57 protein-coding genes and 6 tRNA genes (1 of these 63 cut by a window edge) are annotated in these 54,331 nt (G+C 73.1%); 38 read left to right on the forward strand and 25 right to left on the reverse strand.

Annotation, left to right across the window (positions count from 1 at the left end; translation table 11 throughout):
• Positions 1-451 precede the first annotated feature (451 nt).
• The 3 genes from FAF44_RS08055 to thrC form a co-directional block, all read right to left on the reverse strand.
• On the reverse strand, positions 452-1,816 hold the full coding sequence (locus FAF44_RS08055) for a class I adenylate-forming enzyme family protein (RefSeq protein ID WP_237102407.1): 1,365 nt from the start codon (positions 1,814-1,816) through the stop codon (positions 452-454).
• A 7-nt stretch (positions 1,817-1,823) separates the two neighbouring features.
• Positions 1,824-2,381, reverse strand: a complete 558-nt coding sequence (locus FAF44_RS08060) for a biotin transporter BioY (RefSeq protein WP_237102408.1) — start codon at positions 2,379-2,381, stop codon at positions 1,824-1,826.
• A 154-nt stretch (positions 2,382-2,535) separates the two neighbouring features.
• A complete protein-coding gene (gene thrC / locus FAF44_RS08065; RefSeq protein WP_237102409.1) occupies positions 2,536-3,600 on the reverse strand; it encodes a threonine synthase in 1,065 nt (354 codons plus the stop codon).
• Positions 3,601-3,665: 65 nt separating this feature from the next.
• Between thrC and FAF44_RS08070 the strand changes: the two genes are divergently transcribed.
• Entirely contained in the window at positions 3,666-4,487 is an 822-nt protein-coding gene (locus FAF44_RS08070; protein WP_237102410.1) for a MurR/RpiR family transcriptional regulator, read from the forward strand.
• Positions 4,488-4,611: 124 nt separating this feature from the next.
• Here the strand turns inward: FAF44_RS08070 and FAF44_RS08075 are convergent, their stop codons facing one another.
• The gene (locus FAF44_RS08075; protein ID WP_237102411.1) at positions 4,612-5,400 is read right to left on the reverse strand and encodes a MerR family transcriptional regulator; all 789 of its coding nucleotides are present in this window, start codon (positions 5,398-5,400) and stop codon (positions 4,612-4,614) included.
• Between the two features lie 350 nt (positions 5,401-5,750).
• On the opposite strand from FAF44_RS08075, the gene FAF44_RS08080 reads away from it, so the two are divergent.
• The 7 genes from FAF44_RS08080 to FAF44_RS08110 all read left to right on the forward strand — a co-directional run bounded on the left by FAF44_RS08080 (position 5,751) and on the right by FAF44_RS08110 (position 7,351).
• Positions 5,751-5,824: transfer RNA gene (locus tag FAF44_RS08080), tRNA-Ala, on the forward strand.
• A 1-nt stretch (position 5,825) separates the two neighbouring features.
• A tRNA-Gly gene (locus FAF44_RS08085) sits at positions 5,826-5,897 on the forward strand.
• 5 nt (positions 5,898-5,902) lie between these two features.
• Positions 5,903-5,978 (forward strand) — tRNA-Leu (locus tag FAF44_RS08090).
• Between the two features lies 1 nt (position 5,979).
• A tRNA-Glu gene (locus FAF44_RS08095) sits at positions 5,980-6,052 on the forward strand.
• Between the two features lies 1 nt (position 6,053).
• A tRNA-Arg gene (locus tag FAF44_RS08100) sits at positions 6,054-6,129 on the forward strand.
• Positions 6,130-6,141: 12 nt separating this feature from the next.
• Positions 6,142-6,214 (forward strand) — tRNA-Cys (locus tag FAF44_RS08105).
• Positions 6,215-6,532: 318 nt separating this feature from the next.
• Positions 6,533-7,351 (forward strand): nitroreductase/quinone reductase family protein, encoded by an 819-nt coding sequence (locus FAF44_RS08110; RefSeq protein ID WP_237102412.1) that lies wholly within the window; start codon positions 6,533-6,535, stop codon positions 7,349-7,351.
• A gap of 205 nt (positions 7,352-7,556) precedes the next feature.
• Here FAF44_RS08110 and FAF44_RS08115 read toward each other — a convergent pair whose 3' ends face one another.
• Together FAF44_RS08115 and FAF44_RS08120 are read right to left on the reverse strand one after the other, a co-directional pair.
• The gene (locus FAF44_RS08115; protein ID WP_237102413.1) at positions 7,557-8,444 is read right to left on the reverse strand and encodes an aldo/keto reductase; all 888 of its coding nucleotides are present in this window, start codon (positions 8,442-8,444) and stop codon (positions 7,557-7,559) included.
• Between the two features lie 192 nt (positions 8,445-8,636).
• The gene (locus FAF44_RS08120; RefSeq protein WP_237102414.1) at positions 8,637-9,017 is read right to left on the reverse strand and encodes a helix-turn-helix domain-containing protein; all 381 of its coding nucleotides are present in this window, start codon (positions 9,015-9,017) and stop codon (positions 8,637-8,639) included.
• A gap of 107 nt (positions 9,018-9,124) precedes the next feature.
• Here FAF44_RS08120 and FAF44_RS08125 point away from each other — a divergent pair, with 107 nt between their 5' ends.
• The 7 genes from FAF44_RS08125 (at position 9,125) to FAF44_RS08155 (ending at position 14,594) form a co-directional block, all read left to right on the forward strand.
• Positions 9,125-9,529: a RidA family protein gene (locus FAF44_RS08125; RefSeq protein WP_237102415.1), complete on the forward strand. Its 405-nt coding sequence runs from the start codon at positions 9,125-9,127 to the stop codon at positions 9,527-9,529.
• Positions 9,530-9,613: 84 nt separating this feature from the next.
• Entirely contained in the window at positions 9,614-10,078 is a 465-nt protein-coding gene (locus tag FAF44_RS08130) for an LLM class flavin-dependent oxidoreductase (RefSeq protein WP_237102416.1), read from the forward strand.
• A complete protein-coding gene (locus FAF44_RS08135) occupies positions 10,059-10,256 on the forward strand; it encodes a hypothetical protein (protein ID WP_237102417.1) in 198 nt (65 codons plus the stop codon). The genes FAF44_RS08130 and FAF44_RS08135 overlap by 20 nt, the downstream gene beginning before the upstream one ends.
• A gap of 90 nt (positions 10,257-10,346) precedes the next feature.
• Positions 10,347-11,591, forward strand: coding sequence for a cytochrome P450 (locus FAF44_RS08140; protein WP_237102418.1), 1,245 nt, complete (start codon positions 10,347-10,349; stop codon positions 11,589-11,591).
• Positions 11,592-11,632: 41 nt separating this feature from the next.
• Positions 11,633-12,217, forward strand: coding sequence for a TetR/AcrR family transcriptional regulator (locus FAF44_RS08145; RefSeq protein ID WP_237102419.1), 585 nt, complete (start codon positions 11,633-11,635; stop codon positions 12,215-12,217).
• A 44-nt stretch (positions 12,218-12,261) separates the two neighbouring features.
• Complete coding sequence (locus tag FAF44_RS08150; RefSeq protein ID WP_237102420.1) at positions 12,262-12,828, forward strand: TetR/AcrR family transcriptional regulator; 567 nt, start codon at positions 12,262-12,264, stop codon at positions 12,826-12,828.
• A gap of 68 nt (positions 12,829-12,896) precedes the next feature.
• Positions 12,897-14,594: an alpha/beta fold hydrolase gene (locus FAF44_RS08155; protein ID WP_237102421.1), complete on the forward strand. Its 1,698-nt coding sequence runs from the start codon at positions 12,897-12,899 to the stop codon at positions 14,592-14,594.
• On the opposite strand, the gene FAF44_RS08160 is transcribed toward FAF44_RS08155, so the two are convergent.
• On the reverse strand, positions 14,584-15,747 hold the full coding sequence (locus FAF44_RS08160) for an NAD(P)/FAD-dependent oxidoreductase (protein WP_237102422.1): 1,164 nt from the start codon (positions 15,745-15,747) through the stop codon (positions 14,584-14,586). The genes FAF44_RS08155 and FAF44_RS08160 overlap by 11 nt on opposite strands.
• Before the next feature lie 701 nt (positions 15,748-16,448).
• On the opposite strand from FAF44_RS08160, the gene FAF44_RS08165 reads away from it, so the two are divergent.
• Genes FAF44_RS08165 through FAF44_RS08200 form a run of 8 tightly spaced genes read left to right on the forward strand, consistent with a single transcriptional unit; the run spans position 16,449 to position 24,995 of the window.
• Complete coding sequence (locus FAF44_RS08165; protein ID WP_272894224.1) at positions 16,449-17,477, forward strand: NAD(P)-dependent oxidoreductase; 1,029 nt, start codon at positions 16,449-16,451, stop codon at positions 17,475-17,477.
• A gap of 13 nt (positions 17,478-17,490) precedes the next feature.
• Positions 17,491-18,450, forward strand: a complete 960-nt coding sequence (locus FAF44_RS08170) for a UbiA prenyltransferase family protein (RefSeq protein ID WP_237102424.1) — start codon at positions 17,491-17,493, stop codon at positions 18,448-18,450.
• A gap of 9 nt (positions 18,451-18,459) precedes the next feature.
• On the forward strand, positions 18,460-19,647 hold the full coding sequence (locus FAF44_RS08175; RefSeq protein ID WP_237102425.1) for a glycosyltransferase family 4 protein: 1,188 nt from the start codon (positions 18,460-18,462) through the stop codon (positions 19,645-19,647).
• Positions 19,647-20,627: a lysylphosphatidylglycerol synthase domain-containing protein gene (locus tag FAF44_RS08180; RefSeq protein ID WP_237102426.1), complete on the forward strand. Its 981-nt coding sequence runs from the start codon at positions 19,647-19,649 to the stop codon at positions 20,625-20,627. The genes FAF44_RS08175 and FAF44_RS08180 overlap by 1 nt, the downstream gene beginning before the upstream one ends.
• 3 nt (positions 20,628-20,630) lie before the next feature.
• Positions 20,631-21,326 carry a sulfotransferase family protein gene (locus FAF44_RS08185; protein WP_237102427.1) on the forward strand — a complete coding sequence of 232 codons (696 nt, stop codon included), beginning with the start codon at positions 20,631-20,633 and terminating at the stop codon, positions 21,324-21,326.
• Positions 21,323-22,399 (forward strand): endonuclease/exonuclease/phosphatase family protein, encoded by a 1,077-nt coding sequence (locus tag FAF44_RS08190; protein WP_237102428.1) that lies wholly within the window; start codon positions 21,323-21,325, stop codon positions 22,397-22,399. Before FAF44_RS08185 ends, FAF44_RS08190 begins: the two co-directional genes overlap by 4 nt.
• Positions 22,396-23,619, forward strand: coding sequence for a glycosyltransferase family 4 protein (locus FAF44_RS55720; RefSeq protein ID WP_237102429.1), 1,224 nt, complete (start codon positions 22,396-22,398; stop codon positions 23,617-23,619). Before FAF44_RS08190 ends, FAF44_RS55720 begins: the two co-directional genes overlap by 4 nt.
• Before the next feature lie 56 nt (positions 23,620-23,675).
• Positions 23,676-24,995, forward strand: coding sequence for a UDP-glucose/GDP-mannose dehydrogenase family protein (locus FAF44_RS08200; RefSeq protein WP_272894225.1), 1,320 nt, complete (start codon positions 23,676-23,678; stop codon positions 24,993-24,995).
• Positions 24,996-25,109: 114 nt separating this feature from the next.
• Here the strand turns inward: FAF44_RS08200 and FAF44_RS08205 are convergent, their stop codons facing one another.
• Complete coding sequence (locus FAF44_RS08205; RefSeq protein ID WP_237102430.1) at positions 25,110-26,438, reverse strand: MFS transporter; 1,329 nt, start codon at positions 26,436-26,438, stop codon at positions 25,110-25,112.
• Positions 26,435-26,932 carry a cupin domain-containing protein gene (locus FAF44_RS08210; protein ID WP_237102431.1) on the reverse strand — a complete coding sequence of 166 codons (498 nt, stop codon included), beginning with the start codon at positions 26,930-26,932 and terminating at the stop codon, positions 26,435-26,437. The genes FAF44_RS08205 and FAF44_RS08210 overlap by 4 nt, the downstream gene beginning before the upstream one ends.
• Before the next feature lie 89 nt (positions 26,933-27,021).
• Here FAF44_RS08210 and FAF44_RS08215 point away from each other — a divergent pair, with 89 nt between their 5' ends.
• Positions 27,022-27,912, forward strand: a complete 891-nt coding sequence (locus FAF44_RS08215; RefSeq protein WP_237102432.1) for a LysR family transcriptional regulator — start codon at positions 27,022-27,024, stop codon at positions 27,910-27,912.
• A 27-nt stretch (positions 27,913-27,939) separates the two neighbouring features.
• On the opposite strand, the gene FAF44_RS08220 is transcribed toward FAF44_RS08215, so the two are convergent.
• A complete protein-coding gene (locus FAF44_RS08220; RefSeq protein WP_237102433.1) occupies positions 27,940-28,179 on the reverse strand; it encodes an Lrp/AsnC ligand binding domain-containing protein in 240 nt (79 codons plus the stop codon).
• A gap of 146 nt (positions 28,180-28,325) precedes the next feature.
• On the opposite strand from FAF44_RS08220, the gene FAF44_RS08225 reads away from it, so the two are divergent.
• Positions 28,326-29,483: a hypothetical protein gene (locus FAF44_RS08225; RefSeq protein WP_237102434.1), complete on the forward strand. Its 1,158-nt coding sequence runs from the start codon at positions 28,326-28,328 to the stop codon at positions 29,481-29,483.
• Positions 29,484-29,549: 66 nt separating this feature from the next.
• Here FAF44_RS08225 and FAF44_RS55725 read toward each other — a convergent pair whose 3' ends face one another.
• Complete coding sequence (locus FAF44_RS55725; RefSeq protein WP_237102435.1) at positions 29,550-29,789, reverse strand: dihydrofolate reductase family protein; 240 nt, start codon at positions 29,787-29,789, stop codon at positions 29,550-29,552.
• Positions 29,790-30,015: 226 nt separating this feature from the next.
• Positions 30,016-30,441, reverse strand: coding sequence for a MerR family transcriptional regulator (locus tag FAF44_RS08235; RefSeq protein ID WP_237102436.1), 426 nt, complete (start codon positions 30,439-30,441; stop codon positions 30,016-30,018).
• A gap of 346 nt (positions 30,442-30,787) precedes the next feature.
• Here FAF44_RS08235 and FAF44_RS08240 point away from each other — a divergent pair, with 346 nt between their 5' ends.
• The 3 genes from FAF44_RS08240 to sigJ all read left to right on the forward strand — a co-directional run bounded on the left by FAF44_RS08240 (position 30,788) and on the right by sigJ (position 34,061).
• Positions 30,788-32,266 carry a SulP family inorganic anion transporter gene (locus FAF44_RS08240; RefSeq protein ID WP_237102601.1) on the forward strand — a complete coding sequence of 493 codons (1,479 nt, stop codon included), beginning with the start codon at positions 30,788-30,790 and terminating at the stop codon, positions 32,264-32,266.
• Positions 32,267-32,334: 68 nt separating this feature from the next.
• On the forward strand, positions 32,335-33,081 hold the full coding sequence (locus FAF44_RS08245) for an SDR family NAD(P)-dependent oxidoreductase (protein ID WP_237102437.1): 747 nt from the start codon (positions 32,335-32,337) through the stop codon (positions 33,079-33,081).
• A gap of 47 nt (positions 33,082-33,128) precedes the next feature.
• Entirely contained in the window at positions 33,129-34,061 is a 933-nt protein-coding gene (gene sigJ / locus FAF44_RS08250) for an RNA polymerase sigma factor SigJ (RefSeq protein WP_237102438.1), read from the forward strand.
• Between the two features lie 10 nt (positions 34,062-34,071).
• Here the strand turns inward: sigJ and FAF44_RS08255 are convergent, their stop codons facing one another.
• Genes FAF44_RS08255 through FAF44_RS08260 form a run of 3 tightly spaced genes read right to left on the reverse strand, consistent with a single transcriptional unit; the run spans position 34,072 to position 35,744 of the window.
• Complete coding sequence (locus FAF44_RS08255) at positions 34,072-35,181, reverse strand: winged helix DNA-binding domain-containing protein (protein WP_237102439.1); 1,110 nt, start codon at positions 35,179-35,181, stop codon at positions 34,072-34,074.
• Positions 35,178-35,300, reverse strand: coding sequence for a hypothetical protein (locus tag FAF44_RS54545; RefSeq protein WP_272894227.1), 123 nt, complete (start codon positions 35,298-35,300; stop codon positions 35,178-35,180). Before FAF44_RS54545 ends, FAF44_RS08255 begins: the two co-directional genes overlap by 4 nt.
• Positions 35,301-35,321: 21 nt before the next feature.
• Entirely contained in the window at positions 35,322-35,744 is a 423-nt protein-coding gene (locus tag FAF44_RS08260) for a VOC family protein (RefSeq protein WP_237102440.1), read from the reverse strand.
• A gap of 132 nt (positions 35,745-35,876) precedes the next feature.
• Between FAF44_RS08260 and FAF44_RS08265 the strand changes: the two genes are divergently transcribed.
• Positions 35,877-36,857 carry a YafY family protein gene (locus FAF44_RS08265; protein ID WP_237102441.1) on the forward strand — a complete coding sequence of 327 codons (981 nt, stop codon included), beginning with the start codon at positions 35,877-35,879 and terminating at the stop codon, positions 36,855-36,857.
• Here FAF44_RS08265 and FAF44_RS08270 read toward each other — a convergent pair.
• A complete protein-coding gene (locus FAF44_RS08270; protein ID WP_237102442.1) occupies positions 36,844-38,400 on the reverse strand; it encodes a DUF1349 domain-containing protein in 1,557 nt (518 codons plus the stop codon). The genes FAF44_RS08265 and FAF44_RS08270 overlap by 14 nt on opposite strands.
• 149 nt (positions 38,401-38,549) lie before the next feature.
• Here FAF44_RS08270 and FAF44_RS08275 point away from each other — a divergent pair, with 149 nt between their 5' ends.
• The 3 genes from FAF44_RS08275 to FAF44_RS08285 all read left to right on the forward strand — a co-directional run bounded on the left by FAF44_RS08275 (position 38,550) and on the right by FAF44_RS08285 (position 40,875).
• Entirely contained in the window at positions 38,550-39,212 is a 663-nt protein-coding gene (locus FAF44_RS08275) for a response regulator transcription factor (RefSeq protein WP_237102443.1), read from the forward strand.
• Positions 39,209-40,297 (forward strand): HAMP domain-containing sensor histidine kinase, encoded by a 1,089-nt coding sequence (locus FAF44_RS08280; protein ID WP_237102444.1) that lies wholly within the window; start codon positions 39,209-39,211, stop codon positions 40,295-40,297. Before FAF44_RS08275 ends, FAF44_RS08280 begins: the two co-directional genes overlap by 4 nt.
• Positions 40,298-40,392: 95 nt before the next feature.
• Positions 40,393-40,875, forward strand: a complete 483-nt coding sequence (locus FAF44_RS08285; RefSeq protein WP_237102445.1) for a carboxymuconolactone decarboxylase family protein — start codon at positions 40,393-40,395, stop codon at positions 40,873-40,875.
• 42 nt (positions 40,876-40,917) lie between these two features.
• Here FAF44_RS08285 and FAF44_RS08290 read toward each other — a convergent pair whose 3' ends face one another.
• The 3 genes from FAF44_RS08290 to FAF44_RS08300 all read right to left on the reverse strand — a co-directional run bounded on the left by FAF44_RS08290 (position 40,918) and on the right by FAF44_RS08300 (position 43,869).
• On the reverse strand, positions 40,918-41,715 hold the full coding sequence (locus FAF44_RS08290; protein ID WP_237102446.1) for a MerR family transcriptional regulator: 798 nt from the start codon (positions 41,713-41,715) through the stop codon (positions 40,918-40,920).
• Between the two features lie 13 nt (positions 41,716-41,728).
• The gene (locus FAF44_RS08295; RefSeq protein WP_237102447.1) at positions 41,729-42,529 is read right to left on the reverse strand and encodes an alpha/beta fold hydrolase; all 801 of its coding nucleotides are present in this window, start codon (positions 42,527-42,529) and stop codon (positions 41,729-41,731) included.
• A gap of 782 nt (positions 42,530-43,311) precedes the next feature.
• On the reverse strand, positions 43,312-43,869 hold the full coding sequence (locus tag FAF44_RS08300) for a helix-turn-helix domain-containing protein (protein ID WP_237102448.1): 558 nt from the start codon (positions 43,867-43,869) through the stop codon (positions 43,312-43,314).
• A 60-nt stretch (positions 43,870-43,929) separates the two neighbouring features.
• Between FAF44_RS08300 and FAF44_RS08305 the strand changes: the two genes are divergently transcribed.
• Complete coding sequence (locus FAF44_RS08305) at positions 43,930-45,216, forward strand: alpha/beta hydrolase (protein WP_237102449.1); 1,287 nt, start codon at positions 43,930-43,932, stop codon at positions 45,214-45,216.
• 144 nt (positions 45,217-45,360) lie between these two features.
• Here the strand turns inward: FAF44_RS08305 and FAF44_RS08310 are convergent, their stop codons facing one another.
• Complete coding sequence (locus FAF44_RS08310) at positions 45,361-46,239, reverse strand: SDR family oxidoreductase (protein ID WP_237102450.1); 879 nt, start codon at positions 46,237-46,239, stop codon at positions 45,361-45,363.
• Positions 46,240-46,302: 63 nt separating this feature from the next.
• Between FAF44_RS08310 and FAF44_RS08315 the strand changes: the two genes are divergently transcribed.
• Complete coding sequence (locus FAF44_RS08315; protein ID WP_237102451.1) at positions 46,303-46,899, forward strand: TetR/AcrR family transcriptional regulator; 597 nt, start codon at positions 46,303-46,305, stop codon at positions 46,897-46,899.
• Positions 46,900-47,144: 245 nt separating this feature from the next.
• Complete coding sequence (locus FAF44_RS08320; RefSeq protein ID WP_237102452.1) at positions 47,145-48,155, forward strand: alcohol dehydrogenase catalytic domain-containing protein; 1,011 nt, start codon at positions 47,145-47,147, stop codon at positions 48,153-48,155.
• A gap of 63 nt (positions 48,156-48,218) precedes the next feature.
• On the opposite strand, the gene FAF44_RS08325 is transcribed toward FAF44_RS08320, so the two are convergent.
• The 3 genes from FAF44_RS08325 to FAF44_RS08335 all read right to left on the reverse strand — a co-directional run bounded on the left by FAF44_RS08325 (position 48,219) and on the right by FAF44_RS08335 (position 50,159).
• Entirely contained in the window at positions 48,219-48,506 is a 288-nt protein-coding gene (locus tag FAF44_RS08325; RefSeq protein ID WP_237102453.1) for a DUF6204 family protein, read from the reverse strand.
• 11 nt (positions 48,507-48,517) lie between these two features.
• A complete protein-coding gene (locus tag FAF44_RS08330; RefSeq protein ID WP_237102454.1) occupies positions 48,518-49,156 on the reverse strand; it encodes a TetR/AcrR family transcriptional regulator in 639 nt (212 codons plus the stop codon).
• Positions 49,157-49,235: 79 nt separating this feature from the next.
• Positions 49,236-50,159 (reverse strand): virginiamycin B lyase, encoded by a 924-nt coding sequence (locus FAF44_RS08335; protein ID WP_237102455.1) that lies wholly within the window; start codon positions 50,157-50,159, stop codon positions 49,236-49,238.
• A gap of 93 nt (positions 50,160-50,252) precedes the next feature.
• Here FAF44_RS08335 and FAF44_RS08340 point away from each other — a divergent pair, with 93 nt between their 5' ends.
• Both FAF44_RS08340 and FAF44_RS08345 read left to right on the forward strand, forming a co-directional pair.
• Positions 50,253-50,894 (forward strand): GntR family transcriptional regulator, encoded by a 642-nt coding sequence (locus FAF44_RS08340; RefSeq protein WP_237102456.1) that lies wholly within the window; start codon positions 50,253-50,255, stop codon positions 50,892-50,894.
• Between the two features lie 28 nt (positions 50,895-50,922).
• Complete coding sequence (locus FAF44_RS08345) at positions 50,923-51,738, forward strand: NAD(P)-dependent oxidoreductase (protein ID WP_237102457.1); 816 nt, start codon at positions 50,923-50,925, stop codon at positions 51,736-51,738.
• A gap of 11 nt (positions 51,739-51,749) precedes the next feature.
• Here the strand turns inward: FAF44_RS08345 and FAF44_RS08350 are convergent, their stop codons facing one another.
• On the reverse strand, positions 51,750-52,406 hold the full coding sequence (locus FAF44_RS08350) for a response regulator transcription factor (RefSeq protein WP_237102458.1): 657 nt from the start codon (positions 52,404-52,406) through the stop codon (positions 51,750-51,752).
• The gene (locus FAF44_RS08355) at positions 52,403-53,593 is read right to left on the reverse strand and encodes a sensor histidine kinase (protein WP_237102459.1); all 1,191 of its coding nucleotides are present in this window, start codon (positions 53,591-53,593) and stop codon (positions 52,403-52,405) included. The genes FAF44_RS08350 and FAF44_RS08355 overlap by 4 nt, the downstream gene beginning before the upstream one ends.
• Positions 53,594-53,701: 108 nt before the next feature.
• Between FAF44_RS08355 and FAF44_RS08360 the strand changes: the two genes are divergently transcribed.
• Positions 53,702-54,331: the 5' portion of an alpha/beta hydrolase gene (locus tag FAF44_RS08360; RefSeq protein WP_237102460.1), read on the forward strand. Its footprint extends 360 nt past the window's final position; only the first 630 of its 990 coding nucleotides appear in the window; it begins with the start codon at positions 53,702-53,704; its stop codon lies off the right edge, out of view.

A 54,331-nucleotide genomic window follows, 5' to 3' on the forward strand; every position in this document is an offset into this window, starting at 1 on the left:
AGATGTGTATAAGAGACAGCGCGGGTACGGCTCACCGGCCCCCCTGAACGTGCGCAGCGGCGCGGTCGAGGCGCTCTCCGCCCCGCCGGCGATCACCAGCTCCGCCTCCCCCGCGCGTACCGCCTGCCCGGCCACCAGGATCGCGGCCAGCCCGCTGCCGCACTGCCGGTCCACCGTCAGCCCGCTCACCTCGTGTCCCAGCCCGGCGGCCAGCGCCGAGACGCGGGCCACGTTCCCGCCGGGCCCCATGCAGTTGCCCAGCACCACGTCATCGACCCGACGGCCGGGCAGGTCGGCGGCCACGGCCGCGATGACGGGGGCGGCCAGCCGATCGACGGTCAGTTCCTTGAAGGCGTGCCCGGCCGTGCCGATCGGCGTGCGCCGGGCCGCCACCACCACAGGTGTGCCGGCCATGTCAGGTGTGCCGGCCATGTCAGGTGTGCCGGCCATGTCAGACCAGCCGCCTGATGCCGGGATCGCCGTCCGCCAGCCGCGCCGCCACCAGCGCGCGGGCGGGTTTGCCCGTCGGGTTGCGCGGCAGGCTCGGCACCACGAACCAGCGGCGCGGGCGCTGCGCCGCGTCCAGCCCGCCCCTGGCGGTGGCCTCCAGCACCGCACGCGGCGGCGCGGACGCCTCCTCGGCCTCGACGATCGCCGTCACCACCGAACCCAGGGACGGGTGCGGCAGCCCGACCACCACGACATCTCCCACGCCGGGCACCTTCCTGAGCACCTCCTCGACGTCCTCGGGCACGACGGTCGCGCCGCCGGTCTGGATCGCGCCGTCGCCGCGCCCGCGCAGCCGCAGCGCCTGCCCCTCCTGGTACGGCTCGGCCAGGTCGCCGACGGTCACCCAGCCGTCGCCGTCGCGGCGCAGCGGCCCGGCCGCGCCCGCCAGGTACCCTTCGGCCAGCCAGGGTGAGCGGGCCCACACCTCGCCGAGCGGCCCGTGGGCTCCGGTGCGGACCTCGATCTGCACGCCGGGGAAGGGCCGCAGCCCGCTCCCGTCCACGTCCACGGCCACGAACGACAGTTCGGTGGCGCCGTAGTAGGACACGACGTGCACCCCCGCCTGCCGCGCCGCCGCCCGCGTGCCGGGGTCGAGGGCCGCGCCGCCGACCACGGCCACGCGGGTGCCGCCGGGGTCGGCGAGCACGTCGGGCAGACGGTGCGGCACCACGTGCACGGCGCTGGCCCCGGCCAGGTGGGCGGCCAGCGAGCGGCCCGGCCAGCGGCCGGGCAGCACGGCCGTCGCGCCGGTGGCCAGGGTGTGCAGGGCGGCGAAGGCGTACAGGGAGGAGACCAGCGGGCCCGGCACCAGCACCACGTCGTCGGGGCCGATCCCGGTCAGGTCGCCGAGGTGCGCGTAGGAGTCGGTCCAGGAGGCGCGGGTGCGTACGACGGCGCGGGGGCGGCCGGTGCTGCCCGAGCTGAAGCACGCCCAGGCCAGGTCGTCGGGACGGTCCCGGCCGGTCACCGGCGGCCCGGCCGCGTACGGCAGCGGCGCGTCCACGTGGACGGTGAGGGGCCGGCTCGTGACGTGGGCCCACCGGGCGCGGTCCCAGCCGTGCTCGCCCACCAGGGGGGTGGCCCCGGCCAGGTCGGCCGCGAGCACGGCGGTGAGCAGGTCCGCCGGGTCGGCCAGCCCGATCGAGACCAGCGCGCCGGGGCCGACCCCCAGGCCGAGCAGGTGACGCGCGGCCCCGCCGATCCTGTCGGCGAGTTCGGCGTAGGTCAGGTCGTTTCCTGGGGCGCGCACCGCGAGCCGGGACGGGCGCTCGGCGGCGTGCGAGAGAACGCGTCGTGCGACGGGCATCGAGCGGTCAACGCCCCCCGGTCGCGCGCAGGCGTTCCTGGTGCACGGCGGGCACCGCGTCCGGGTAGGCCCGCTGGGTGCCCCTGGTGACGAGGGCGGCCACCACCGCCTTCACCAGGTCGCCGGGCAGGAAGAGGAGGCTGAGCAGGGCCGCCTGGCCGAGCGAGACCCCGGTCACGAGCGCCTGCACGGGGATGCCGAACAGGTAGATCACGCCGACGCCGCCGACCAGGCACGCCACCGTCAGCCGGACGATGCCCGGGTCGCGGCCACCGCGCTCCACGATCCAGCCGGTCACCGCCGCGCCGGGCACCCAGCCGAGCAGGAACCCGGCCGACGGCCCGGTGAACACGCCCAGCCCGCCCCGCCCGCCGGCCAGCAGCGGCAGGCCCGCGGCCACCAGGACCAGCAGCACCACGACGGCCAGCGCGGCCCGCCACGAGCCGAGGATGGCGCCGGCGAGCATCACGCCCATCGTCTGGAGCGTGATCGGGACCGCGTTGCCGAAGACGTTCAGCGAGCCCGGCAGGCCGAGCACGGCGATCAAGGCCGCGAACACCGCCACTCTTGCCAGGGTCCGTGTCGCGAACCCGCGCTGTTTCTCCATGCAGTCGATCCCACACCACGACGGTCACGGACAGGCATGGAGGTATCCCACAACATTGCGGCCGATCATCTGCGAACGATCGATACCGTCCCCACAAAAGCGACGGTCCGGCTCAGGCGGCCAGGCGCAGGGCGCGTGCCACGTCCGCGGTGGCGGCGGAGGTCTCGGTGGCGGTGTAGCCGTCGCGCAGGGAGGCGTCGAGGTCCTTCAGCCCGTTGCCGCTGAGTGTGATCACGATGCGCAGGCCGGGCTCCAGGAGGCCCCGGGCGTGCAGGTCGAGCAGCCCCGCCACCCCGGCCGCCGAGGCGGGTTCGGCGAAGACGCCGTCGCGCCGGGCCACCAGCCGGTACGCCGCGAAGATCTGCTCGTCGCTCACCGCGCCGATGAGCCCGCCGGACTCGTCGCGGGCGGCGACGGCGCCGTCCCAGGTGGCCGGGTGGCCGACCCTGATCGCGGTGGCGTCCGTGCGGGGCTCGGCGACGGGCTCACCGTGGACGAGCGGCGCCGCGCCGGCCGCCTGGAAACCCCACAGCCGGGGCAGCCGGGAGGTCAGCCCGGCCTGGCGGTAGGCGCGGTAGCCGCCCCAGGTGGCGGTGATGTTGCCGCCGTTGCCCACCGGCAGGCAGTGCACGTCGGGCGCGTCGCCGAGGGCGTCGGCGACCTCGTAGGCGACGGTGCGCTGCCCGGCCAGGCGAAGCTCGTTGCCGACCGAGTTGACCAGCGCGATCGGGTGGTGGGCGGCCAGTTCGCGGGCCACGCGCAGGCAGTCGTCGAAGGTGCCGTCGATCTCGACGATCTCGGCGCCGTAGCGTACGGCCTGGCTCAGTTTGCCCAGCGCCACGCCGCTCCTGGGCACCAGGACGGCGGCGCTCAGCCCGGCGCGGGCGGCGTAGGCGGCGGCCGAGGCGCTGGTGTTGCCGGTGGAGGCGCAGATGACGGCCCGCGCCCCGGACTCGGCGGCCCGGCTGATCGCGACCGTCATGCCGCGGTCCTTGAACGAGCCCGTCGGGTTCGCGCCCTCGACCTTGAGCCAGACCTCGCAGCCGGTGCGGGACGACAGGTGCTCCGAGCGCAGCAGCGGGGTGTTGCCCTCGTTGAGCGAGATGGCGGGGGTGTCGGCGGTGACCGGCAGCCATCGCCGGTAGGGGCTGTCGATCAGGCCATGCCACGTTGTCATGGACCGCACCGTAACATCTGTTTCGCATATTTCGCCAAATGGCGTTGGGTGTAACATTTGTCATTGTGGAGAACGATCCGATCGCGAGCCGTCTCGGCGCCGTCTACCCCGAGCTGCCGCCCGGCGAGCGCGCCGTCGTGCGGGTGCTGCTCGACGACTACCCGTTCGCGGCGCTGGGCTCGCTGCGCTCCCTGGCCGAGCGGGCGGGGGTGAGCCCGCCGACGGCCTCGCGGCTGTTCGACCGGCTGGGCTTCGACGGGTTCGCCGCGTTCCAGGCCGCCGTGCGCGCCGGGGCGCGGGATCGTTCGCAGTTGCTGGAGTACGTCACCCACGACGACGGGCCGCCGGGGCCTGGCCGGGCCGCCGAGGAACTGCGGGCGGGGCTGGACGGCACCCTGGCCGCGCTCCCCGAGGCGCTGTGCCACACGGTGGGCGCGCTGCTGGCCGAGGCCGGCTCGGTGTGGGCGCTCGGCGGCCCGCTGAGCGAGCTGGCCGCCGAATACCTCGTCCGCCAGCTCGCCGGCCTGCGACCCGGCGCGCACCGCGTGCCGGGGCCGGCGTCCGCACGCGCCCGCGCGGTGCTCGACCTGGGCCCCTCCGACGTGGTCGTGGCCTACGACTTCCGCCGCTACTCCGACGGCACCGCCCGCTTCGTGCGGGCCGCCCGCGGCCGGGGCGCGCGGCTGGTGCTCGTCACCGACGCCTGGGGCTCGCCGCTGGCCGCCGAGGCGGAGGCGCTGATCAGCCTGCCACGCGAGGCGGCCGGGCCGATCGCGCCGCTCACCCACGAGATCGCCGTCACCGAACTGCTGCTCGTCGCCGCCGCCGCGCGGCTGGCCCCCGCCCGCCGCCTGGCCGACCTGGACGCCCTCACCCGGGCACTCTGACGCGCACGGGGCCAGCACTCCAGCCGCTCCGCCAGTCCGTGACGCGGGGCTCGAACTCCCCGGCGGGCAGGCGGGTGACGGTGTGCATGAGGTCCTCTTTCACGTTACGGGCCGGGCCGCGCAGTCACGCCGGCGGACGTCGCGCCGTGGACCGCGTCAGGCGGGCGGCGATGAGCCGCGTCGCCTGGCGCACGACCTCGGCCTGGGCCGGGGCCAGGCCGTCGAGGAAGGGTTCGAGCTGGTGCGGATCCCAGGCGGGCAGGCCCGGCTGGTCGCTCAGCACGTGCTCGACACTGTAGTCGGCCAGCAGCCGGGCCAGCGGCGCGACCCGGGGGTCGCCGGGCTCGGCGTCGGCCAGGTCGTCGAGCCTGCGGTAGAACTCCCGCCCGCGCGCGGTCACCTCCGGGTCGGCGGCCATGGTGTCCAGGAACCCGAACATGCGCTCCCGGTCCGGAACCGCGGACATGCTGTCCACCAGCACGAGCAGGTCGCGGTCCCAGGCCGCGGCCGGCGAGGCGGGCAGGTGCACGCGGCCCAGGAAGGCCAGCAGGTCGGGCGAGGCGGTGTCGTCGGGGCCGAGGCCGCCGTCCTCGGCGCGGCGCAGCACCTCGGCCAGGCGGGCCCGCCGCAGCCGGATCTCCCGCTCCTGCGCGGCCAGGTCCGCGTCGATCTCGGCGAGGATCTCGGGCAGCTCCCGCGAGCGGTCCTCGGCGATGACGTCGCGCGCCTCGTCCAGGCTCAGCCCCAGCTCCACCAGGCGGCGGACGCGGGCCAGGGCGACGGCGTCGCGCATGCCGTACTCGCGGTAGCCGTTGGCCAGGCGCGGCGGCTCCGGCAGCACACCCTGGTGGTGGTAATGCCGCACCGTCCGGGTGGACACCCCGAGCAGCGCGGCGAGTTCTCCGATCCGCATGCCTCCCAGTCAACACGTGGACGCCACGTCAACGTCAAATCGGGGCGCGAATAACAAGTGGCGTCGCCGCCGGGCCGTCCATTACCGTCTTACCAGACGAGGGGCGGAAACGGATCCGCCCGCCACGTGAGAAAGGCCAGGCCATGTACCGCGCAGCCGCCACCCTGGAGCAGGAACGGTGTCACCACCTCCGACCTGCGGCGCTGGGCCGCGCGCTGGCCGGAGCGGCTTCTGGATGATCCTCGACGAGGAGCATTCCAGAGGCCGCCGGGATCCGTACCGGCGGCCTTTTCTTTTCCCCGCCCGAAATCCGGGCCGCGCATTTTGACAACTCCACAGCGGAGCACCATGGGCTGATGGTGAAAAGGCATCACACCTGCCTTGCAAGCAGGAGTTCGGGTTTCGAGATCCCGTCGGTCCACCAGGTCGCAGAGGCCGAACCGGTAAGGCGGCTGGCTTCCACCCAGCAGGACGGGGTTCGAGTCCCCGCTGCGACTCTTATGCGTCCGTAGCCCAACGGGAGAGGCACCGGCTTCAGGAGCCGGACGGTGCGGGTTCGAATCCCGCCGGACGTACCAGGCCCCGTTCGTCCAGTGGTCAGGACACCCGGCTTTCACCCGGGAGATCGCCGGTTCGAATCCGGTACGGGGTACGGCCCCATAGCTCAATGGGACAGAGCGCCGGCCTACGAAGCCGGGTCCGTCGCAGGTTCGAATCCTGCTGGGGCCACGTAGGAATCGTGGCGCAGTTCGCTGGTGCGGAGGCCGGCCTGCAAAGCCGGTCCGAGCGAGTTCGATTCTCGCCTGCGCCTCCAGAATGGTGCTTCGTTGCGGAGATCCATCCCGCTTGACAGTCCTGCGGTGATGTGGGCGTAATGGCCGTCGCGTCGCGTGTCGCCGCCCGGGAGGACGGCCGCGGCATGGAGGCGCCGAACCAAAGGGGATGCCGCCGTGACCACTCACACCATCGGTCGTGCCTGAGCGCACCGCGCCCGCGCGTCATCCCATGCCTCCAGCGGTGCCGTAACGCCCGCTTCGCGGCGGCATGCCCGCGCGGGTCTCTCATGCCGGTCGGCACGTGCCGGCCGGACGTCTGTCATCGACACCCGTGCGTTCAGGAGCTTTGAACCAGCATGCCCATGGACTTCAACCAGCAGATCATCGACGAGTTCCGCGCCAACAGAGGCCAGGTCGGCGGCCCCTTCGAGGGCGGCAGGCTGCTCCTGCTGACCACCGTCGGCGCCAGGACGGGAGCCTCGCGCACCACGCCGCTCGGCTACCTGCCCGACGGCGACCGCCTGCTCGTCATCGCCTCGGCCGGCGGCGCGCCCCGGCACCCGGCCTGGTACCACAACCTGCGCGCCAACCCGCGCGTCACCGTCGAGGACGGCATCCTCGCCTACCAGGCCGACGCGGTCGTCCTGGAAGGCGAGGAACGGGAGCGCATGTTCGCCCGCGCCGCCGAACTCGACCCGGGCTGGAGCGCGTACGAGGACAGGTCGGGACGCACCCTGCCCGTCGTCGCGCTGCTGCCCGTCGACGCCGGACCGCCCACCGGCCCCATGGGCGACGCGCTGATCACCCTGCACGACGCCTTCCGCCGCGAGCTGTCCCTGCTGCGCCGCGAGGTGGCCGCCTCGGGCCCGCGCCTGGCCGCGCAACTGCGCGTCAACTGCCTGACCATGTGCCAGGGGCTGCACGTGCACCACTCCCACGAGGACAGGTTCATGTTCCCCGCGATGGAGGGCCGCTACCCGGAGCTGGCGCCGGTGATGGAGCGGCTGCGGGCCGAGCACGAGACGATCGCGCGCCTGCTCGACGAACTGCGGACGCTGCTGGCCGCCCCGGACGTCCCGCCCGCCGACCTGCTCGGCGAGGTGAACCGGCTCACCGGGGAGCTGGAGGCGCATCTGGACTACGAGGAGAAGCACCTCGTGCCGCTGCTGAACTGATCTTCCGGGGTGTCGGCGTGGCAGCAGGGACAGGCGGGACGTATTCTGGGAACGCGTCCGGGCCCGGCGCCACATCCGTCTCACCGCCTTTCCGCGCGCCTTCGAACGCCTGCCTGCCGTCGGCTCCGGGCAGGCTCATCCGGGCAGGCTCATCCGGGCAGGCTCATCCGGGCAGGCTCATCCGGGCAGGCTCATCCGGGCAGGCTCAGCCGAGGTCTCGCAGGCGGTCCACCTCCTCGTCGGTCAGCTCCAGCGCGCCCGCGGCCAGGTTCTCGGCAAGGTGGGCGGGGTCGCCGGTGCCCGGGATGACCAGCACGTGCGGCCCCTGCCGCAGCGTCCAGGCCAGCCGCACCTGGGCGGGCGTGGCCCCGTGGGCGCGGGCGACGGCGAGCACCGCCGCGTGCTCGGTCGCGGGCGCACCGGCTTCGCGGCCGGTGCCCGCGATCGCGAAGAACGGGACGAACGCGACACCCTGCTCGCCGCACAGCCGCAGCAGCTCCCGCTGGTCGGGCGGCGCGCCGACACCGAACGGGTTCTGCACGCAGACCACCGGCGCGATGGCCCGCGCCTCGGCGAGCTGGCCGGCCGTGGCGTTGGAGACGCCCAGGTGCCGGATGAGCCCGGCCGCGCGCAGTTCGGCCAGCGCGCCGAAGTGATCGGCGATCGAGCCGGCTCCGGCGCTGCGCGGGATGCGGAGGTTCACGACGTCGAGACGGTCGCGGCCGAGCTGGCGCAGGTTCTCCTCGACCTGGCCGCGTAGCTGCCCGGGGGTGGCCCACCGCCACTCCCCCGACGGGTCGCGGCCGGCCCAGACCTTGGTGGCGATGACGAGGTCGTCGGGGTACGGGGCCAGCGCCCGGTTGATCAGCTCGTTGGCCGACAGCAGCGGCGAGAAGTAGTACGCGGCGGTGTCGATGTGGTTGACCCCCAGCTCGACGGCACGGCGCAGCACGCTGATCGAGCGCTCGCGTTCACCCGTGCTCTCGGAGGAGAAGGCGGTGCGGCCGGTCAGGCGCATCGCCCCGAACCCGATGCGGTTGACGGTCAGGTCGCCGAGCTTCCAGGTGCCGGCGGCATGCGTATACGTGGTCATGAGGCGTCCTTGTGGTGGTGGCCAGGGAGAGCGCCGCGGTCTTCGGACGTAGGCGGCCGAATCCGGGCATGAAAAAAGCCTCCCCGGCGGATGAGGATCCGGCCGAGAAGGCTCAAATGTCTGGATAAATCATAGCAGCACGTGGAGCCGGCGAGATCATCGTCACGACGGGGAGCCCGCGTACGGGCGCGGTCAGGTGTCGAAGCGGCGGCGGGCGGTCTCGATGTCGCCGAAGTAGCGGTGCGTCCAGTCGCAGAGCAGATCGACCGTCGCCCGCAGCGCCTGGCCCGGCTGGGTCAGCGTGTACTCCACCCGCGGCGGCACGGTCGGATACACCTTCCGCTCGGCCAGGCCGTTGCGCTCCAGCATGCGCAGGTTCTGGGTGAGCATCTTGTGGCTGATGCCCTCGACCTCGTCGCGCAGCTCGCTGAAGCGCAGGGTGCGCTCGCCGAGCGCCTCGATGATCAGCAACGCCCACTTGTTGGCGACGTCGGAGAAGATCTCGCGCGCCAGGGAGTCGGCGCGCCGCAGGTCCGCCTCGTCGGACGAGCCGCTCAACTGCTTGGTCACCATCGGGTTCCCCAGTCTCCAAAAAGTGCGTTCTTCCACGTCAGCGAACACTCTCCTATGGTTTCCGAGTAACCACAAGAGAGCACAGGAAGAACGTCGAGGAGAGGTCCATGGCTGTTTCGCTCATCAATCCCGACCGGCACGTCCGGGTGCCCGGCTACCACCACGTCGCGGTGGCCACGGGCAGCAGGCACGTGCACATCGCGGGCCAGGTCGCCTGGGACGAGAACGGCGACCTCGTCGCGCCGGGCGACCTGGCCGGGCAGGTCGCGCAGGTGTGCCGCAACGTCGCCCGAGCGCTCGACGCGGCCGGGGCGACCTTCCACGACGTCGTCCGCTTCACCTGGTACGCCGCCGGTTGGAAGAGGGAGATGTACGACGCCTTCAACGCCGGCCTCGAACAGGCGGCCAGGGAGTTCGACCTGACCACGCCACCGGCCGCGCTGATCGGGGTGGACGTCCTGTTCGAGCCCGGCATCCTCGTCGAGGCCGAGGTCACCGCGATCATCGACTGAGGGCGGCGGCGTCCGGGCACGCCTTGCCTGACGCCGGTGTCAGGGAAGTAGCGTGCCCCCGCATACCGACCTGTGAGGATGACGATGAGATTCGCGATCGGCTACTCGACGGCCGCCGGGCTCGACCCCGACCGGCTCGTGGCCTACGCCCAGCACGCCGAGGCGTGCGGTTTCGAGGGGCTGTACCTGCCCGAGCACGTCGTGCTGTATCCCGGCGCCGCGCTCGGCCCCTTCGAGTTCCCGCCGGACCTGCCCTACCCTGACCCGCTCGACTGCCTGGCCTTCGTCGCCTCGGCCACCCGGCGCCTGCTGCTCGGCACCGGTGTGCTGTTGCTGCCGTACCACCATCCGGTGGTCCTGGCCAAGCGGCTGGCGACCCTCGACGTGCTGTCCAAGGGGCGCATGCGGCTGCTCACCGTGGGTCTGGGCGGCCTGCCCGGTGAGGCCGCGGCGATGGGGGTGGACTTCAAGACCCGCGGACGCCGTACCGACGAGGCCATCGACGTGCTGCGGCTGCTGTGGGAGGGCGATGAGAAGGGACGGCCGTGACCCCGCCGCACTGGAGTACACGCGGTGGGGGTCGATCGACATGTCCGCCGAACGGGTGCGGACCTTCGCCGCGCAGGGCGTGACCCGCATCGTGGTCAGCCCCACCTCGGCGGAGCCGGACCAGCAGCGTGCGGAGTTGGCCGCGTTCGCCGAACGGTTCGCGCTTCCCGGAACCTGACCGGGCGCGCCCCGCGTTGACATATTGACCTCGGGTCACTAGTAATTGACCTGAGGTCAATATGTCCACGCGTCCCCCAGGGAGCCCCGCATGTCCTTGACCGCCGACACCGGCACGTCGTCCCCCTTCCACCTGGTCGGCAAGCTCCTCGACCCCGCGTCGAGAGCCGACCCGTACCCGATCTACGCCGAGTTCCGCGCGCTCGGCCCCGTCTGGATCGAGGAGATCGCCGGCGCGGTGGTGACCGGGTACCGCGACTGCGAGACGCTGCTGCGCGACCCCCGGATGAGCGCCGACCGCGCGGAGCGCTTCGGCTCCGACCCGTATCCTCCGGACGCTCCGTCGTCGATCCGGCAGCCGTGGTTCCTGTCCATGGACGCGCCGGATCACACCCGCCTGCGGCGCCTGGTCAGCGGCGCGTTCACCGCGCGGGTCGTCTCCCGGATGGAGGAGTCCGTGGCGCGGCTGGTCGAGGAGTCCTTCGACCGGGCGGGCGAGGGTGAGACGTTCGACGTGGTGTCCGGCCTGGCCGGCCCCCTGCCGGTGACGGTGATCTGCCGCCTGCTCGGCGTCCCGCAGGCCGACGAGCGGCTCTTCCTGCGCTGGTCGGCCCAGCTCACCCGGCTGCTCGACGGCTTCGCCGACCCCGCGGGCGACGACCCGGAGTGGGCGGCGGGCATGCTCGAGATGCACCGCTACGTCAACGACCTCGTCGCCGACCGCCGCAGGAGCACGCGAGGCGACGACCTGATCTCCGAACTGCTCGCCGCCCGCGACGGCGGCGACGTGCTCAGCCATGACGAGCTGGTCTCCACGATCGTGCTGCTGCTGGTGGCGGGGCACGAGACGACGGTCAACCTGATCGCCAACGGCGTGCTCGCCCTGCTGCGTCACCCCGCCCACCTCGCCGCCCTGCGGGCCGACCCCGTCCTCGCCCCTGCGGTCGTCGAGGAGGTCCTGCGCCACGACCCGCCCGTGCAGCTCACCGCCCGCGTCGCCACCCAGGACCTGCGCCTCGGTACGGCCGAGGTGCCCGCGGGCGGCGGGGTGATCCTCCTGCTGGCCGCCGCCCACCGGGACCCGGAGGCGAACCCCGACCCCGACCGGTTCGACCCGGGCCGCGCCCAGGTACGTCACCTCGGCTTCGGCTTCGGCCCGCACTTCTGCCTCGGCGCGCCGCTGGCCAGGCTCGAAGGCCGGTTGGCGCTGGCCGCGTTCGCCCGCCGGATGCGGCGGCCCGAGCTCGTCGCCGACCCGCCCCCGTACCGGGAGCACATCAACCTGCGCGGGGTCAGCGAGCTCGTCGTCGGCCACGCGGGCGTGGCCAGGGGGTAGAGGTGCGAGGTGCGGGCCGCGCGGTCCACTAGCCTGGTGCGGTGGTCAGCCCCAGGAGCCGCCGCCGGCTCTCCCCCGAGGCCAGGCGCGGTGAACTCATCGACGCCGCCATCCGGGTCCTGGAGTCCGGGCAGCAGGTGAGCAACTGGGTCCAGGCGGTCGCCGCCGAGGCCGGCGCCGCCAAGGGCACGTTCTACGTCTACTTCTCCTCCTGGGACGAGATGCTCCTCGCGGTACGCGACCGCGTGCTGCGCGACTACGTCGAGCGCTTCACCCGCATCGCCGCGTCCACCGAGCCGCTCGACTGGTGGGCCACCATCGACGCCGAGTGCGCGGCGGCCGTCCGGACCATCGCCCGGCCCGGCGGGCTGCACGAGGCCGCCTTCCACTCCAGCGCCTCGCTCGCGCCCGCGGAAGAGGAGCTGGATGTCGTGGCCGCCGTCGCCAAGGCGTTGCGGCGCGGCGTGGACGAGGGCGCCTTCCGCCCCCTCGACACCCACACGGCGGCCACGATCCTGTTCACCGTCATCCACGGGGCCGCCGACGCGATCGCCGCCGGTGAGCAGCCGGAGCGCTGGCTGGCGGCGATACGCGATCTCACCCGCCACTGGCTCGCGCCGCGCTGACCGCCCAGTTGCATAAATAAGCAGACCGGTCTATTTTTTCGGACGTGGGACGCAAGGGTGACGAGACGCGCGGCCGGTTGCTCGACGCCGCGCAGGAGCTGATCGAGGCCGGAGGCTACTCCGCCGCCGGGCTGAACCAGGTGATCGCGGCCAGCGGCATGCCCCGGGGCTCGCTCTACTTCCACTTCCCCGGCGGCAAGGACCAACTCGTCGCCGAGGCGCTGCGGCGCGCCGGGCGCGAGCTGGGCCGGGCGATCGACGACCTCACCGGCTCCGCGCCGGACGCCGCCGCCCTCGTGGCCGGGGTGCTGAAGCTGCTCGGCGACCGGCTCGACGCCTCGGGCTGGCGCAAGGGCTGCCCGGTGGCCACCGTCGCCCTGGAGATGGCGGCGGGCAACGACGCGCTGCAGCAGGTCTGCGCCGAGGTGTACGACTCGTGGGAGAGCCCGCTGCGCGAACGGCTGGCGGCCGACGGGCGGCCCGACGCCGCCGACGTCGCCGCGACCGTGCTGGCCCTGGTCGAGGGGGCGTTGCTGCTGGCGCGGGCGCGGCGGAGCAGGGAGCCGCTCGAACGGGTGGGCCGCAAGGTCGCGGCCCTGCTCGGCGGCTGACGGCGGGAGCGGGTTCGGCCGTCTCCGCATGCCCAAAGAATATGTAGACCAGTCTATAAGGAGCGCGCATGCGACCTGATTCGATCGTCTTCGGGGCCACCGGCCTCATCGGACGGTTCCTGATCGCCGACCTGCTGCGCCGGGGCCGCACCGTCGCGGCGGCGGCCCGGGGCGGCGGCGACGGGCTCACGTCCTGGCTGACCGGCCGGGGCGTCCCGATGGACGGGCTCGTCGTGGTGCCCGCCGACGTCACCCGCCCCGGCCTGGACCTGCCGCCGGGCGAGTGGCCGGCGCTGCGCGACGTCTACAACTGCGCCGGCCGTTACGCGTTCGGGCTGAGCGTCGAGGAGGCGCGGGCCGTGAACGTGACCGGGGCGCTGCACGTCCTCGACTGGGCCGCCGCGCTGCCGGGGCTGCGGCGGGTGGTGCACGTCAGCGGCTACCGGGTGGGCGGCAGCGGCGGCGAGCCGCCCGACTACCGGAAGCTGGGCGCCTACGAGGCGTCCAAGCGGGAGGCGGACGCGGCCGTGCAGGCTCGCGCCCGCGAGCGGGGCGTCCCGCTGAGCATCGCCAACCCCTCCACCGTGATCGGGCCGGGCCAGTTCGTCGGCCTGGCGTCCATGGTGGCCGACCTGTGGCACGGGCGGCTGCCCGCCGTTCCCGGCAACGCGTTCGTCCCCGTCGTGGACGCCGCCTACCTGGCGGCCTTCATGGCCGCCCTGCCCGAGCACGACGGGAGCCGGGGCGAGAGCTACTGGATCCTGGACGACCGCACCCCGGAACTGCCGGAGCTCGTCGGCCTGCTCGCCGGGCACCTGGGTGTGCGGGCACCCCGCCACACGATCCCGGCCGGGCTGCTGCGGCTGCTCCCCCGCGCGCTGACCGGGGCCGACCCCGAGACGTTGTCGTTCCTGTCCACCGACCGCTACGACACCGCGCCCGCCGTGGCCCTCGCCGAACGGGCCGGGCTGCGCCCGCCGCCGGTCGAGACGGCGCTGCGGACCTGGGCCGACGACCTGGTGGCGGCCCGGTTCGGCGCGGCGCAACCGCCACCCGGCCCGTACGGCTACCAGCGGGTGGCGGGCACCACGACCTGGGTCACCGGGGAACGCGACCGGCCCGGCCACGTGCTGCTGCACGGGCTGCCGCTCGACTCGGGCTCCTGGCGGGAGGTGGCCGACCGGCTGGACGGCCCCGTGCTGGCCCCCGACCTGCCCGGACTCGGCAGATCAGGCCCGGCCCACGGGCCCGTCGCCGACTGGCTGGCCGCGCTCCTGGACGGGCCGGCGAACGGAACCCGGCCGGTGCTCGTGGCGCACTCGCTGGCCTGCGGCCCCGCCCTGCGGTACGCGGCGGCGCACCCGGAGCGGGTCTCCCGGCTGGTGCTGGTCGGCCCGGCCTTCCTCCAGGGCCCGTCGCCCGGGTGGCTGCGTGCCGGGCCGGCCGCGCTCCTGCTGCGGCGGGTGCCCGCGTCCCGGCTGGCCGGGGTGCTCGGCCTGCCGGAGAGCCCCGCCGTACGCGCCGCCGCGGGCAACCTGGCCCGTCGCGGACAGGCCCGCAGGGTGGTCGCGGCGCTGCGGGCCGCCCACACCGCCCGGGACGAACTGCGCCGGCTCCTGGACCGGGCGACGGTACCCGTCGAGATCGTCGTGGGCTCGGCCGATCCGCTGAGCGTGGAAGTGAAACGGCCCGTGACCGAGATCGCGGGGGCCGGGCACTATCCGCAGCTCACCCACCCCGGCCAGGTCGCCGCCGCTATCGGCTGACCCCGGCGGCGAGCCGGGTGCTCACGCTCCGGACCAGGTTGCGCAGCATCCGGGTGGCCAGCCGGTCGGGCACGGCGAGCGCGCCGCGCAGCGCCCACTCGCTCTGGGTCAGCAGCGCGCGCGGCCCCCCGGTCGCCACGGCCCGGGTCGCCATGGCCGAGGCGAGCGCGGCCTGCCGCCTCCGGCTCCCCTCGTACACGTCCAGCGCGGAGGCCGGGTCCGGCTCGGCGGCCAGCGCGTGCAGCAGCGCCGAGACGTCCTCCAGCCCCTGGCCCGCCCCCTGCGCCAGCATGGGCGGCATGGCGTGCACCGCGTCCCCGATCAGCACGCTCCGGCCGCGCCGCCAGCGCAGCGGGGCCCGGTGCCGGCGGTGCGGGAAGAGTTCGAGATCCTTGTCCGACAGCGCCGCCAGCAACTCGGGGACGGGCGAGGCCCAGGCGCCGTACCGCTGCCTGAGGGCCGCCAGCGCGAGGTCCGGCCGGACGGGCCCGGCGCCGGGGCGGTGGCGGAAGTCGATGAGCCACTGCAGCATGCCGTCGCCCGAGGGGTTCATCCCGAAGTCGCCCTGCGGCCCGAGGAACAGCAGGGCACGGGAGCCGGGGTCGAAGGGCGGGCGGATCAGCCCCTGCCAGGTGGCCGTGCCGGTGGGACGCGCGGGCCGGGAGCCGAACAGCGCCGTACGGACCTGGGAGTTGACACCGTCGGCCCCGATGACCAGGTCGGCCGGGTGCTCCTCGCCCTCCTCGGTGCGCACCCGCACCGCGCGGCCGTCGTCGGCCAGGCCGGTGACGCGCGCCCCGAAGCGGAAGACGTCCGGGGGCAGCCCCTCGGCGAGGCGGTCGAGCAGCAGCCGGCGCGGGAGCGAGATCACCGGGGCGCCGAACTCGGCCGACAGCCGCGCGATGTCCATCACCATCACCGGACGGCCCCGGGAGCTGCGGATCTCCAGGGCGTCCAGACGTTGCCCGGCGCCGTCCGTCCGGACGCCGAGATCGTCCAGGATGGTCGTGCCGTTGTTCCAGATCATGATCGCGCAGCCGGTCTCGCGTAAGGCGGGTGCGCGTTCCAGTACGGTCACCTCATGCCCGGCGGCGAGGAACCCTCTGGCCGCCGCCACCCCCGCGATCCCGGCTCCCACGATGAGTACGCGCATCCCGTCCCCTACGGCTAGTAGTACTACTAGATGTAGAGCTTAGGAAGCGGCTCCGCCGGGCCCCGATCCGGGTGCGCGACGCGGAATCCGCGGCTGCCCGGGGCCAGCGCCGCGGCGGCGGGAGCGAGGAAGCACGCCGGCCAGTGGCACGACGATCAGCGACTCGCGCAACGATCTCAAGGGGCACTCCGGGGAAAATGGGAATCATTTTCGCCAGACCGTACCATCACCGGCGACTCCTGCACGATCCGGTCGTCCCGGCCGTCTGCCGGCGCGCCGAGCATGATCGAGTTCGCCGGGCGTCTGCGAGCGACGCGAACGGGCGTTTTCCGCACCGCATTGTCGGCGCGATGTGAGGAGTTGCACCGGCCGGCTTTTCTGCGCATTCCCGGCAAGATCTGTCGGGAATCGGTCATAGCCGATTTAAAGCGAATCCATAATCCTCTCGCTTAACGTCTCCGATGACGCCGATCCGAAGGGGAGAATTCCTGCGCGAAGACCACGGATGGCGTGTCTCCACCGCCGCACGCATCGCGCTGATCCCCCACGGCTCCGGGTCGGCATGCATGCCAGGACCTGCGAATACTCCGATTTCCGCAACCCCTCCGAACGGCCCTGAACAATCCCGCGCGATTTCCCCGAAAGGGCCGCGCCACCACGAGTGGAACAACTCCGTTCGGCAGAAGAGAGGTGACACTCCGATGGACGATCGGATCGTTGTGACCGGCGGATCCGGAATGCTGGGGGACAGTCTGGTCCGCCGGTTGGCGCATTCCGGATACGCGGTTCACAGCGTGGATCTGCGCCCGCCCGCCGAACCGGCGCACGGCGTGGAGCACACGACCGGAGACATCGGCGACCGGGCGCTGCTGACCGGCCTGTTCGCCGGCGCCACCGCCGTCGTGCACTGCGCCAGCGGACTGCCGAGCTACTCGAAGGCGCGGCTCCGGGAGATCAGCGTCGACGGCACCCGCAACGTCTTCGAGGCGGCCCGCGCCGCCGGGGTGCCCCGCGTCGTGCACGTCTCCTCGGCCGCGGTCTACGGCCTGCCGTCCGAGGTGCCGACCCCCGAGACGCACCCGCGCCGGCCGGTGGACGACTACAGCCGGGCCAAGGCGGAGGCCGAGGAGATCGCCGAGGAATTCCGCGGCACCGGGATGTGCGTGCCGATCCTGCGGCCGAAGACCTTCCTCGGCCCCGGCCGCATGGGCCTGTTCGCGATGCTCTTCGAATGGGCCGCCGACGGCCGCAACTTCCCCGTGCTCGGGCGCGGCGACGTACTCAGCCAGATGCTCGCCGTGGAGGACCTCGTCGAGTTCATCCTGCTGCTGCTCGCGGCCCCCGACGAGGCCGCCGGCGACACCTACAACCTGGGCGCCGCCGAGTTCGGCACGCTGCGCGCCGCGTTCCAGTCGGTGCTCGACGCCGCGGGGCACGGCAAGCGCGTCGTGTCGCTGCCGGTGCGGCCCGCGCTGCCGCTGCTGCGGCTGCTCGAACGCAGCCACCTGTCCCCGGTCTATCGCCGGCTGGCGCACAAGCTGCTCATCGATTCGTACGTGTCCATCGACAAGGCACAGCAACGGCTCGGATTCACCCCCCGCTTCTCCAACGAGGACGCGATCCTGCGCTCCTACCACTGGTGGCGCGGGCAGCGCCCGGCAGGCGTCGGCCGGACCAGCCGGGACGCCTGGCGCCAGGGGGCCCTGTCACTGGTGAGAGTCTTCTTCTAAGGCGGGCGGCAGCATGGGCAGCGTCAACGTCGCGCGGGAACAACCCGCCAAGCGGGTCCGGGCCGGGGTGCGGCGGCAGGTCATGGACCTCTTCCTGCTGGCCAGGCCGGCGCACTGGGTCAAGAGCGGGCTGGCGGTGCCGATCGCGCTGGTCGACCTGACGGTGTGGTCGTGGCCCGCGCTGGCCCGCGTGGCCTGGTCCATCGCGGCGTTCATCCTCGCCGCCGCCCTGATCTACCTCGTCAACGACCTCGTCGACCAGCGCCTCGACCGGCTGCACCCGGGCAAGCGCCGGCGTCCGATCGCGGCCGGCCGGCTCTCCGCCACCGCGGTCGTCCTGTACGGCGCGGTGCTGGTCGGCGGCCTGAGCCTGCTGCTGGCGTACGCGCCGCTCGGCGGCTCATGGCCGGTGCTCGGCTATCTCGGACTGAACCTCGCCTACAGCGCCGGCCTCAAGCGCCTGCCGCTGATCGACATGGGCGTGGTCTCCAGCGGGTTCGTGCTGCGCGTCATCCAGGGACACCTGGCCACCGGCGCCGTGCTGCCCGGCTGGTTACTCATCGCGGTCTTCTCCGGATCGCTCCTGCTGATCCTCGGAAAACGCCGGTACGAGCTGGTGGAGGTCGGCGTCGAGCACCGTCCCTCGCTGCGCGGCTACTCGGTGGAGTTCCTGAACCAACTGCTGCTGCTCGCCAGCGTGGTCTGCCTCGCCGCCACGTCGGCGTACCTGGCCACCGAGGCGCCGATCGCGCCGCACCGGCAGGAGGCCCTGCTGATCTCCCTGCCTTTCGTGCTGTACGCGCTGTCCCGCTACCTCCAAGTGGTGCTGGTGCTGAAGGGCGGCGGTGACCCGGTCCGGTTACTGCTGCGGGATCGCGCCCTCATCGCCTCCATCGGGATCTGGGTCTGCGCGATCGGCGCGCTCGTCATCGTGACCGGGATCCCGTCCGCCAGCGCCATCCATCTACCGTGAGGAGCCGACGTGGCCACCGCCAGCAAGGACAACGAGTTCGACGTGGCGATACTCATCAACTACTACGCGCCGTACGTCAGCGGCCTGACGATCCACACCCAGCGCCTCGCCGAGGGGCTGGCCGAGCGCGGCAAGCGCGTGGCGGTCGTGGCCGTCCAGCATGACAGGTCGCTGCCGCTGCGCGAGGTCCGCGCCGGAGTCTCGGTCTTTCGCAGCCCGGTCCTCCGGACGATCGGGCGCGGGCCGGTGAGCCCCGGCTTCGTGTCGCTGGCCCGGCGGATCGCCCGCAGGTCGGCGATCGTCAACCCGCACGTGCCGATGCTCGAGGTGGCGCCCATCGCGATGGGGGTGCGCGGGCGGCCCCTGGTGACGACCCATCACATCGACCTGTGGTTGCCGCCGGGCGTGGTGAACGCGGTCGCCACGCGGGCGGTGGACGTCTCCACCTGGGCCGCGCTGCGCCGCTCCGACGCGGTCGTGCTGAACAGCACGGACCAGGCCCGCGGGTCGAAGCTGTGGCCCCTGATCAAGCGGCGGAACTGGCGGGGAATCGCGCCGCCGTGCCTCGACCGCCGTGGCGGCCAGCCCGCCTACCGGGACGGAGGCGGCCTGCACGTCGGCTTCCTCGGCCGCATCGTCGAGGACAAGGGCATCGAATACCTCGTACGGGCCTTTCAGCGGCTCGACGATCCGGACGCCCGGCTGCTGATCGGCGGCGACTGGATCAAGGTCGCCGGCGGCGGGATCGAGGACCGGCTGCGCCCGCTCATCGGCGACGACAAGCGGATCCGGATGCTGGGCCTGCTCAGCGGCAGCCAGATCGACGACTTCTACGCCTCGATCGACGTCTTCGCGCTGCCCTCCGTCGCCGAGTCCTTCGGCACCGTCCAGGCGGAGGCGATGATGACCGACGTCCCGTCGGTCACCACCGACCTGCCCGGAGGGCGTTCGCCCGTCCTGCAGACGGGTTTCGGCCGCCGGGTCCCGCCACGCGATCCGGCCCGGCTGGCCCGCGCGATCACCGAACTGGCGGCGCTGACTCCCGACGAGCGCGCCGAAGGGGGCCGCCGGGCCCGCCGCCTCTACAGCACGGACACCTTCCTGGACGCCTACGAGGAGCTGTTCGACCAGGTCACCCCCATGGCGGACAACTCCTCGGCGATCGGCGCCCCGCGGCCGAGCACCCTGGTGAAGTAGTGACGCGTTCACCGAACGGGCGCCGGCTCCTGCTCAGGCTGCTCCGGACGGCCGTCTATGCGATCATCGTCGTCTTCCTGTGCTGGCAGCTCTGGCGGGTACGGCACGGGCTCGGCGACAGCCTGACCTCCGTCGGCTGGGGCGCCGTCGGCCTCGCGGCCGGATTCACCGTGGTGGGCACCTTCCCCGGATTCTTCGGGTGGAGACTGCTCGTGACCGGCAGCGGCATCCGTCTGACGGTGTCCGACGCGGCCTGGGTGTTCTTCCTGTCCGGGGTGACGCGCTACCTGCCCGGCGCGATCTGGCCCCCGATCGTGCAGGCCGCGCTCGCACGCCGGGTCGGAGCGCCGGCGGCCGGGCTCATGACGGCCGGGCTGATCACGCTCGTCCTGACCGCGCTGAGCGGGAGCATCGTCGGATTGCTGGCGGTCCCCTACCTGGCGGCGGACGATCCGCTGTGGTGGCTGGCGTTGCCGCTCGTGCTCGCCGGCGCCGGCGCGGTCGTCCTGGCGCCACGCCTGCTCGCGAAGCTGCTGCGCCTCGGGCAACGCCTGCTGCGGCGCGGAGCGCACGAGATCGCGCTGCCCACCGCCCGGACCTCGATGGGCGTGCTCGCGTACAACGTCCTCGGGTGGTGCTGCAACGGCACGCACGCGGCGATCCTCGCGGTCGCGTTCGGCGCGCCGCTCGCGGGCGCGCTGACCCTCGGCATCGGCGGATTCGTCCTCAGCGCGGTCGCCGGTGCGCTGTCGCAGGCGCCCGCCGGTCTCGGAGTGCGCGAGGTCGTGCTCGGCCTCACGCTCGGCGTCCTGGTCAGCGGCCCGGACCTGGTCACGCTGCTGCTGCTGAGCCGGCTGCTCACCACTCTGGGGCACGTGATCGCGACCCTCGGAGTGCTCGGTCTGCTGGCCGGGACCCGCTTCGTGGCGGCCAGAAGAGCAGCTCGAACATCGCCCGTCCCATCACTCACAAGGGAGTAGACCATGATGCGCGTCATCGGCACCGGCTACGGCCGGACGGGGACGACCTCCCTGAAGGCGGCGCTGGTGCGACTCGGCCTCGGGCCGTGTCTCAGCGCAGGGGACGTCTTCAGGAATCCCCGGCTGATCCGGCCGCTGCTCGGAGCGGTCGAAGGCAGAGCGGCGAACTGGGAGGAGATCCTCGCCGGATACCAGTCCATCGTGTGCGAACCGGCCACCCCCTGCTGGCGGCAGCTCGTCCAGCGTTATCCGGACGCGAAGGTCGTGCACACGGTACGCGACCCGGAGCAGTGGATCAGCAGCGTGCGACGGACGCTGATGAGGCGGCGCCGGCACATCGACACCTTGTACGGCCGGGCCGCCATCCAGATGTCGTCGATGCTCGGCACGGATTTCGCCCCATTGATCAAGCTGTTCCAGTTGACGCTCGAAGGACAGGCCCTGCGATCGGTGAACGAGCGGCGGCCGGAACACGCCATGGAGCAGTTCCGGGCGCACACGGACGAGGTCGTCGCGGCCGTCCCCGCAGACCGGCTGCTCATCTACGACATCGGCGACGAGTGGGGGCCGCTGTGCGAGTTCCTCGGCGTCCCGGTGCCGGCGGAACCGTTCCCGCTGAAGAGCACCACGGTGGAGTTCCCCACCAGCCGCGGCTTCGGCAGGGAGGCGGCCGCGCTCTTCCTGAGCCGGACCCGGTGATCGGCCGCCGGTGCGGGGGAACCCGGCTCCTCGTCGCCGCCACGGCGGCATGGACCGCGTTCCTCGTCCTGCACGTCCTGCTCGCCGGCGACTGGTGGCCGTGGGTCATCTTCGAGATGACGCCCCCGCTGACCGCGGTGGCGGTGCCCCTGCTGTTGCTCGCGTTCGTGTGGCGCGCGCGCCCGGTGCGCCGCCCGCTGTCCGTGGTCCTGGTGCTCCTGCTGCTGGCCGGTGCCTATCTGGCCGGCTACGGCCGCGGGTGGACGTCCCCCGCCGCCGCCGGCCCGCAAGGTGCGGGGATCAAGGTCTTCGCCTGGAACACCGGCTACTGGGAGATGGAGAACAACCCGGACGCCTTCTTCACCTTCCTGCGCCAGCAGGACGCCGACGTCTACCTCCTCCAGGAACACCTGTACGCGATCCGCAACGACACGCCGTACAACGAGGTGATCCGCATCGACGCCACGCCCCGGCTCCGCACGGAGTTCCCGGGCTACCAGATCTCCATCGAAGGCGAGTTCGTCACCATGTCCCGGCTGCCCATCGTCGCGGAGCACCGCCAGACGGTCTCCAGCACCGGCGACGACTGGTTCTGGAAGGGACCGAAGTTCCAGCGCACCGAGATCCAGGTCGGCGGACGCCCGGTCTCCTTCTACAACGTGCACCTGCCGGGCCCCTACCGCGACGGCAACCCCTTGACCGCCGGGTTCTACCAGCGCCAGGTGAAGCAGAGCCTGTGGCGGTACGAGAACCTGAGCAAGCTGCGCGCGGACGTGGCCGCCAACCCCCTCCCGACCGTGCTGGCCGGCGACTTCAACTCGCCCTGGACGGAGCTGTACTCCTTCCGGCCCGGCATCCGGGCGCACGGCCCCCCCGGCGCGCTCGCGCCCCTGCACACCTGGCCCCTGTCCAACTTCGCCTTCCCCCGGATGTGGCGGCTCGACTGGCTGTACACCAGCGGCGACCTGGCCGTGCCCAGCTACCACCTCGACGGCGGAGGCAAGGTCCTGTCCGACCACGCGGCCCAGGAGTTCCGCGTCGTCGTCCCCGAGCAGAAGGGCGGCGTGACGTGAGGATCGTCATCGTCTCCACCGGCGCACCGCCCGACCCGTTCGGCGGGATCGGCACCTACATCGAAGGGCTGCTCGGCGGCCTGACCGCCCATGACGCCGAGGTGCACCTGGTGGGCGCGTCCCGGCATCCGCACCTGCCGCGCGTGTTCCGGCACCAGGGGGCGACCGTCCGCCGGGTGCTCGTCACGCCGCCGTGGGCGCGTACCTCGCTGCCGCGCTCCCGGATCGGGATGATGGCCGTCGTCGCCCGGCTGAACCTCGTCGGGGCCTGGTACGCCTGGCGGCTGCACGCCCGCGGCAAGGTGGACCTGGTCGCGGTGCACGACTGGATGTGCGCGCCGGCCGGGCTGGTCTGCGCCGTCCTGTTCCGGATACCGGTCTGCTACCACGTGCACTCCGCCGAGATCTTCCTGCGGGACCGGGGCCGGGGCCCGGTCTCCGCGCTCGGACGGGCGCTGAACCGGGCGCTGAGCCGCCGAGCCCGGTTGATCATGGTTCCGTCGCCGCACACCGCGGCCGGCATCCCCCACCTGGCCGGCCGGTCCGACGTCGCCGTGGTGTCGCACGGCGCGGGGAAGGCGTGGCGGATGACCTGCCCGGACGACGTCGAACGCGCCGCCGTACGGGACAAGGTCCGGGCGTTGTACGGGATCCAGGACGACCAGCCGATGATCATGTTCGCCGGCCGGTACGGACCCCACAAGGGGGTGACCGAGCTGATCGAGACGGTCCGCCGGATGCGGGCCGGCGGCACCGACGTCACCCTGGTCATGGCCGGCACCGGCTGGCCCGACGACACCGCCATCGACCAGCGGCTGCGCGAGCGGGTCGCGGAGGCGGGGCTGGCCGGGCGGGTGCACGTGCTCGGGCGCTACCTGGACACCGACGAGCTCCGCGACCACGTGGTGGCGGCCGACGCGTGCGTCTTCCCCTCGACCTCGGAGTCGTTCGGGTTCGCCGCCCTGGAGGCGATGGCGCTGCGGGCCCGGGCCGTGGTCGGCCCCGGCTTCGACCCGGAGGTGGTCGGCAGCGCCGAGGGGGCGTGCGTGCGGACCGCCACGCTCGATCCGGACGAACTGGCGGACGCGCTGCTCCGGGTGCTGGGCGACGACGACCCGGGCCTGGGCGACCGGGCCCGCCGGTACGTCCTCGGCCGCCATTCCTGGGACACCGCGGCCACCCGTACGCTGCGGGCGTACGCCGAGGCGGTCCGGCGGTGAGCCCGCACCCGGGGAAGGCCGACGGCCGGTTCGGACGTCCCGCGAAAGGAGAAGCGTTGGCGCACCGCCTGACGGTGATCGGCACCGGATACCTGGGCGCGACCCATGCCGCGTGCATGGCCGAGCTCGGGTTCGAGGTGCTGGGCATCGACGTCGATCACGAGAAGGTGGCCCGGCTGGCGGCCGGTGACCTGCCCGTCCACGAGCCTGGTCTTCAGCAGCTCCTGCGCCGCAACCTCGACGCCGGGCGGCTCGCGTTCACGACGTCGTTCGAGCAGGCCGCCGCGTTCGGTGACGTGCACTTCCTGTGCGTGGGCACGCCCCAGCTCGCCGGCTCCGGGGCCGCCGACCTGAGCCAGGTCCACGGGGCCGTCGACGCGCTCGTCCCCCACCTGCGGCGGGAGTGCCTGATCGTCGGCAAGTCCACGGTCCCGGTCGGCACCGCCGCCGGGCTGGCCGAGCGCATCACCGCGGGCGCGCCCGTCGGCGACGGCGCCGAACTGGCGTGGAACCCGGAGTTCCTGCGCGAGGGCTACGCGGTGCAGGACACGCTACGCCCCGACCGCATCGTCATCGGCGCCGCCTCCGAGCGGGCCGGGCAGGTGCTGCGCGAGGTGTACGCCAAGCTGCTCGCCGAGGGCATCCCGCTGGTGCTCACCGACTACCAGACCGCGGAGCTGGTGAAGGTCGCGGCGAACGCGTTCCTCGCCACCAAGATCTCGTTCATCAACGCGATGGCCGAGGTCTGCGAGGTCTCGGACGCCGACGTCACCAAGCTCGCGGAGGCGCTCTCCCACGACGGCCGCATCGGCGGCAGGTTCCTGAGCCCGGGGCTCGGCTTCGGCGGCGGCTGCCTGCCCAAGGACATCCGCGCGTTCCTGGCCCGCGCCGGGGAACTGGGCGTGGACCGGGCACTGTCGTTCCTGCGCGAGGTGGACGCGATCAACCTGCGGTGCCGGGCCCGTACCGTCGGTCTGGCCCGTGACCTGGTCGGCGGCACGTTCGCGGGCAAGGCGATCGGCGTGCTCGGGGCGTCCTTCAAGCCCGGCTCCGACGACATCCGCGACTCCCCCGCGCTGGACGTCGCCGCCACGATCCGCGAGCAGGGCGGCACGGTCACCGTGTACGATCCCGCGGCGCTGGCCAACGCCCGCCGGGCGCACCCGCACCTGGGCTACGCCACGTCGACGCGGGAGGCGGCGCGCGACGCGGACGCCGTGCTGCTGCTCACCGAGTGGCGCGAGTTCCGCGAACTGGACCCCGAAATCCTCGGGAAGGTGGTCCGGGCCCGCAACATCGTCGACGGGCGCAACGCCCTGGACGCCGGGCGCTGGCGCGGGGCCGGCTGGACGTACCGGGCGCTGGGCCGCCCGTAGCCGCCGGGGCGCGGACGGGCCAGGCGTCCAGCAGCCGCCATGCGGGTGTGGCGAGCTGGATGCCCAGGACCTTGCCGAGCTGTTCGGGCCGCTGCGGCGGGCCCGGTCCGGTGGTCAGGCCGGCCGGTCCCGCCGGGCGGACAGGGCCGCCGCGGCCAGGGGGAAGAGGGCGACGACCGCGAGTGTGCCGGGCAGGCCCAGGACCGCCGCCAGCGCCCCGGCGACGGCCGAGCCCACCCCGCCGCCGACGAAGAACGTCAGGTTGAGCAGCCCCATCCCCGCGCCGCGCAGCGCAAGGGGCAGTCGCGCCGACACCTCGCCGGTGATCACCACCTGGGTGACGGCGAACGCGGCCAGGCAGAGCGAGGCGGCGGCCACCGCGGGCCAGGGCCCGCCCAGGCCCGTCGCCGTCACGGCGAGAGCGACCGCCGCGGCCAGCGCGGCACCGGCCAGCAGCAGACGGGCGGGGCGGGGGCCGAGCCGTCCGGCGCGGCGGGACAACACCGCGCCGACCACCGCGCCGGGCAGCAGCGCCGCGCCGATCTCGAGCCCGCTCCAGCCGTACGACCTGGCCAGGAACTGCGGGACGACGTACATGGTGGCGAACAGGCCGCCGAAGACGCCGACGCCGGTCAGGGCCGCGATCCGGTTGGCGGCCTGGCCGGTCACCTCGCGCGGGACGAAGCCGTCCGGCCGCCTGACCATCCGCCGGGCCAGCGCGGCGGCGGCGAGCACGAGCACCGTGGCGAGCGCCGCCACGACCGGGCCGCCGAGCCGCAGCGTCCCGGCCTGGATGAGCACCAGCAGCGTGCTCACGGCGACGGTCAGCGTGGCGGCCCCGGTGACGTCGATCGGGCGGCGCGAGCCCGGCCGCCCGGCCAGCGGCAGGCAGAGCGGCACCGCCAGGACCGACAACACCGGCAGCACGAGGGCGACCCGCCAGCTCAGCCAGGTCGTCACCACGCCGCCAAGCAGCGTGGCGGTGGCCGCGAAGCCGGCCAGGACCACGCCGTAACCGGCGAGCGCGCGGGACCGGCCGGCCGGGTCCACCCCGGCGAGCAGGGCGGCGCCGGCCGCCGCCGTGCCCCCGGAACCGGCGGCCAGCACCAGCCGCCCGGCGACCACGACGCCGAGGCTGGGCGCCACGAGGCACACCAGCGTGCCGGCGGCGAGCAGCGCCGACGCCAGCATCAGCGTGGCCCGCACGCCCCAGGAGTCGGCGAGCCGCCCGAAGATCGCGGTGCCGACGCCGAGCGCCAGCGCGTGCGCGGTCAGCACCCAGGCGACCTGCGCGGGGTCGGCCCGCAGCGCGATCGCGACCTGGGGCAGCGCCACGGCGGCGGACGTGACGCCGAACACCGACGGCCCGAACAGCGTGCCGATCCGCACGGCGCTCGACAGCGGCCCGATCCGCCCGCCTGCGGCCACGGAGACGGCGCTCATCGGGCGTTCCGCGGTGACCGCCAGGCGGTGTCCGGCACGAAGCGCACGTCGTAACGCTCCTGCTCCGGCAGCAGCCCCTCGAACGGCTCAAGACCGTGCTGGACGCGTCCGAGCCGCCGGAAGTAGCCGAACCGGTCGACGCCCGGCGTCAGCACGATCAGCAACTCGGCGCCCGTCCCCGGTGCCGCGCCGAACGCGTGCGGCAGCCCTGGCGGCACGACGACCAGCCCGCCGCTGCCGACGGTCGCCGTCTCGTCGCCGAGGAGGAACTCCATCTCCCCGCCGGCGACGAAGAACAGCTCCGTGGAGCGCGCGTGGTAGTGCGGCGCGGCGCCGTCGCGGCCCGGCCCGAGCGTGAGCAGGTTGGCGCCGAGCGCGCCCGCGGTGTGGCTCGCGTCGGCCAGCAGCGTGAACGCCCCGCCCGCCGGAAGGCCCACGACCTCCGCGGACTCCGCGGGGACGACCAGGGCCTTCGTCATGGTGGCAGTCATCATCCAGTTCCCTTCGAGATCGGCTTCCATTCGAGCGGGGGAAGAAGCCGGGAACCAGAAGCGGTTATGACCGAGGACCATCACGGAACGAGATGAATCGGGGAACAAGGGTGGAGTTGCGGCAGCTCGCGTACTTCGTGGCGGTCGCCGACGAGGGCGGTTTCGGGCGGGCCGCCGAGCGGCTCAGCATCGTGCAGTCGGCGGTGAGCCAGCAGGTCCGGCGGCTCGAACGCGAGCTGGGCGTGCCGCTGTTCGACCGTACGACCCGGCGCGTGCGGCTGACCGGCGCGGGCGAGCGCCTGCTGCCGGAGGCGCGCGCGGTGCTGGCCGCCGCGCGGCGCACCCGGCAGGTGGCCGCCGACCTCCGCGCGGGCACCGAGGGCGTGCTGCGGCTCGGCGTCGTGCACGGGCCGGGCGACCGCGTCTACCGGACGCTCAACGAGCTGGCCTCGGTCGCGCCGGGGCTCCAGGTCCGGCCGCGCCGCCTCCCCCTGCCCGCCCGGTTGGCCGCCGTACGCGCGGGCGAACTGGACGCGGCGCTGGTCCGCGCCCTCACCGACGCCCCCGGCCTGGAGCTCCTGCCGATCTGGGAGGACCCGCTGCACGTGGCGTTGCCCGCCGGGCACCCGCTGGCGCGCTCGTCCGTGCTCAGGCTCGAAGACCTGGCGGACCTGCCGCTCCGGCTGGCCGCCCGCGAGGACAACCCGCCCTTCCACGACCTGGTCTCCGACGCGTGCCGGGCGGCCGGGGCCGCCCCGCCCGCCGGGCCGCCGTTCACGACGTTCGCCGAGACGCTGGCCGACATCGGCGTCGGGCCCGCGTCCTGGACGGTCTTCTACGAGGTCGCGGGCCTGCCCGAGCTGCCCAGGGTCGCGCTGCGCCCGCTCGTGGAGCCGGCGTTGACCACCTCGCTGGCCGTGCCGCCGGGCCCGCCCGCGCCCGCCGTCCGCCACCTGCTGGACGCCCTGGCCCGCGTCACCTGACGCCCGTCGGCACGCCGGGCCCGGGTCTCACTCCAGGGGCAGGGGGCGGCGTGGCACGGGCGCGGTGTGGATGAGAGACGTGGTCGTGTGACCGTAGGGGGTGAACAGGTCGAGGATCGGTTCGAGCTCGTCGACCGCCCGCAGGTGCATCGTGAAGTAGAAGCAGTCGTCGCCGGTCATCCGGTAGCACTCGACGATCTGGGGGACTTCCTGGGCGATCTTGGAGATGCGCTGGAGCTCCCGGATCGCCGGACGGATCCGGACCATCACGGTGACCGGAACCCCGGCCCGCGCGCACCCACCGGGCGCGGGCCCTCTGCGAGACCTGACCCCAGCCGATCTTCTCGCGCCGCCGGTGATCCACCTGCCGTCCATGAACGAATCCAGGTCACCTCTCCGAAGAAGGGACTTCGATGACCGAGCCTCACTGGTTACGCAGGACCCTGACGGCAAGCGTGATCCTGGCCGTCGCCGCGGGACTCCTGGCGTTGGCGCCCTCCGCCTCCGCATCCCCTTCCGCCGTCCCGCCGCCGTACGCGGCCGACCTCCCTGACCTCGGCACCCCCGCCGTGGCCTTCGACCGCGTCGGCACTCCCGTCGCGACCGGCGTCGCCGTACGCGGCGCCGACGGCTCGCTGCTGTACAGCCCCCGCTCGGGCTCCGCCTTCGGCGCGTTCCAGTCGCTCGGCGGTGTGATCGTCGGCGATCCGTCGGTGGTGGTGAACTCGGGCGGCACGCACTTCTTCGTCCGCGGCACCGACGACCAGGTGTACACCAACACGATCACTCCGTCCGGTGCCGTCACCGGCTACGCGCAGGTGCCCGGCCTGACCGTCACCGGCGACGTCGAGGCGATCGTCCCCAACCTCGTGCCGCCGACCAGCGTACGGATCTTCGCTCGCGGCACCGACGGCGCCGTGTGGACCAACAACCTCAGCGGCGGCGCGTGGAGTGGCTGGAGCAGCCTCGGCGGCTACGCCACCAGCGACATCACCGCCACCCGCACCTTCGTCGTCCCGAACGACACCATCCGGGTGTTCATCCGGGGGGCCGACAACCGCGTCTACGTCAACAGGGTGAGCACCAGCGGCGTCTCCGGTTTCGAGCCGCTCGCCGATCTGCAGGTGACCAGCAACATCGCCGTCGCCGAGGACGCCGTCTTCGGCGGCGGTTTCATCGCCGCCCGGGGCGCGGACAACGGTCTGTGGACGCTCAACCTGTATACCGTCCCGTACGTCTGGAAGCCGCTCGGCGGCACCGTCACCAGCGACATCGCCATCAGTTACCAGGCCAATGTCACCGCCTTCTACGTCCGGGGCACCGATGACGCCCTCTACGTCAACAAGGCGACCGCCCCGACCGCGGTCTTCCGCGGCTTCGAACGGATCGACGGCACGGTCACCGGCAACCCGGCGGCGTTCGGCTCCGGCCCCAACGCTCCGGGCACCGGGTTCCTGCTGGCCCGCCTCGCCGGCGGGTCGCTGGGCCTGAACATCGAGCCCAGTCCCTCGGTCCTGCCGCCGCACAAGTTCGGCGGCTACGCCCCGATCCCGGGCCCGGCCGTCGGCTGAGCCACCCTCGCCCGCGTCCTCTCGGGGGCGCGGGCGACCGCCTCTGCCCGGACCCGCTCAGATCGGTCAGCGGCGCACCCGATAGCGCAGGTGAAGCACCCGGTTGCCGTGAATCACCACGTCGGGATCCTCCAACAGGTGCTGCGCGTGAACCGACCCGAAGAAGCGCTTGCCGGACCCGAACACGACGGGTACGACGTCCATGCGCACCTCGTCGATCAGGCCCGCGGCCAGCACCTGGCCACCGACGTCGCCGGCGGCGACCTCGACCACGCGGTCACCCGCAAGCTCCTGCGCCTTGGCCACGGCTGCCTTGACGATGAGCAACGCCGACGGCCCGGGGGCAGCGTCAGCCGGGCGTACGGCGGCGTGCCCTCCAGGTAGTAAAGGTCGTCGATCAGCCCGTCCAACGGCGGTCGCGGCACTCTGGACACGTACTCCACCCCCACAGCATCGCCGACGCCCCGCCGGCATCGAGCGCCGGGACGGGCGTGCGTCCGGTGTTACGCAGTCGGCGGGTCGGTCAGGACCGTCAGCCCGTCAGCCGGTCGGAGCGGCGGCGCAGGTCGGCGGCGAACTCCTCGGCCCGGCCGAGCTGGGTGCGCAGCTTCTCGCACCGTTCGCGGGCGGCCTCCTCGAACCGGCCCAGCCGCGCGAGCAGGTCCTCGCGCTCGTCCGCGCCGAGTGCCGCCGCGCCGAGGTCGTCCAGCCGGTCGGTGACGGCGAGCAGGTCGGCCATCTCCTCCAGCGTGAAGCCGAGCGGCTTCATCCGCCGGATGACCATCAGCCGCGCCACGTCGGCCTCGGTGTACAGGCGGAAGCCGCCCCGGGTGCGCGCCGACGGCCGGACCAGGCCGACCTCGTCGTAGTGGCGGATGGTGCGCAGCGACAGCTCCGTCCGGGCCGCCACCTGCCCGATGTGCATGCGCTCCCCACCGGAGGGCGTGGTTTCGTGCATTCTCGTTCGACCTCGCTGCTCGGCTCGCCCGGCCCCGCCGGATCTCTACCCTAACGTTAGGGTAGAGTTGCCCGCGGCCTGGCCGGCCGAGTCGCGCCCCGCACCGCCGGCACACCGTCGATCCCGAGGTAAGGAACACCACGCGCGCATGCCCGTGACCATGATCGCAAGCTGCCCGCCGTGACATCCTCGCGGCGGCTCTGAGGGTCTCCCGGCCGCCGCCCGCTGACAGCAGGAGAACACCCGGCCATCGGCCGGTGCCCTCGTGCGCCCGTCAGGACGGGCGCGCACACCTCAGAAGGATGTCGTGTTGCCCAGTTCCGCCCCCACGCCCGCCCGTCCCCCGCTGATCGCGCGCCTGCGGCCCGGCCGGCCCGCCTGGCTGACGCCCTCGGTGGCGCGTACCGAGATCCTGTCCGGCCTGGTGGTCGCGCTCGCGCTGATCCCCGAGGCGATCTCGTTCTCCATCATCGCCGGCGTCGATCCCAGCGTCGGACTGTTCGCGTCCTTCACCATGGCCGTGGTCATCGCCGTCGTGGGCGGGCGGCCGGCGATGATCTCCGCGGCCACCGGCGCGATCGCCCTGGTCGTCGCCCCGCTGGCGCGCGAGCACGGCATCGGCTACCTGATCGCCACCGTCATCCTCGGCGGCCTCATCCAGATCGCGCTCGGCGCGCTCGGCGTGGCCAGGCTGATGCGCTTCGTGCCGCGCAGCGTGATGGTCGGCTTCGTCAACGCGCTGGCCATCCTGATCTTCATGGCGCAGGTGCCCGAGCTGATCGACGTGCCCTGGACCGTCTACCCGCTGGTCGGCGCCGCGCTCGCGCTGATGGTGTTCCTGCCCAGGCTGACCAGGGTGGTCCCGGCCCCGCTGATCTCCATCGCCGCGCTGACCGCCCTCACCGTCGGCGCCGGTCTGGCCGTGCCGACCGTCGGCGACCGGGGCGCGCTGCCCTCCTCGCTGCCCGTGCCCGGCCTGCCGGACGTGCCCCTCACGCTGGACACCCTGACCCTCATCGCCCCGTACGCGCTCGGCTTCGCCCTGGTCGGGCTCATGGAGTCGCTGCTGACGGCCAAGCTGGTGGACGACCTCACCGACACCCGCTCCTCCAAGACCCGCGAGTCCATCGGCCAGGGCGTCGCGAACATCGTCACCGGCTTCTTCGGCGGCATGGGCGGCTGCGCCATGATCGGCCAGACCATGATCAATGTCGGGAACGGCGCCCGCACCCGCCTGTCCACCTTCACCGCCGGCGTGCTGCTCATGGTGCTGTGCATCGTCTTCGGCCCGCTGGTCTCCCAGATCCCGATGGCCGCCCTGGTCGCCGTGATGATCCTGGTCTCGTTCGGCACCTTCGACTGGCACTCCGTCGCCCCGGCCACGCTCCGGCGCATGCCCGCCGGCGAGATCGGCGTCATGGTGATCACCGTCGCGGTCGTGGTGGCCACCCACAACCTGGCCATCGGCGTCGTCGTCGGATCCCTGACCGGCCTGGTCATCTTCGCCCGCCGGGTCGCCCATCTCGCCCGGGTGACCGCCTGCCTCGACCCCGACGGCCGGCAGGTCGTCTACGCGGTCACCGGCGAGCTGTTCTTCGCCTCCACCAACGACCTGGTCTCCCAGTTCGACTACGCGGGCGACCCCGACGAGGTGGTCATCGACCTGACCGGCGCCCACATCTGGGACGCCTCCTCCGTCGCCGCCCTGGACACCGTCGAGGCCAAGTACGCCGCCCGCGGCAAGACCGTGCGTATCGTGGGGCTCAACCCGCCCAGCGCCCGCATGCACGCCACCCTGTCGGGCGAGCTGTCCGGCAGCCACTGAGACCGGCCCGCGAGGGTGACCTCGCTCACAACGTGTCACAACCGCGGGCGCGGATCGTCTCAGAGGGCATGACGAACAACGCGGAACGGACCTCGGTGCTCATCACCGGAGGCAACAAGGGGCTGGGCCTCGAAGCGGGTCGCCGGCTCGGCGCGCTGGGCTGGACGATCTTCCTCGGCTCGCGCGACGCGGACCGGGGACGGGCCGCCGCCGCCGGGCTGGCCGACGGCGGCGCGCAGGTCGTCATGGTCCCGCTGGACGTGACCTCCGACGAGTCGGTGGCCGGCGCGGTGCGCCTCGTCCGTGAGCACACCGACCGCCTGGACGTGCTGATCAACAACGCCGGCGCGCCCGGAGAGATCGTCACCCCCGCGGACGCGACCGCCGCCGACCTGCACCCCGTCTACGACACCAACGTGTACGGGCCGGTCAGGGTCACCCACGCGTTCCTGCCCCTGCTGCGGGCGGCGGAGCACCCGCGGGTGGTGATGGTCTCCAGCGGCGGCGGCTCCTTCGCGGTCGTGACCGACCCGGGCCAGCCCATGTCGAAGCTGCACGAGCTGGCCTACAGCTCGTCGAAGGCGGCGCTGAACATGATCACCGTCCGGTACGCCCAGGCGCTCCCGGAGATCAAGTTCAACGTCGCCACCCCGGGCGAGATCTCGACCCGCAGGTTCGCCGCCACCGACATGAACCACCACACCGGCGAGCTGACGGTCACCGAGGGCACCGACTCGATCGTCAGGCTCGCGACGCTCGACGCGGACGGCCCGAGCGGCGTCTTCGTCGACCGCCTCGGCCCCGTCTCCTGGTGAGCGTCTGGTAGACAGGGCGCGACATGCGAGCTCTCTGGAGGGATTCCGTGCCTGGACCAGCGGACGAGGCGGGCACGGCCGGTTACCGGCCGCTGCTGTTCTCCATCGCCTACGGGATGATCGGGTCGGTGGGCGACGCCGAGGACCTCGTCCAGGACGCGTTCCTCGGCCTGACCCGGGCGCGCCAGGCGGGCACCACGATCATCGACCCGAAGGCGTACCTGACGACAGCGGTGACCCGGCTGAGCATCGACCACCTGCGTTCGGCGCGGGTGCGGCGGGAGACGTACGTGGGCGAGTGGCTGCCCGAGCCGGTCGTGGTGCCCGCCGAGGCGTCGGGCCCGGCCGAGCACGCCGAACTGGCCGACGCCCTGTCGATGGCGTTCCTCGTGCTGCTGGAGTCCCTGTCGCCGGTGGAGCGGGCGGTGTTCATGCTGCGCGAGGTGTTCGGCTACGACTACCCGGACGTGGCGCGGATCGTCGGCAAGACCGAGGTGAACTGCCGGCAGATCTGCACGCGCGCCCGGCGGCGCGTCGCCGCCGGGGGGCAGGCGCTCGACGGCGCGCGGCTCCCGGCGCGGCGGGCCGCGGGAGAGGCGCTCGCCCGCAGGTTCTTCGAGGCCGCCGACGGCGGCGACATCGAGGGGCTGCTCGGCCTGCTCGCCCCCGACGTGGTGCTGCACGGCGACGGCGGCGGCAAGGCGCGGGCACTCGGCCGCCCGATGACCGAGCCCGGCCGCGTCGCGCAGGCGCTGGTCAGCGGGTTCCGCCGGATCAGGGGGCTCGGCGTCACCTACCGGCCGGCCTGGGTCAACGGCCGTCCGGGCGCCGTCATGTACGACGCCGAGGGGCACGTCGCCGGCGTGGTCGGGCTGGACATCGCCGACGGCATGGTCCGGACGATCCACTCGGTGGCCAATCCCGACAAGCTCTGCCATCTCGGGCCGGTGTCCGGGGTGGGGTTGCTGCCGGAGCGGTGACGGCGGCGTCCTACGGCGGGGGCTCGGTGACCCGCGCCCGATCGTTGCCGCCGTCGGACAGGAACGACGCCAGCGCCTGTCCCTGCTCGGCCACCTCCGCCCGGTCGGCGCGCGACAGCCGGCCCAGCGGCGCGACGATCACGACGCCGGCCTCGACGGTCCAGGTCGCGGCGACCCGGCCGTCGACCAGGACGACCCGGGCCCCGGCGACCGACAGGCCGCGGTGCGCGTCGTCGATGATCCGGCCGCGGTCGTGGTAGCCGAGGATCGCGTTGTCGAAGGCCGGCAGGAAGCGCACCGGGGCGGGCGTGCCGGGGTCGGGCCGCGGCGCGCCGGGCAGGTCGAGCAGTTCCCGGCCGCGCTCGTCGCGGAAGGAGACCAGCTCCTCGCGGATCGCGGCCACGGCGGCGGGCAGCCCGGCCAGGCCGCACCAGGCCCGCAGGTCGGCCATGGTGGCGGGGCCGAACGCGGCCAGGTAGCGCCGGGCCAGCGCCTGCCCCACCGGGTCGGAGCCGTCCGGTGCGGGCGGGTCGATCGGGCGTCCCAGCCAGGCGGACAGCAGCACGTTGCGTACGCCGCCCTTCATCCGCCACAGCCCGCGCGGCGGGAGCTGCGCCATCGGGAGGAGCGCGGCGACCAGCAGTTCCCCCAGCGCCCGGGGCGGCGGGTCCGGCCAGCGGTCGGCCAGCGCCCGTACCAGCTCGCTCATCGAACGCGGCTCGCCGTCGGCCATCACCGCCAGGCCCGCCGCCGCCAGCTCGTCGAGGTCCACCCCGGCCAGCTCACGCCGGTAGGTGCCGAGCACCCGCTGGCGCAGCATGGGGTCGTGGCGGGCCCGCCAGGCCAGGACGTCCTCGGCGGTCAGCAGGTGGACGGTGCGGCGCATGAGGTGGGTGCGCACCACCCCGCGCCCGGCCACCAGCTCCGACAGCGCCGCCGGGTCGAACGCGCGCAGCCGCGACCAGAGCCCGACGAACGGCTCCTGCGGCTCCTGCGCCTGCAGCCCGCACAGGTGCGCGACGGCCTCCCGCACCGGCACGCCGGAGCGGTCGAGCAGCAACTGCCGGGCCAGCGTCGCGCGGTTGAGCGCCCGCGCGTCCAGGACGGTCGCCGCGCTCACGCCGCCGCCCGCGTGATGGTCGGCGGGTCGTCGGCCACGTCGATCCGGCCGAACCTCATGGTGCCCATGCGGGAGGAGCTGACCTGGATCCCGGTCCGGCTCAGTGGCCGCGGTCTCATGCTGGTGTTCCCTTCGCTGTGTCAGCCGCTGTAGGGGGTCGCCACGTCCAGGACCCAGACGACGCCGAAGCGGTCCTCCAGCATCCCGTACAGCGGGGCCCACTGGGCGGGACCCAGCGGCTGAACGATCTTCGCCTCGGCGGACAGCTTCTCCCAGTACCCGGTGATCTCCTGCGCGCTCTCGCCGCGCACCGACAGGAAGAACGCGTTCTCACCCCGGTCCCACGGCAGCCGCGCGGGCACGTCGTACGCCATCACGTGGAAGCCGTTGCCCGCGCTGACCTGGCCCCACATCACCTGGTCGGCCTCGGCGGGGTCGGGCGCGTGCCCCGCGTCCCGGTAGGTGACGACGGCGAGGTCACCGCCGAACACGGACCGGTAGAACTCCAGCGCCGCGCGGGCGTCGCCCCGGAAGTTCAGATGCGCTACGGACTTGACGGCCATCTTCGGCTCCTGATCTCTGCTTGTCGGCTCCGGGACGCGCGGTCCCGGCTCGCTCTTCCGGAAACCACGGTGCCAGGGGAAGTGGCCAGGGTGTGTCCGCTACTCAGCGCGTCCTGCGGCAGAATGGACGGCATGCCGAAAACCTCAGCGCGGCTGCTGGCGTTGTTGTCGCTGCTCCAGACCCGCCGCGACTGGCCGGGGGCGCTGCTGGCCGAGCGGCTGGAGGTCAGCGCCCGCACCGTCCGCCGCGACGTCGATCGCCTGCGCGAGCTCGGCTACCCCATCACGGCCTTCAAGGGGCCCGAGGGCGGCTACCGGCTCGACGCCGGCACGGAGCTGCCGCCGTTGCTGTTCGACGACGAGCAGGCCGTCGCCCTGGCCATCGCGCTCCAGCTCGCCACCACCAGCGGGGCCGGCATCGAGGAAGGCGCGGCGCGCGCCCTGAACACCATCCGGCAGGTCATGCCGGCGCGCCTGCGCCACCGTATCGACACCCTGCGGATCACCGCCGTCGAGCCGCCCGTGCTCCGGCCGGATCCGCAGGTCGGCAGCGGCGTGCTGCTGGCGCTCAGCGCCGCCGTCCACGCCAGGCAGGAGCTGCGCTTCGACTACGAGACGGGGCCGGGCGACGACGGCGAGCCCGTCCCGCCGCGCCGGGCGCAGCCCCATCACCTCGTCGCCTGGGGCGGGCGCTGGTACCTCGTGGCCTGGGACCTCGACCGCGACGACTGGCGCATCTTCCGCGCCGACCGGATCACCCCGCGCACCCCCAACGGGCCCCGCTTCACCCCGCGCGAACTGCCCGGGGGCTCGGTGGCCGCCTTCGTGGCCGCCAGGTTCAGGGGCTCCACCGGCTCCGCTGCCACCGACGGCGACTGGCCCTGCCGCGGCGAGGTGATCCTCGACCTGCCCGCCTCCGTCGTGTCCCATTACACCCGTGACGGGGTCGTCGAAGAGGTGGGCCCCGGCCGCTGCCGGCTCGTCCTGGGCTCCTGGTCGTGGACGGGGCTGGCCGCCGCCTTCGGCAGGTACGACGCCGCCATCGAGGTCGTCGGCCCGCCCGAGCTCAAGGACGCCTTCGCCCGGCTGGCCCGCCGCTTCAGCGACGCCTGAGCTCCGGCGTCGCGCCGGACCGGCCGCGTACGGCGATCGCCGCCGCGAGGGCGAGGCCGGCGTAGGCGACGGTCACCGCCAGGCCCGCCCACGGCGGGAGCGGGTAATAGCCGCCGAGCAGTGACCGGTCGACGTCCACGTGCGCGAAGGCCGGGATGCTCTGCGTGATCGCGAACCCGGCGGCCGGGGTGATCGTCAGCAGCCACGTGGCCTGGCCCGCGCTCGCCAGCAGGTAGGGCACGACGACCAGGGCGAGGGCCGGCACGGCGGCGACGAGACTCCGTCGGGTCAGCGCGGCGAGTCCCAGGGCCAGCACGGCGGCGAACGCGGTCAGCGCCGCGTAGCCGACGATCACCCGCAGCTCGGTGCCCAGGGTGAGCGGCTGGACGCGGTTCTGGTTGGCGCGCACCATCGCCAGGCCGGCGGGGAGCACGATCCCCGCGGCGACCAGGCCCGTCACGAACGCGACCGCGCCGACCACCACGGCCCGGGCCCCCAGCACCCGCGCCGGCCGCGACCCGACCGGCAAACCGGGTCCGCCGGATCCGTCCGGCGGACCCGACCCGGTCGGCCCGGCCTGGTGTGCCGCCGTGCCGAACCGGACCGCCGCCAACAGCACCGGGATCAGCCCCAGGGCCCCGCCCAGCAGCAGGAGGTCGGCGCGCAGGCCGCCCTCCATGGTGGCCGGGCCGATGTCACCGCCCCCGGCCACCAGGATCTCGTCGCCGGACTCGACGGCGCGGCCCGGGTGATGGGGAGTGCCGTCGGGCTGCATGACCAGGCCGACGTCGTCCTGCCGCCACGGACCGTTCGCGCCCTGCAGCCCGATCCGGTCGAACGTGGCGGCGGCCTGGGCGTAACGTTTCGCCATCTCGCGCACGTCGCCCGGCGAGGTGGCGAACAGCCCGATCTCGACCGTCTCCGGCAGGCCCGCCAGCCGGGCCGTGCCGACCTCGGTCCACGTCCGGCCGTCGCCCGACTCGTAACCGGTGACGGTCTCGCCCGACCTGGTCAGCCGCAGCCACCGCGGCCCCCGCACCGGACTTCCCGCCACGTCGTGGACGAAGTCGTGCTGCATCCGCACGCCGTGACCGCCGGTGAGCATGACGGCGGCGTACGAGCCGCCCTGGGCGAGACTCCTCCTGACGAGCAGCCCGGCCTTCGCCCACGGCACCACCCCCTTCGTGACGTTGCGCACCCCGGGCACGGCGTCCGGCAGCCGGATCTCCCCCGTCAGGTCCGACACGCGGGCCGTGATGACGCCGTCCCCCTTGAGCGGCTGGTGCACGAAGAAATACCTGTCGTTCACCGCCGTGCCGTCGGGGCCCAGCAAGGGCGCGGGGCAGGGGCCCTCACCCTGCGCGGTCACGCAACTGATCTGGACGCTCCCGGCGACCAGCAGCCCGATCGACACGGTGACCAGCACGGAGGCCGCCAAGGTGAGCACCAGGCCCCGCAGGGAGCGGAACATGGCCCACTCCGCGCGCAGCGCCCGGGAGAAACCGTCCGGCCGGGCGGCTCGGTGAGGCGTGAAAGAACTCATGGCAGCGAGTTGTACGCGGCACCCGGTTCCGGCCCGGTCGCACCGGCCGCGACCGGGCTGGAACCCACGGTCTGGCATCGTTGCGGCATGGCATCCCGACCCGGCGGCCGTTCCCGCCGCTCCACCCGTCCGAGCCGCGGTGCGCGGCGGTGAGGGTCCTCGTCGTCGAGGACTTCGAGGTCCTCGCCCGCTCCGTCGGCACCGGGCTGCGCCGCGAGGGCATGGCCGTGGACGTCGTCCTGGACGGGACCGCCGCCCTCGACCGCCTGGCCGTCACCCGCTACGACGTGGTGATCCTCGACCGCGACCTGCCCGGCGTGCACGGGGACGAGATCTGCCGGCGGCTCGCCCACGACCGCCACGAGACCCGCGTGCTGATGCTCACCGCCTCCGGCACGATCGAGGACCGGGTCCACGGGCTCAGCCTCGGCGCCGACGACTACCTGCCCAAACCGTTCGCGTTCGCCGAGTTGGTCGCCCGCGTCCGTGCCCTGGGCCGCCGCGCCACCCCGCCGCTGCCGCCCACCCTGGCGCATGGGGGCCTCACCCTCGACCCGGCCCGGCGTACCGCGTTCCGGGCCGGGCGGCGGCTCGAGCTGAGCGCCAGGGAGTTCGCCCTGCTCGAATGCCTGCTCGCGGTGCCCGGCCGGGTCATCTCCGCGGAGGAGCTGCTCGAACGCGTCTGGGACGAGGCCGCCGACCCGTTCAGCAGCGCCGTCAAGCACACCGTGCACCGGTTGCGGGCCAAGCTCGGCGACCCGCCCGTGATCGAGACCGTCCGCGAGGGCGGTTACCGCATCGGACAACCATGACCTCGCGGCGATCCCTGCAGACGCGGCTCGCGCTCGCCTACGCGGCGGGCATCTACGCCGCCGGGGTCCTCGTCCTCGTCCTGGTCGACCTGCCGCTGGCCAGCATCGACGCGGCCACCCCCAAAGGCCCCGCACCGGGCAGGATCACCGAGGCCGGGCCCGGGATCGGGCTGCCCCAGCTCCTCATCGGGTCCGCCGTCGCCCTGGTCGTCCTGGTTCCCGTCGCCCTGGCGCTCGGCTGGTACGTCGCCGGCCGCTTCCTGCAACCGCTGCGCGCCATCACCGCCACCGCCAAGGTCATCTCCGCCGGGGACCTGCACCGCCGCCTCGACCTCGGCGCGCCCGCGGACGAGCTGACCGAGCTCGGCCACACCCTGGACGACCTGTTCGCCCGCCTCGAGTCCTCCTTCGACGCCCAGCGTCACTTCGTCGCCAACGCCTCCCACGAGTTGCGCACCCCGCTCGCCGGGCTGCGTACCCTGCTCGAAGTCGCCCTCGCCGACCCTGACGCCGACGCCGCCACCCTGCGCGCGGCCTGCCAGGAGGCCCTGGCACTCGGCGGGCACCAGGAGCGGCTCGTCCAGGCGCTGCTCGCCCTGGCCACCAGCGAGCGCGGCGTCACCCGCCGGGACGACCTCGACCTCGCCCACGTCGCCGCGGACGTGCTCGCCACCCGCCGTGACCGGGCGGCGCAGGCGGGCATCGACCTCGTCGAACACCTGGCGCCCGCGCTGACGGCCGGGGACGCGAGGCTGGTCGAGAGCCTCGTCGCGAACCTCGTCGACAACGCCGTCCGCCACAACCACGCGGGCGGGCACATGACGGTCACCACGGAGACCTCCGGCGCGCAGGCGGTTCTCACGGTCACCAACAGCGGGCCGACGGTCCCCGGCGACCAGCTCCCGCGTCTGCTGCGGCCGTTCCAGAGGATGGCGCCCGACCGTCACGGGGGCGGCGGCGGTTACGGCCTCGGCCTGGCCATCGTGGACGCCGTCGCGCGGGCACACCACGCCACCCTCACCACCGCCGCACGTCCAGGAGGGGGCCTGTCCGTCACGGTGCTGTTCGCCGCAGCGAACCGGTGATCCGCGCGGCGGACGAATTCTCCAGGACGAGTGTCACAGGGTCCGGATCGCCGGCGTCTTGTGCCCAGAAGCGTAAGACGATGAAGGAGCACCTCATGACCGCTCGTTTGAACCTCTTCAGCGACCCGACCGCGGTCGCGGCCAAGGCCGCCAAGCACTTCGGCGCGGCCAGCCAGACGATGCTGACGGAGTCCACCCTGCCGGCCCCGATCAAGAAGCTGGTGGTGCTGCGCGCCAGCCAGATCAACGGCGACGGTTACGCCACCGACGTCTGGGCCAAGAACGCCGCGCACGCCGGGGAGAGCGCCACCCGCGTCAACCTGGTCGCGACCTGGCGTGAGAGCACGGTGTTCACCGACGCCGAGCGGGCCGCCCTGGCGGTGGCCGAGGAGGGCACCCGCATCGCCGACGCCTCCGGCGGCGTCACCGACGAGGTCTGGGCGGAAGCCGCCAGGCACTACGACGAGGACCAGCTCGCCGACCTCGTGATGCTCATCGCCCTGATCAACGCCACCAACCGGATGAGCGTCATCGTCAGCCAGCGCGGCGGCGGCTACGAGCCCGGCCGGCTCGGCTGAACCGGCTTTGGTTGAACCGGGCGATCCTCCGGCCCGGCGCGCTCAGGGCCGTGGACGGCGTCCGTCCGGTGCGGGCGCCACGCGCTCGAGCCGGGTCCAGCCGGTCCAGCCCCGCTCCCGCAGCAGCTCGACCAGCCGGCGGGCCGGCGGCACGGTGTCGAACGCCAGCGTGTCCATCAGCGCGACGAGCGGCAGCTCGATGTCGACGTCGTCGATGTAGCCGTCGCCCTGCTCGTCGGCCAGCCGGGTGAGGTAGGCGGCCAGTTCGTCGGCCAGCCCGGCCAGCCGCGGGTCGTCGGCGGTCCAGGCGAGCGCCTGGCTCAGCGTGCGGTAGAAACCGGCCAGTCGCGGGTCGGCGAGCTGCTCGCGTTTGCGCGCCAGCCACTCCGGGACCCGCTCGGGCGAGCGCGCGGCCAGCGGGATCCAGCCGTCGCGCTCGGCCTGGACGATCCGCTCGTCCACGCCGAGCGCCCGCAGCCGGTCGAGGAACTCGACCACCTCCGGCGGCAGGGCGAGCTGCTCCCCCGCCGCCAGCCGGGCGATCCGCCGGCGGTGCCGCTGCCGCTCGCGGATCTCGGCCAGCAGCCGCCGGTCGATGTCCGCGATCGCCGTGGCGAACTCGTCCGGGTCGGCCCGCAGCAGCTCCCGCACCCGCGCCAGCGGGACCCCGGCCTCGGCGAGGGTCCGGATCCTGATGAGCCGGACCACGGCGGTGCCGTCGTACCTGCGGTAGCCGGAGCCGTCCCGGTGCGGCTCGGGCAGCAGCCCCTTGGCGTGATAGTGCCGCACCGCGCGCACCGTCACCCCGGCGTACGAGGCCAGCTCGCCGATGGTCAGCATCGCGCCGTCCCTCCTAGAGTGCCCGCCGGATGATCCGGGCGATCTCCGGGGCGTGGGTGCGGACCAGCCGGTGGTCGGCGTCGAGCCAGCACGCCGAGACGCCCGGCCGCTCCCGGAGCAGCCGCTCGACGCCGGCCCGCCAGTTCCGGTTGAGCCGCGCCGACCGCTCGTCGCCGCCGTCACCGGCCATCCGGGCCGACATGATCATGCTGATCGGCCGGTCGATCCGCCGGTACCGGTCGAGGAGCACCGAGCGTACCCGGTCGATCTCCACGTTCAGGTCGAGGATCTCCCGCGCGGTGAGCAGCACCTGACGCTCGGTGCCCCGGTCGGCCGCCTGCAGCCGGGCCAGTTCCTCCGCCATCGCGCGGAACTCCGGCAGGTCGGCCTCGGTGAGGAACGGCTCGGGCACCGGGTTCGCCCCGTCGATGAGGACGAGGCCGGCGACTTCGTCCGGATGCTCGGAGGCGTGGTGCACGGCCAGGTCCGCGCCGAGCGAGTAGCCGACGAGCACGGGCGGGCCGTCGCCGTCGGCTCCCCGCTCCGTCAGGACGGCCGTCAGGTCCCCGAGGAAGTCCGCGAAGGAGTAGCCGCGGGCGGCCGAGGCGAGGCCGTGGCCCCTGAGGTCGAAGGTCACCACGTCGTGGTCGCGGCGCAGCAGGCCGGTCAGCTCGCGCAGGTCGGCCTGCGTCGAGTTCAGCCCGGGGCACAGCACCAGCGGGCGTCCCCGGCCGCCCCGGGACACCGGGATGGTGACGCCGTCGTGCTGAATCGTGAAGTGGTGCACCGGTGTACCGGCTCGTGCTGTGGTCATGTTCTCAATGGTGCGAGGTTGACCCTGCGTCAGGGTCAACCCAGGAGTGATGACCTGCACGAGACCCCCAGCAGACGCCGATCGTCGTCCTGCGGCAACGGTTGAGATCCCCCTCCCCCAGTCACCTGAGGCAAGGTGCGTGGCGCGGACCTGTGGCTTGCGGACGGAGTGGACGAGAACCAGATCAGGAAGGTGGCACCGGTCGATGAGAACACGAATTTCTGACCGCATCCGGTCCGTCGTCGTGTCCGGTAGAAGTCCTCATGGTGTCCTGGCCCGGTCTGTCCGGACGCATGAGGATGGAGCGCGTCCGCACCCACCAGACGCGCTTCACGAATCGAGACGGAGATGACGCGACAATGATCCGTAAGAGGGCTGCTGGTCTTTTCGCCGCACTTGTAGCTGTGGCCGGACTTACCCTGGGACTGGCCGGAAACGCCGGCGCGGCGTCGCAGGGTTCCGCAGGGGTGTCTCAACGCGCGAACGCCTCACCACAGTCGGAGTGGTGGCACGAGGGCTACTACATGTTCTATTACGAGTGTGTCCAGTCAGGCACGGCCTGGCTCGCCCTGGGTGCAAAGACGTATAGCTGCACCGAGACGGGGCCCGACAATTACCCCTGGGAACTTCGCGTTCTGGACTGACTTTGCCTCCCTGCCCACGGCCGGGACCTGAAGCGTGCGGCGCTGAGAGCGATTCTCAGCGCCGCACCTTGCTGCGCGACCTGGCTGTCAGGCCGGTTCCGTGCGGGTTGCCGTGCCCGGCCGGCTTGTCCGGGAACGTCAGTCCGGGCCCGATCCGGGGTCGGTGGGTGGCTGTTCGACCGGGAAGAAGAGCGGGCTGAGCAGGTGCTGTGTGCGGTCCGGCGTCGGCTGGTTGGTCAACAGGGGCAGGATCACGCGACGGAACTCGCTGATCATCGTTTCCAACTCGCCGCGGGTGAGCCAGAGGGCGTGCTGCTGGTAGCCGACGAGGTCCGCCACCGGGTCGGCACCCTCACGGTCGAGGTAGGCGTTGAATTCAGCGACCAGGACGGCCATCGCGGTGGCGAAGGCGCGCCGGTGGTCGTCGGGCGACATGGCCGTGAGTGCATCGGCGTCGAGGACGGCTCGGTCGCGGCGTAGCCGGTAACGGCGCTCCACCGCGCCGCGCACCCGCCTTTCGCCCGCCACTTCCAGGACGCCGCCGGCCGCGAGCAGATCGACGTGCCGATAGACCATGGCCTTCGAGGTGTCGGGGAGCCGTGCGCATAGCTGGCCGGTGGTGAGTTCCCGCTCTCCGCGCATCGCGTGCACGATCCGCAACCGCACCGGATGCGCCAGTAGCTCCAGAGTGTCCACGATGCAACATTCTCATGCTGTGCTACCGTTCGCAAACCAGTGGAAAGGTTGCGTGTCGGAATGACCATGGGAACGGATCCGGTGGCGATCGCGGCGGCGGTCGTCGAGTTGGCGCGGGGTGGCCGCTTCGCGGACATTGAGGCATCGTTCGCCCCGGCGCTGCGGGCGGCGGTCTCCGCTGAGACGCTGCAGGTCGCCTGGGAGAGTCAGCTTGCCAGGATCGGGGCGATCTCCGCGGTCGGGACGCCGATCAGCGAACCGGCCCCCGGGAGCCCGGTGACCGCATCGGGGACGGCCGAGCTGGTCAGGGTGAGCGTCCCGGTGACGTACGAACGTGGCGGGCTGACGGTGGTCATGGTGGTCGACGAGACCGGCCTGCTGCAGGACCTGCGGCTCGCACCTCCGCTCAGCGAGCCGTGGACGCCGCCGTCGTACGCCCGCCGCAAGAGATTCGACGAGCACGAGGTCACCGTGGGCTCCGGCGCGCTGGCCGTACCCGGCACGTTGGGCGTGCCGCGCGGGCACGGCCCGTGGCCCGCGGTGGTGTTGCTCAGCGGCGGCGGGCCGGTCGACCGGGACGCCACCAGCGGTCCCAACAAGCCCCTCAAGGACCTGGCCTGGGGGCTGGCCGACCGCGGCGTGGCAGTGCTGCGCTTCGACAAGGTGACCCACACCCACGCCGCCCGGGTGGCGGCGATCCCGAACTTCACGATGAGCGATGAGTACGTCCCGCACGCCGTCGCGGCCATCCGCCTGCTCCAGCACCACCCGGCCGTCGACGCGGCGCGGGTGTTCGTCGCGGGCCACAGCATGGGCGGCAAGGTGGCCCCAAGGGTCGCCGCCGCCGAACCGTCCGTGGCCGGGCTGGTGATCCTGGCGGGTGACACTCAGCCCATGCACCGGGCCGCCGTCCGCGTCGTCCGCCATCTCGCCTCGCTCCATCCCGGTGCGCAGGCCGCGGTCGAGGCGATCACACGGCAGGCCGCGCGTGTCGACAGCCCGCAGCTCTCGGCCGAAACACCCGCCGCGGACCTTCCGTTCGGCTTTTCGGGAGCGTACTGGCTGGACCTGCGCGGCTACGACCCGGTCGCGACCGCGGCCGCGCTGGACAAACCGATGCTCATCCTGCAGGGCGGCCGCGACTACCAGGTGACCGTCGCCGACGACCTCACGGGCTGGCAGGCGGGCCTCGCCCACCGCACGGACGTCACCATCCGCGTCTTCGACGCCGACGACCACCTGTTCTTCCCCGGCTCAGGCCCGTCCACGCCCGCGGACTACGACAAGCCCCAGCACGTCGACGCGGCCGTGGTCACCGGCATCGCCGACTGGCTGGCACCACGGTGACCGGGCCGCGATCGCCGGCCCAGACGCAATCACCAGGCGCCGGTGCGGGCCGGCGCGAAGGTCGCTGTCTCCGAGGTCAGTGCTGTTCGAGGCGTGCTCCAGGTGCTTCGGAGACGGCGGGCCAAGGGCGGCGGATCGACGAGATCACCGATCCCCCGTGAACGCGGTGGCGTGGTCGGCGACCCACTGGCGAAACGTTCGCGGCGCCGTCCCGAGGATGTCGGCCACCGCAGTGGTGACGTACGCGGGCTGTCCGACCGCCGCGCTCCACGCGGCGAGCAGCATGTCGACGACCGAACTGGGCGCCGTGCCCTCCGACAGGCTCCGGAACTCGTCCGGTGTCATCTCCTCGAATGCGATCCGGCGCCCCAGGACGTCACCGATGACGCCCACCTGCGCGGCCTGGGTCAGCGATTCGGGGCCCGTCAGGACGTAGTCGCCTCCGACGTATCCGTCCTGATGGAGCGTCCACGCCGCGACGGCTGCGACGTCGCGGTCGTCGACCGGCGCCGTCTCGGCGGCGCCGTAAGGCCACCGGACGACCTCGCCGGCCCGGATCGCGGACGCCCACCAGGCCGGCGAGTTCGACGCGAGCATCCCCGGCCGGATGATCGTCGACTCGACTCCGGTGGCCGCGATGAACCGCTCGATGTCGGCGTGCAGCGCCGCCATGGGATTGGGCTGTTGGAAGAGGGGGTGCGGCGTCTGGTGCGGGGAGGAAAGGAAGACGATCCGCCGCACGTGGGCCGCGAGCCGCTCGAAGACTGCCGCGGCGGTCTGAGGCGGGGCGGTCCAGACGAGGAAGACCGCACCGGCACCCGTCAATGCCGGGTCCAGCGACTCGGGGACGGTGAGGTCGCCGGTGAAGACCTTGACGTTCGTCGGCAGCGTCGCCGCCGCCTCGGAGCGATGGGTGAGGGCGCGGACCGGCACGCCCGCGTCGAGGAGTCGGTCGATGACGACACGGCCGATCCGGCCGGTCGCCCCGGTGACGAGCACGGGAGCAAGGTGTGTGTGATTCATGCCGCCGATGAAAACGTTACTCGGTTAAAAAAGCAACTCGGTTATGAATACTACAATGGCCGGATGAGCGAGCCGACGGGACTGCGTGCCCGCAAGAAGGCGCGGACGCGCAACGCCATCGCCGACGCGGCCGTCTCGCTGTTCCTGGAGCGCGGCTACGACCACGTCTCGGTCAACGACATCGCCGCGGCGGTCGAGATCTCCAAGCCGACCCTCTTCCGGTACTTCCCCACCAAGGAAGACCTGGTGCTGCACCGATTCGCGGACCACCAGGGCGAGGCCGCACGCGTCGTACGTGACCGCGGATCCGGCCTCAAACCGGTGACGGCGCTGCACCGGCACTTCCGGGCCGGCCTCGATCGGTACGACCCCGTCACCGGCCTCAACGACCATCCCGAGGTGGTGGCCTTCCATCGGCTGGTGTTCACCACACCCGGCCTGGCCGGAAGGCTCACGCGGTACCAGCTCGAGGACGAGGAGGCGCTGGCGGACGCCCTCGGCGAAGGCGTCCAGGCACGCGTGCGAGCCGCCCAGGTGCTCGCGGTCCAACGGGTGCTCGCCCGGGCCAACTGGCAGAAGATCGCCGACGGTCGAACCGCTCGCGACGTCCACCCCGAGGCCGTGGCCGATGCCGACCAGGCATTCAACCAACTGCGGTGACAGGCTCCCGGTCCTGTCCTGGTCGGCCGATGACGCCGCCGGTCCTCTCGCCGACCGCCGGGCGCGTGGTCGGGCCGTGCACGACCACCGGCAGGCGGCCGGCTGGTCGGGCGAGACCCCGCGTCAGGGGCAACCCGGGCGACACGCCAGGGCGGCCTTGCCCCGACAGGTACGGCAACCGGTGAATGATCTCTTCATAGTGCCGTCCGACGAATCTGCTTCTCACCGGATTGTGAGGCCCGCCCATGCTTACCGCCATCGCCACCGCGGTCGGCGAGCCGCTCGCGTTCACCGAACGCGAGGTGCCCGAACCCGGACCGGGCGAGGTCCTCGTCAAGATGACCGCGTGCGGAGTCTGCTACACCGACCTGGACCTGCTCCAGGGCCACTGGCCGATCGCCCGCTTCCCGGTCGTGCCCGGTCACGAGATCACCGGAGTGGTGGCCGCCGCCGGGCCGGGCGTGTCCTGGCCGGAGATCGGCACGGCCGTCGGCGCCCAGTTCCTCGGCGACTCCTGCCGCCACTGCGACTACTGCGTGCGCGGCGACCAGATCCTCTGCCCCGCCAAGCGCATCACGGGCATCGTCATGGACGGCGGTTACGCCGAGTACGCCGTCCTCAAGGCCGACTTCGTCACCCCGCTGCCGGACGGCCTCGACCCGGTCGCGGCGGCCCCGCTGATGTGCGCGGGCGTGACCGCCTTCAACGGCCTGCGGCAGGGCGGGATCACCCCGACCTCGCGCGTCGCGGTCATCGGCACCGGCGGGGTCGGCGCGCTGGCGGTCCGTTACGCCGTGGCCATGGGAGCCCGGGTGGCCGTCATCAGCCGGTCGAACCGGGGCGAGGCGGCGGCGAGGGAACTGGGCGCCGAACGTTTCATCGCCACCCAGGACACCGACCCGGCCGAGGCGCTCACGTCCTGGCACGGCGGGGCGAACGTGATCCTCAACACCACCCCGTCCACCACGGCCGCCGCGGCGACGATCACCGGCCTGGCGCCCGACGGCACGCTCGTGCTGGTCGGGTACGGCCCCGAGCCGCTGACCCTGCCCACCCAGCCGATGGTGCTGAACCGGCTGCGCGCCATGTTCAACCCGTCCGGCTCGCCGCACGACACACGCGACGCCCTGGCGTTCTCCGCGGCGCACGGCATCCTGCCCGAGTTCACCCCGATCGGCCTGCGCGACGCCAACACGGCACTCGACGCCATGGCCGAGGGGCACGCCGGCCAACGCTCGGTCATCACCTTCGGCTGAGCACACGGACGCCGCCGGTCCAGACGTTGATCGCGGGTGGCGACCCGGGCATGGCCGGGCGGCTTACCGCTGCTGCCGCTTCCGGCGAATCCTGACGTCTCGCATGTCCGTGACCGCGACGCGGAGGATCCGGTAGGGGTGCCCGTGCGCGTCCAGTGCCGCGATGGCCCGCTGGGTGGCTTCTTGTTCGCCGTCGTCCGGGGCTGCCGGCACCTGGCAGCGGAAGGTGAACGCCGAATGACTCCGGTCGCCGGTGAAGGTGCCGGCCTCGGTGAAGGCGGCCTGGAAGGCATCGGCTCCGGTGACCGGGCCGGTGTCACTCAGTCCGTCGAACGTGCCGCGAATCGTCACCCTGAACACCATCAGTCCTTTCGTACGGCATAGGCGAGCAAGCGTTCACCGAGCAGATCCTCGGTGACGTCGAGAAGATCCAGCAGCGCCTCGGCGATCGAGTCCGGGCCCTCTCCCGCCGCGACATGCCTGCCGATCTCCGCGAAGACCAGGGCGTGGACGGCGCCGAGCTGGGCGGCTGCCACGCGGGGCAGTGGGTCGTCCGGCCCGGCGCCGGTCTCCTCGGCCAGTACGGCGGCGAGCGCGCCGGTCATCTGCGCTCCGAGTTCCTCCAGCCGGGCGGTCAGCGTGGGGGCGGCCCGCATCATCCGGTAGACCCGGCCGAACCCCTCGGTCAGCCCCAGCATGCGGTCGCGGCGGTGCACCTCATCGCGTAGCTGGGCCAGTACGGCCCGAGCGGCGGACTCGCCGGCGCCGCGCCGCCGCACGATGTCGGCAAGCCGCTGCGGGGACGCCTGCTCCGGCGGCAGGACGAGATCCTCCTTGGCCTGGAAGTAGTTGTAGACGGTGTTCACCGACACGTCCGCCGCCGCGGCGACCTCGGCGATCGTGACCTGCTCGAAACCTCGCTGCACGAACAGGCCGGTGGCCACCTCGCAGATGTGCCGGCGCGTCTGCCGCTTCTTGCGTTCCCGCAGCCCTTCGGTCATGCCCGAAGTCTAACTGCATTGCAATTTTTAAGTCCATTGCAAATTTGGAGCGCGCTGCGCCCACATCTGCCGCACGTCCTCACCCGCCATCGGCGTCCAGGGCCTGACCTGGGCGTTCCAGCCGCGCGACCCCTCCTGTCTCCAGGGCCACCCACACAGCGCCGTCGGGGCCCAGGGTGATGCCGTGCGGCTCGGACGACGGTGACGGCAGGCGGTACTCGGCGATCGCGCCGCTGTCGGTGATGCGGCCGATGCTGCCGGCTCCCCATTCGGTGAACCAGCAGTCGCCGGTGGAGGCCGCGACGATGGCGTGCGGTCTGGCCGCGCGGTCGGGGAGCGGGAACTCCTTGATCGCGCCGTCCACCGAGATCCTGCCGATCTGCCCCGCCGCGATCTCGACGAACCACAGGGCGGCGCCGTCGCTGGTGATGCCCACGGGTGCGGCGCCGGGGGTGGGAAGCGGGTGGATGTCGACGTCTCCGTGGACGGTGATGCGGCCGATCGCGTTCGCCTGGTTGAGGGCGAACCACAGGGCCCCGTCAGGGCCCGCGGTGATGGCCGCGGGAAAGGCGCCCGTGCCGGGAAGGACGAACTCGGTGATCTCGCCCGTGCCGGTGATGCGGCCGATCCGGTCGGTGTTCATCTCCGTGAACCACATCGCGCCGTCCGGACCGGCGGTGATCCCGAAGGGCCCGCTGCCGGGCGTGGGTGTGGGGAAGGACTCCGTTGCACCGTCGGTGGTGATGCGGCCGATCCGATGATCCTGGGACCGGGTGAACCACAGCGCTCCGTCGGGCCCGGGGGCGATGACCATCGGGCGGCACTCGGGCGAGTCCAGGGGGTGTTCGTGGAGTTCGCCGTCGAGGGTGAGACGCGCGATGCGGCCGCTGTGCACGAAGGTGAGCCACAGCGCACCGTCAGGCCCGGCCGCGATGCCGTAGGGCCCGGCGTCCTTGCCCGCCACGGAGATCTCCCTGACGGCCGGGGGATCGGATCGGTGCACAGCGACTCCTTGCCGGGGTGGGGGATCAATGCCGCAGGTCAGTCTCGCGCATTGACGTTCGGATGTGCTGCATACAATATATTGTCTATGGATTTGCGGCACTCAGTCACCTCGGCGCGGGACGTGGCGTATGCGTACCTCCGCGGCGGGCTCGTGGAGGGACGCCTCCGCCCCGGGGAGATCCTCGACGACGCCACGATCGCCCAGGAGATCTCCATCAGCAGGACTCCGGTCCGGGAGGCGCTCATCCAACTGGAGCGCGAAGGCATGGTGACCGCCGCGCCGCGGCGCAGGCCCAAGGTCGCCGAGGCCCAGCCCGACGACCTGGTGTCGATCATCGCGCCGCTCGGCACGCTGCAGGCGCTGGCCGCCCAGCTCGCCGCGCCGCACGCGACCGACGACGACGTGGCCGCCATGCGCGGTCACAACGACGAGCTGCTGCGGGCGATCGAGGACGCGGACATCGTCCGGGCACGCCTGGCGGACCTGGCCTTCCACCGGGTGCTGGTGAGCAGGGCGGGCAACCGGTTCATCACCTCCTGCGTCGACTCGCTGGAGATGCACACCAGCCGCGTCATCTCGCTGTACTTCCACAACCGCGGACCTGACGGACAGTCCGCCCGCGAGCACACCGAGATCATCCAGGCCGTTCTCGACCGTGACGCGGGCGCGGCGGCCAGGGCCACGCGCAGCAACTACCTGCGGGGTCTCCCCCTCGGTGGGGAGGAGGCATGACGGTCGTCACCGCGAAGGGTCCGGGCACGTGAGCGAACTGCCGTCCCGCGTTCTGCTGACCGGAGCCGCGGGCACCATCGGCACGTCGCTGCGCGCGACCGTGCTCCGCCGGATCGCGCACGTCCGCCTCTCGGACATCCGCCCAGTCGGCGCGACGGCGGCCCACGAGGAGTTCCGCCAGGCCGACCTCACCGACCTCGACCAGGTCAGGACGGCTGTGCGCGGCATGGACGCGGTCGTCCACCTCGGCGGCGTCGCCGACGAGACCGGTTTCGCCGCGATCGAGGGGCCGAACCTCGAAGGCGTCCACAACGTGTTCGAGGCGTGCCGGCTGGAGCGGGTGCCACGGGTAATCAACGCCAGTTCCAACCGGATCACCGGCTTCCACCCCGTGGACCGGGTCCTCGACGGGACGGAGGCCGTCCGCCCCGACGGCCTGTACGGCGCGGCCAAGGCGTTCGGGGAAGCGCTGGCGAGCCTGTACGCCGACCGGTTCGGCCTCGACGTCGTCTCGGTCCGCATCGGCTCCTTCGAGGAGCGGCCGTCCGAACCGCGCCACCTGCACACCTGGTTCAGCCCCGCCGACGCGGCCCGGCTCTACCAGGCGTGCCTGGCGGCCGAAGCCGGGTTCGGCCACATCGTGATCTACGGGGTCTCACGCAACACGCGCTCGTGGTGGTCGCAGAACACGGCCGCCAGAGCGCTCGGCTACCAGCCGCAGGACGACGCCGAGCGCTTCGCGCACCTCCTGCAGCCGTACACCGAGCGCCACCAGGGCGGCCGGTACACGCACTACGAGTACGGAGGCTGGGCCGCCAAGCCCGGCGCCGACCCCACCCGCTGATCGACGTTCGCTCACTTCGACGGCGGCACCAGGCCCGCCTCGTAGGCGAGGATGACGAGCTGGACCCGGTCACGCGCATCGAGCTTGCTCAGCAGCCGGCCCACGTACGCCTTCACGGTGGCGACGCTGATGACCAGGTCAGCGGCTATTTCCGGGTTGGTCAGGCCGCGCGCGATCAGGGTGAGGACCTCGCGTTCGCGTTCCGTGAGGCCCGCCAGCTCGCGCGGTGCGGGATCGGGTGCGGGGCGGTCGGCGAACGCCTCGATGAGCCGCCGGGTGACGCCCGGCGCGATCAGGGCGTCGCCGGCGGCCACGACCCGGACGGCGCTGAGGATGTCGTCCAGGGCCATGTCCTTGACGAGGAATCCGGCCGCGCCCGCGCGGAGCGCGCCGTAGACGTGGTCGTCCTCGTCGAACGTGGTCAGGACGATGACGTGGGCCCGGCTGGGGCCCCGGGCGATCAGCCGGGTGGCCTCGATGCCGTCCATGACGGGCATGCGGATGTCCATCACCACGACGTCGGGGTCCAGCTCCTCGGCCAGTTGGACGGCGTGCAGCCCGGTCGCGGCCTCTCCGACGAGTTCGAGGTCGGCGGCGTCGGAGATGACCATCTGCAGGGCGGCGCGGATCAGCGGCTGGTCGTCGGCCAGGACGACGCGGACGGTCATCGCGCTTCGGCCGTCAGGGGCAGGCGGGCCGTGACCCGGAAGCCGCCCTCGGGCCGAGGTCCGGCGGAGAAGCTGCCCCGCAACATGGTGACGCGTTCCCGCATCCCGACCAGGCCGTACCCGCCCTCCGGCACGTGGCGGGGGCCGCGTCCGCCGTCGAGGACCTCGACGGCCAGCTCGTCGTCTCGGTACTCGATCGACACCCGGCACCGGCTGGTGCCGGCGTGACGCACCACGTTGGTGATCGCTTCCTGGATGATGCGGTAGGCCGAGACGTCGATCTCCGGCGGCAGCGGGCGTCGTTCGCCCAGCCGGCGCACCTCGACGTGGACACCGGCGTCCGTCGTCGTCGCCACGAGCGTGTCGAGGTCAGACAGGCCGGGCGCCGAATCGAGCGGCTGACCCTGCTCGCCGTGACGCATGACGCCGAGCATGCGCCGCAATCCGGACAGCGTCTCCCGCCCGACCTCCTCGATGTCCCCGAGCGCCTGGCGCGCCCGGCGTGGCTGGGTGTCGATGACCCGCCGGGCGGCGCCGGCCTGCAGGGCGATGACGCCGATGCTGTGGGCGACCGTGTCGTGCAGTTCCCGCGAGATGCGCAGGCGTTCGTCGGCGACGGCCTGGGCGGTGGCCGTGGCGACCAGCGTGTCGGCGTGCTCGCGAGCCTGGCGTACCGAGTGGCCGACCAGCCAGGCGATGACCGCCGTCATGGCCACGGCCAGCTCGGCAGAGGTGCCGGCGGGCCAGCCGAACAACACGCGGGTGATCAGGTAGCCGGCGAGCAGGGTGAGCGCGCCGAGCAGGGCGATGATCCCGGTCCGGCGCGCGTGTCCGGCCGCGATGAAGTACAGCGCGGCATCGACGGCCAGGAACTGCGCCAAGGGGATCTCGGCCACGGCCAGCGGCACACACGCGAAGACCGTGGCGGCGAGCAGCAAGCCCAGCGCCGGCAGCGGCCGGCGGCGCAGCAGGACACCGGCGACGTGCGCCAGCACGGTGGCCACCACCAGCCAGGCCATTCCATTCCATTGATAGAAGAACGGCCCGGCCGTTTTGGCTGGCTCGTACTCGCCGGGGAGCCGGATGCGGATGAGGAAGGTGAACACCAGGCCCGCCCACCAGGCGAGGACCGTCCATGTGCCAGGTGGAACCCGCTTCAGCGGCGGCAAGGGCGGTGTCACGTGCATGCCCGAATCGTAACGGCACGGTCGAAACCCGGCATCGGACCACGGGTGTACGACCACGGGCTACCGGCACCACCGTGAATGCCGACGGCGGTCCGATGTGGCACCGGCATGGCCTGCGGCACCGTCGATCGGGTGATCCACGTCAACGTGTCCCGTCTGCGCCGCACCCTGCTGGCCGGCTCCCTCGCCGCGGCGGTGGCCGTGCCGGTGACGGGGACGGCACGTCCTGCGGCCGTCCCCGCTCCCGTTCCCAGCACGACCGCCCCGCCGCGGCCGGCGACCCCGGAAACCCTGGCCGCACGCTACGCCGCCGTCCGCCGCGACATCGTGGCCGCCGAGCGGACGGCCGCCGGGCACGGCCACCGATGGCGGGCCGCGATGCTGCACGCCATGGCCGATCCCGCGCGCCGGCTGCTGTCCTTCGACGGCCGGGACGGCGGCCGTGCCGTCGAGGTCTTCGGCGACCTCGCGGCGGCCGACCGCGTCGCCGTGCTGGTTCCCGGCGGCGACACCCACCTGGACAAGTACGGGCTCCTGCGCGGCGGCGCGCTGCGCCTGCACCAGGCGCTCGGCGACCGGTCCGCGGTCATCGCCTGGCTCGGCTACCGGACCCCCAGCACGGTGAGCCTGGCGGCGCTCACCACCGGCCGCGCCGACGAGGCGGCGCCCGCGTTGCGCGCCTTCGTACGGGAGTTGACCGTGCTCAGGCCCGCTGCCCGCGTCACCCTGGTGTGCCAC

This window comes from Nonomuraea sp. MG754425 (genome assembly GCF_021699195.1).
Lineage (GTDB): Bacteria > Actinomycetota > Actinomycetes > Streptosporangiales > Streptosporangiaceae > Nonomuraea.

Bases quoted from the DNA above. Each gene is read 5' to 3' on its own strand.
- FAF44_RS08160 (WP_237102422.1), bottom strand. From the start codon at position 15,747: ATGCGCGTACTCATCGTGGGAGCCGGGATCGCGGGGGTGGCGGCGGCC.
- FAF44_RS08220 (WP_237102433.1), bottom strand. From the start codon at position 28,179: ATGGTCCGGATCCGTCCGGCGATCCGGGAGCTCCAGCGCATCTCCAAG.
- FAF44_RS08185 (WP_237102427.1), top strand. From the start codon at position 20,631: ATGATGCGCGTCATCGGCACCGGCTACGGCCGGACGGGGACGACCTCC.
- FAF44_RS08265 (WP_237102441.1), top strand. From the start codon at position 35,877: ATGCCGAAAACCTCAGCGCGGCTGCTGGCGTTGTTGTCGCTGCTCCAG.
- FAF44_RS08225 (WP_237102434.1), top strand. From the start codon at position 28,326: ATGACCGAGCCTCACTGGTTACGCAGGACCCTGACGGCAAGCGTGATC.
- FAF44_RS08205 (WP_237102430.1), bottom strand. From the start codon at position 26,438: ATGAGCGCCGTCTCCGTGGCCGCAGGCGGGCGGATCGGGCCGCTGTCG.
- FAF44_RS08355 (WP_237102459.1), bottom strand. From the start codon at position 53,593: ATGCACGTGACACCGCCCTTGCCGCCGCTGAAGCGGGTTCCACCTGGC.
- FAF44_RS08155 (WP_237102421.1), top strand. From the start codon at position 12,897: ATGCGACCTGATTCGATCGTCTTCGGGGCCACCGGCCTCATCGGACGG.
- FAF44_RS08305 (WP_237102449.1), top strand. From the start codon at position 43,930: ATGACCATGGGAACGGATCCGGTGGCGATCGCGGCGGCGGTCGTCGAG.
- FAF44_RS08245 (WP_237102437.1), top strand. From the start codon at position 32,335: ATGACGAACAACGCGGAACGGACCTCGGTGCTCATCACCGGAGGCAAC.
- FAF44_RS08135 (WP_237102417.1), top strand. From the start codon at position 10,059: ATGAGAAGGGACGGCCGTGACCCCGCCGCACTGGAGTACACGCGGTGG.
- FAF44_RS08270 (WP_237102442.1), bottom strand. From the start codon at position 38,400: ATGAGTTCTTTCACGCCTCACCGAGCCGCCCGGCCGGACGGTTTCTCC.
- FAF44_RS08130 (WP_237102416.1), top strand. From the start codon at position 9,614: ATGAGATTCGCGATCGGCTACTCGACGGCCGCCGGGCTCGACCCCGAC.
- thrC (WP_237102409.1), bottom strand. From the start codon at position 3,600: ATGACAACGTGGCATGGCCTGATCGACAGCCCCTACCGGCGATGGCTG.
- FAF44_RS08295 (WP_237102447.1), bottom strand. From the start codon at position 42,529: ATGACCACAGCACGAGCCGGTACACCGGTGCACCACTTCACGATTCAG.
- FAF44_RS08330 (WP_237102454.1), bottom strand. From the start codon at position 49,156: ATGACCGAAGGGCTGCGGGAACGCAAGAAGCGGCAGACGCGCCGGCAC.
- FAF44_RS08260 (WP_237102440.1), bottom strand. From the start codon at position 35,744: ATGGCCGTCAAGTCCGTAGCGCATCTGAACTTCCGGGGCGACGCCCGC.
- FAF44_RS08075 (WP_237102411.1), bottom strand. From the start codon at position 5,400: ATGCGGATCGGAGAACTCGCCGCGCTGCTCGGGGTGTCCACCCGGACG.
- FAF44_RS08280 (WP_237102444.1), top strand. From the start codon at position 39,209: ATGACCTCGCGGCGATCCCTGCAGACGCGGCTCGCGCTCGCCTACGCG.
- FAF44_RS08350 (WP_237102458.1), bottom strand. From the start codon at position 52,406: ATGACCGTCCGCGTCGTCCTGGCCGACGACCAGCCGCTGATCCGCGCC.
- FAF44_RS08310 (WP_237102450.1), bottom strand. From the start codon at position 46,239: ATGAATCACACACACCTTGCTCCCGTGCTCGTCACCGGGGCGACCGGC.
- FAF44_RS54545 (WP_272894227.1), bottom strand. From the start codon at position 35,300: ATGAGACCGCGGCCACTGAGCCGGACCGGGATCCAGGTCAGCTCCTCC.
- FAF44_RS08285 (WP_237102445.1), top strand. From the start codon at position 40,393: ATGACCGCTCGTTTGAACCTCTTCAGCGACCCGACCGCGGTCGCGGCC.
- FAF44_RS08055 (WP_237102407.1), bottom strand. From the start codon at position 1,816: ATGCCCGTCGCACGACGCGTTCTCTCGCACGCCGCCGAGCGCCCGTCC.
- FAF44_RS08110 (WP_237102412.1), top strand. From the start codon at position 6,533: ATGCCCATGGACTTCAACCAGCAGATCATCGACGAGTTCCGCGCCAAC.
- FAF44_RS08210 (WP_237102431.1), bottom strand. From the start codon at position 26,932: ATGATGACTGCCACCATGACGAAGGCCCTGGTCGTCCCCGCGGAGTCC.
- FAF44_RS08235 (WP_237102436.1), bottom strand. From the start codon at position 30,441: ATGCACGAAACCACGCCCTCCGGTGGGGAGCGCATGCACATCGGGCAG.
- FAF44_RS08315 (WP_237102451.1), top strand. From the start codon at position 46,303: ATGAGCGAGCCGACGGGACTGCGTGCCCGCAAGAAGGCGCGGACGCGC.
- FAF44_RS08140 (WP_237102418.1), top strand. From the start codon at position 10,347: ATGTCCTTGACCGCCGACACCGGCACGTCGTCCCCCTTCCACCTGGTC.
- FAF44_RS08165 (WP_272894224.1), top strand. From the start codon at position 16,449: ATGGACGATCGGATCGTTGTGACCGGCGGATCCGGAATGCTGGGGGAC.
- FAF44_RS08170 (WP_237102424.1), top strand. From the start codon at position 17,491: ATGGGCAGCGTCAACGTCGCGCGGGAACAACCCGCCAAGCGGGTCCGG.
- FAF44_RS08215 (WP_237102432.1), top strand. From the start codon at position 27,022: ATGAATCGGGGAACAAGGGTGGAGTTGCGGCAGCTCGCGTACTTCGTG.
- FAF44_RS08320 (WP_237102452.1), top strand. From the start codon at position 47,145: ATGCTTACCGCCATCGCCACCGCGGTCGGCGAGCCGCTCGCGTTCACC.
- FAF44_RS08120 (WP_237102414.1), bottom strand. From the start codon at position 9,017: ATGGTGACCAAGCAGTTGAGCGGCTCGTCCGACGAGGCGGACCTGCGG.
- FAF44_RS08290 (WP_237102446.1), bottom strand. From the start codon at position 41,715: ATGCTGACCATCGGCGAGCTGGCCTCGTACGCCGGGGTGACGGTGCGC.
- FAF44_RS08125 (WP_237102415.1), top strand. From the start codon at position 9,125: ATGGCTGTTTCGCTCATCAATCCCGACCGGCACGTCCGGGTGCCCGGC.
- FAF44_RS08115 (WP_237102413.1), bottom strand. From the start codon at position 8,444: ATGACCACGTATACGCATGCCGCCGGCACCTGGAAGCTCGGCGACCTG.